Below are 56,192 nucleotides of genomic sequence, written 5' to 3'. Positions count from 1 at the left end.
CACGAGATCCCGCTCCAGCGGCTGTTCGCCGCGCAGACCGTCGAGACCCTCGCCCGCTGGCTGGCCGAGCACACCGAGCCCGCCGGGGATCCCGCCGCCGGACCCGCCCGCCCGGAGGTCGCCGCGTTCGGCCTGCTCTCCCCGGAGGACCTCGCCCGCCTCAGGGCCTGACCCCGGCCCGCACCCGCCCCGGCTCCCCAGACGCACTCCGGAAGGAACCCCGTGCCGTCCCACGACGACATCGCCGACCGCACCAAGACCGCCGTCGGCACCGAGACTGCCGTCGGCACCGAGACCGCCGACCGTACCGAGACTGCCGACCGCACCGAGACCGCCATCGGCACCGGCACCGCCGACCGCACCGAGACCGTCGAGATCGTCGACGCCTATCCGCTGACCCTCCTGCAGTCCGGCATGCTGTTCCACAGTCACGCCGACGGCAACACCCCCACCTACCACGACATCTCCGCCGTCCGGCTGTCCGGCCGGTTCGACGAGGCCGGGCTGCGCGCCGCCCTCGCCGGGGTGATCGCGCGCTCCGACATCCTGCGCAGCTCCTTCGACCTGACCCGGTTCAGCACCCCGATGCAGCTGGTGCACGTGGCCGTCGCGACCCCGCTGACCGTGGATGACCTGCGCGGCCTCGACCCGGCGGAGCAGGAGCGGCGGGTGGCCGCGTGGACCGAGCGGGAGAAGGCGACGCCGTTCGCCCTGACCCGGGCCCCGCTGCTCACCCTGCACGTGCACGTCTTCGCCGACGACGACTTCCGGCTCAACCTCAGCTTCCACCACGCGGTCCTGGACGGCTGGAGCCTGTCCCTGGTCACCTCCCAGCTGATCACCGGCTACGACGCCCGGCTGGCCGGCCGCTCCGACCCGGCGACCGCCCCGGTCACCCGGTTCCGTGACTTCCTGGCCCTGGAACAGGAGGCGCTGGCCAGTGCGGAGTCCCGGGCGTACTGGGCCGACGTGCTGGCGGACACCGACTTCACCGGGCTGCCCCGGCGCGCGGACCCGGAGCTCGCCGCCGTCCGCGAGGCCCGGGTGCACGAGGTGCCGCTGCCCGCGGGGCTCGGGGAGAAGCTGCGCGCGGTGGCCGCCGAAGCGCGGGTGCCGGTGAAGTCGGTGATGTTCGCCGCTCACGCCCGCGTGCTGTCCCTGCTGTCCGGGCAGAGCCGGATCGTCACCGGTCTGGTCGGCAACGGCCGTCCGGAGACCGCCGACGGCGACCAGGTCGTCGGCCTGTTCCTCAACACCCTCCCGCTCGTCGTCGACGTCACCGGCACCACCTGGACCGAGCTGGCCCGGCGCGTGCACGCCGCGGAGAGCGGGGCGCTGCCGCACCGCCGCTACCCGATGGCGCAGATGCTCCAGGACCAGCGCCGACCGCGGCTCTTCGAGACGGTCGTCGACCACCGCAGCTTCCGCAGTTACGACATGGAGCTGGAGGAACTGGCCGTCACGGGCGGCGAGTTCTTCGAGCAGACCAACTTCCCGTTCACCGCGAACTTCGGCACCGACCCGGTCACCGGCGAGGTCCGGCTGCGCGTCAACTACGACGCCGCCGAGTTCACCGCCGCCTGGATCGACACCGTAGGCGGCTACTACGCGGGCGCGCTGGCCGCGCTGGTCGCCGACCCGCACGCTGCCGTGCACGCCACCCCGCTGCTGGGCGCCGCCGACCTGGACCTGCTCTTCACCGAGTGGAACGACACCGCGACCGGCTGGGACCTCGACCGCACCCTGCCCGAGCTGCTCGCCGAGCGCGCCGCCAAGCACCCCGACCGCACCGCCGTACGCTTCGGCGACACCGCCCTGACCTACGGCGAGTTCAACGCCTGGGCCAACCGGCTCGCCCACGAGCTGCGCGGGCTCGGCGTCGGCCCGGACACGCTGGTCGGCGTCCACCTGGAGCGCTCGGCCGAGCTGGTGGTGGCCCTGGTCGCGGTACTGAAGGCGGGCGGCGCGTATGTCCCGCTGGACCCCGGTTATCCGCGCGAGCGTCTTGAGTACATGCTCGACGACGCCCGGGTGCCGGTCCTGCTGACCGGCGCCGGGCTCGCGCCGCCCGCCGTACCCGAGGGCACCGCCGTCGTCGAGGTGGACCGCACGGTCGCCGCGGACCGGCCGGAGACCGACCCGCTCCCGCAGGCCGGCCCTGAGCACCTGGCGTACACGATCTACACCTCGGGCTCCACCGGCCGCCCCAAGGGCGTGCAGATCCCGCACCGGGCCCTGCTCAACCTGCTGCTGTCCTTCGGCCGCGACCTCGAACTGACCGAGGAGGACCGGCTGCTGGCGGTCACCTCGCTGTCGTTCGACATCGCCGCCCTGGAGGTGTACCTGCCGCTGCTGGCCGGCGCCGAGCTGATCGTCGCCCCGGACATCGCGGTGGACGGTCCCCGGCTGCGCGCGGCGGTCGAGCGGTCCGGCGCGACCGTCGTGCAGGCCACCCCGTCCAGCTGGCGGCTGCTGGTGGAGGCCGGGCTCGGCGGCGACGAGCGGCTGCGGGTGATCTCCGGCGGCGAGGCGCTCCCCGAGGACCTCGCGCAGGAGCTGACCGCCCGCTTCCCGGTGGTGTGGAACGCCTACGGGCCCACCGAGACCACCATCTGGTCCGCCCTGGACCGGGTGCGCCCCGGCGAGCCGGTCACCCTGGGCCGCCCGATCGCCAACACCCGTGTCTACGTCCTCGACGCGTCCTTCGCCCCGGTCCCCGACGGCGTCCCCGGCGACCTCTACATAGCCGGTGACGGACTGGCCCGCGGCTACTCCCGGCGCGGCGACCTGACCGCCGACCGCTTCGTGCCCGACCCGTACGGCGGCCCGGCGGGCGCCCGGATGTACCGCACCGGTGACGTGGCCCGGTGGCTGCCCGACGGCCGCCTGGAGTTCCTCGGCCGCTCCGACCACCAGGTGAAGGTGCGCGGCTTCCGCATCGAACTCGGCGAGATCGAGACCGTGCTCGCCCGGCATCCGGGCGTCGGCCGGGTGGTCGTCATGGCCCGGCACGACCAGCCCGGCGACGCCCGCCTCGCCGCCTACCTCACCCCCGAGACCCCCGAGACCCCCGAGACCGCCGAGACCCCCGAGGGCGGCACCGCCCCGAGCGCGGCCGAACTGCGCGAACTGGCCGCCGCCGCCCTGCCCGAGTACATGGTGCCCAGCGCCTTCGTGGTCCTGGACGCCTTCCCGCTCACCCCCAACGGCAAGGTCGACCGGCTCGCGCTGCCCGCCCCCGGCCGCGAGGAGACCACCGCCGGTGCCTTCGTCGCCCCCCGCAACCCCACCGAGGAGGCCATCGCGGCGATCTGGCGGGACGTCCTCGGCGTCCCCGAGGTCGGTGTCACCGACGCCTTCCTCGACCTCGGCGGCAACTCCATCTCCGCGCTCCGCGTGATCATGCGGCTGCCCGACATCACCGACGTCGAGGTGCCGGTGGCCGCGCTGTTCGAGGGCGGCACGATCGAGCGGCTCGCGGAGATCGTCAGCGGCGAGCGGCAGCAGGCCGCCTCCACCCTGGTGCCGCTGCGCTCGACCGGCACCGAGTCCCCGTTCTTCCTGGTGCACCCGCTGGGCGGCAGCGTCTTCTGCTACTCCGAACTCGTCGACGTCCTCGACCCGGACCGCCCGCTGTACGCGTTCCAGGCGCCCGAGTACGCGGGCCCCGAGGTGCCCCGCCCGGACAGCGTCGAGGAGATCGCCGCGCTCTACCTCTCCGAGGTGCGCGCGGTCCAGCCCGAGGGCCCGTACTTCCTGGGCGGCTGGTGCATGGGCGGCATGGTCTCCTACGAGATGGCCCGCCAGCTGGAGGCCGCCGGCGAGGAGGTCGGCATGCTGACGATCATCAGCGCCAGCATCGACGACCCGGTCCCGCCGCGCTACGCCACCAGCGAGTCCGCCGCCATCCTCGGCGCGTTCGGCGGCCGGCTCGACGTCACCGAGGCCGAACTGGAGGCCCTCGACCCCGAGGCACGCCTCGCCCACGTCGTCCGGCTCACCCAGGGCACCAGCGACGAGCGGGCCGACGCCCGCTCGGTCGAGGACCTGCGCCGGCTCGTCCAGCTGTACACCCGGCACGCCCGCGCCCTGCTCGCCTACCGCGACACCCCGCGCGAGCCGCTGCGCGGCGACGCGGTGCTGATCCGCGCCGAGACCGAACTGTTCGAGGGCCGGCACATGGGCTGGCAGCCGCGGGTCGGCGGCACCCTGCTGATCGACGAGTCGCCCGGCGACCACTTCAGCATGCTCGAACAGCCCAACGTCCCCCAGGTCGCACGCCGCCTGCAGGACGCGGCCGCCGGCCGCCCGCACGGCGTCCTCGCCGACTCCTGATTCCCCCCACCCTGCGCGGGACCAACCCCTGCGCAGGCCCCCGTGTAGGACCAACCCCCTGTGTAGGAGCACCTCATGAGCGACGCCGCGACCGTCGGGGAAGCCGCCGCCCCGCCCGCCCCCAGCGTCTGGCGCAACGCCGACTTCACCCGGCTGTGGACCGGGCAGACCGCCTCCCTGTTCGCCGCCCAGATCAGCGAGCTCGCGCTGCCCCTGGTCGCGGTGCTGGCCCTGGCCGCCAGCTCGGCCCAGGTCGGCCTGCTCACCTCGGTGGTCAAACTGCCGTACCTGCTGGTCTCGTTGTTCGCGGGCGTGCTCGTGGACCGGGTCCGGCGCAGGAACATCCTCATCGCCACCGACCTCGGCCGCGCCCTCGTGCTGTCGGTCGTCCCCGTCCTGTACTGGACCGACCGGCTCGGCATCGGCTGGCTGTACGTGCTCGGCTTCTTCGCCGGCTGCGGCAGCGTGCTGTTCGACGTGGCCGGGCAGGCCTACCTGCCCCGGCTGGTGGAGCGCGACCAGCTCACCGCCGGCAACTCGGCGCTCGGCGCCAGCCAGTCCGCCGCCACCATCGGCGGGCCCGCGCTCGGCGGGGTGCTGGTGCAGTGGCTGACCGCGCCGGTCGCGGTGCTGGCCGGAGCCGTGTCCTACCTGGCGTCCGCGCTGACCATCACCACCATCCGGCACAAGGAGGACCGGGCCGAGCACGCCGGGGACGCCTCCCCGGCGGGGACACTGCGCGAGGTGTGGGCGGGCCTGAAGTTCGTCTTCGGCAACGAGCCGCTGCGCGCCATGACGGTCATGGCCTCGATCTTCAACCTGTCCTTCACAGCGCTGGAGGTCGCCTTCGTCCAGTTCATGCCCCGCACCCTGGGCCTGTCCGCGGGCGAGATCGGCCTGGTGATGGCCGCACTGGGCCCCGGCTTCCTGGTCGGCGCGGCCTTCGCGGGCCGGCTGCCGCAGCGCTTCGGCTACGGCCGCACCATGCTGACCACCGCCGCGATCGCCAACCTCGTCATGCTCGGCCTCTCCGCCGTGCACGGCTCCGGTCTCCTCGCCGTCGGCACCCTGATGCTGATCAACTTCCTGTTCGCGTCGTTCGGCGTCGCCAACAACGTCACCGTGCTCAGCATCCGGCAGACCCTCACCCCCGACTCCCTGCAGGGCCGGGTGGCCGCCACCAACCGCTTCGTCGCCATGGGCATCGCCCCTGTCGGCGCCCTCGTCGGCGGCTTCCTCGGCAGCGCGGTCGGCCTGCGCGCCACCGTCCTGATCACCGCGATCGGCCTGTCCTCGGCCCTGCTCCCGCTGGGCCTGTCCTCGCTGGCCCGGATCAGGTACGACCTGCCGGCCCCGCTGACGGCCGACACCCCGCAGCCCACGCCCGACACCACCAAGGAAGCAGCAGCCTGATGACCCAGCACACCGACGCCGACACCACCGCGCCCCGCCATCTCGTGGTCGTCAACCACGAGGAGCAGTACTCGGTGTGGCCCGCCCCGCTGCCCCTGCCCGCCGGCTGGCGTGCCACCGGGTTCGAGGGCAGCCGCGAGGAGGCCCTCGCGCACATCGGCACGGTCTGGACCGACCTGCGCCCGCTCAGCCTGCGCTGACCGCCACCGACCCACCCGTCCCGAGAGGCCCCGAGATGGACTTCAGTCTCTTCTACTTCGCCGACGGCAGCGTCGGCGAGAGTGCCGGTGAGAGCGGTGGTGAGAGCGGCGGCGGCCGCTACGACCTGCTGCTCGAAGGCGCCAAGTACGCCGACACGCACGGCTTTTCGGCCGTATGGACCCCCGAGCGCCACTTCCACCCCTTCGGCGGGCTCTACCCGAACCCGTCGGTGACCGGCGCCGCCGTCGCCACCGTCACCGAGCGGGTCGCGATCCGCGCGGGCAGCGTGGTCGCCCCGCTGCACCACCCGCTGCGCATCGCCGAGGAGTGGTCGGTCGTCGACAACCTCTCCGGCGGCCGCGCGGGCCTCTCCCTGGCCTCCGGCTGGAACGCCGTCGACTTCGCGCTGCGCCCGGAGGGCTACGCGGGCCGCAAGACCGCGGTCATCGACGCCGTGCAGCAGGTGCGCGCCCTGTGGCGGGGCGAACCCCTTGCTGTCACCGACGGCGCCGGGAACCCGGCCGAGGTACGCGTCTTCCCGCCGCCCGTCCAGCCCGAACTGCCGGTCTGGGTGACCAGCGCGGGCGGCCCGGAGACGTTCCGCGCGGCCGGCACCGCGGGCGCCGGGGTGCTCACCCACCTGCTCGGCCAGGACTTCGGCCAGCTCGCCGAGAAGATCGCCCTGTACCGCAAGGCGCTCGCCGAACGCCCCGGCCACGACGGCCGGCCCGGCCATGTCGCGCTGATGCTGCACACCTACCTCGGCGAGGACCCGGAGCAGGTGAAGGCGGCGGTCCGGGAGCCGTTCACCGCGTACCTGAAGAGCTCCTTCGGGCTCATCGCCCGCTCGGCGGGCAGCATCCTGTCCGGCTTCGACCCCGACAAGCTCCGCGAGTCCGACATCGACTTCCTGGTCCGGCGGTCCTTCGACACCTACTACAGCACCAGCGGACTGTTCGGGACGGTGGCGCAGGCGTCGGCCGTGGTGGAGCGGGCCCGCGCGGCCGGTGTCGACGAACTGGCCTGCCTGATCGACTTCGGGGTGGCCAAGGACGCGGTGCTGTCCGGCCTGGAGCACCTGAACGCGCTGCGCAAGGCGTCCTCGTGACCGCATCCGCATCCGCATCCGCATGCGCATCCGCCGCCGACGGCAGCACCCCGCCCGCACGAATCGGAGCACGACCATGAGCAGGACATCCATCGCCCGGGACCCCCGTGACTCGCGGGGCCCGGCCCGCCCGGTGCCGGGCGCCGTGCGCGGCGGCACCCTGCGCGTGCTGCGCGACGGCGACCACGACCACCTGGACCCGCAGCGCATCCAGACCCTCCAGGCCACCGCGCTCGGCCACCTCCTCTTCCGCACGCTGACGATGTTCGCCGAGGACGGCGCGGGCGGCTGGCGGCTGGTCGGCGACCTCGCCGAGCACCCCGGCCGGGACGTCGACGGCGACGGCCGCACCTGGGAGTTCACCCTCAAGGCGGGCCTGCGCTACGAGGACGGCCGGGAGATCACCGCCGCCGACGTGGCCCACGGCATCGCCCGCTCCTTCGAGGCGAGCCTGGCCGGCGGCCCCCACCACCTGCAGGACTGGCTGGCCGCGAACGGCCCCTACGCGGGCCCCTTCAGCGAAGGCACCGACGGCACCGCCGCGGTGCCGGGCCTGGAGGTGCGCGGCGCGCGCACGCTGGTGTTCCGCTTCCCAGAGCCGCGTCCCGACCTGCCGTTCGCCGCCGCCCTGGTGACCACCGTGCCGGTCCCGCGCGACACCGACACCGGCGAGACGTACGGCAAGGCACCGCTCGCCTCCGGGCCGTACCGCATCACGGAACACCTCGCCGGTGAGCGTCTGGTCCTCGAACGCAACCCGCACTGGGACCCGGCCACCGACGCCGTACGGCACGACCACCCGGACCGCATCGAGTTCGAACTCGGCGTCGACGCGGCCGTCCAGAACCGGCGCGCCCACGCGGGGGAGGGCCCGGACGCCTTCGCCGTCGCCGAGAACAACGCGCCCGAGGAGGTCGCCGCGGAGCTGCTGGCCGATCCGGACCTGGGGGCCCGGCTGCGCCGCGACCGCACCCCCCTGGTCTGGTATCTGGCGATCAACACGGCCCGGGTGACGGACGTCGAGGTCCGCCGGGAGATCGCCCGCGCCCTGGACAAGGAGGCGGTCCGCGACGCGATGGCGGGAGCCACGCAGGGCGAGACCACCCACACCATCCTCTCCCCGGCCACCCTCGGCCACCGCCCCTATCCCGACCCGCACGCGGGCGGCCCGCGCGGCCTGCCGGACGGCTGGGACGGCCGTACGCTGCGGCTGCTCAGCCGCGACGGCGCGTACTTCACGGCGGGGGCCCGGGCGGTCGCCCGCTCCCTGGCGGCGGCGGGCTTCGCCGTCGAGGTGGTGGAGACCGACCGGCCCCGGCACAACACGACGGTCCTCACCCGCGGCCACGACTTCGACCTCTACCTGATGGGCCAGGCCGCCGACTGGCCCGGCGCCGCCACCCTGCTCACCGGGTTCGACGGCCGCACCCTGCGCCCCACCGGGAACGCCGACTACACCTACCTCGACGACCCGGACGTCAACGCCGAGATCGCCCGGATCTCCGCGCTGCCCGCCGAACCCGCCGCCGCCGAGTGGGCCGCCCTGGACGAGACCCTGACGACCCGGCACGTCCCGCTGGTGCCGGTCTTCTCCTATGTGTACCTGGCGGTCGTCGGCCCGCGGGTGGGCGGGGTGTTCACGTCGTCGTTCCTCGGCACGCCGGTGTACTACGACGCGTACGTGACGCCCGTACCGGAGGACACCGGCCGTGGCTGACCAGCGCACCCTCTACGAACGGTTCGCGGCGTCCGCCGACGCCCACCCCGGGCTGGCCGCGCTGGAGACCGGCGGCCGCGTCCTCGGCTACGCGGAGTTGCGCCGCCTCGCCGAGCACACCGCCGCCCGGATCCTCGGCGCCCTCGGCGGGCGGCGCCCGGAGCGCGTCGGCGTGCTGGCCAACCGGAGCGTCGCCGCCTACGCCTCCTACCTGGCCGCCCAGCGGCTGGGTGCGGCCGCCGTGCCACTGGGTCCGGAGGTCGCGCCGGCCCGGCTGACCGCGATCGCCCGGGCGGCGCGGCTGGACGCGGTGCTGGCGGAGCCGGCCGCCGCGGCACACGCGGAGCAGACCGGATTCCCGTGCCCCGTCCTGCCGTTCACCGAGGACGGGGATCCGCCCGAGGACGGGGATCCGCCCGGGGATCTCCCTCCGTACCGGCCGCGCCCCGACGCGGTGGCGTACATCGTCTTCACCTCGGGCTCCACCGGCACCCCCAAGGGCGTCCCGGTGCTCCAGCGCAACGCGGCGGCGATGCTCGACCACGCCACGGCCCGCTACGGCATCGGCCCCGGCAGCCGGGTCTCGCAGACCTTCGACCTCACCTTCGACCCGACGGCCTGGGACATGTTCACCGCCTGGAGCACCGGCGCGACCCTCGTCGTACCGGCCCGCTCGGATCTGGTCCGGCCCGCCCGCTTCATCCGCGAGCACCGCGTCACCCACTGGTTCTCGGTGCCCTCGGTGATCACCTACGCCCGGCGGCTGCGCGACCTGGCCCCGGACAGCATGCCCGGGCTGCGCTGGACCCTGTTCGGCGGCGAGCCGCTCACCCTGGAACAGGCCGCCGCCTGGCGGGAGGCCGCCCCCGGCAGCGTCCTGGAGAACCTCTACGGCCCCACCGAGCTCACCGTCTCCTGCACCCAATACCGGCTGCCCGCCGACCCCGCCCACTGGCCGGCCACCGCCAACGGCACGGTCCCCATCGGCACGCCCTACCCGCACCTCGACGCCCTGGTCCTGGACGACGACGGCCGGCAGGCGGACGAGGGCGAGCTGTGCCTGCGCGGCCCGCAGCGCTTCCCCGGCTATCTCGACCCCGCCGAGAACCCCGGCCGGTTCGTCCGCTTCGACGGCGCCCGGGCCAAGGTGCACGACGACCGGGAGGCGCCCGGTGCGGAGCTGTACTACCGCACCGGCGACCGGGTACGGCGCGGGGCGGACGGCGCGCTGCTGCACCTGGGCCGGCTCGACCAGCAGGTGAAGATCCGCGGCCACCGTGTCGAGCTCGGCGACATCGAGGCCGCCCTGCGCACGGCCGCCGGGGTCGCCGAGGCGGTGGTGGCCGTGGTGCGGGCGGCCGGGGAGCCCGAACCGTCCCTGGCGGCGGCCTACACCGGCACCGCCCAGGACCCGCTCGCCCTGCGCGCCCACCTGGCCGGCCTGCTGCCCGTCTACATGCTCCCGCGCGGTTTCACCCATCTCGACGCGTTCCCCCTGAACGCCAACCGGAAGATCGACCGCCGCGCGGTCACCGGGATCCTGTCAGCCCACGGCTGAAGGAGGGGCCGGGGTTGCGGCCCCCCTCCCCGCATGAGGGAGGATGGCGGGGTCCAGACGAAGGGAAAATCACGGTGACCATCGACCCGTCCTCGATTCCGAACTTCGGGGGCCAGCCCGAGCCGCAGCCCCAAGGACCGGCGGGCCCCGTCGTCCCGGATCAGGATCTTGTGAAGCAGCTCCTCGACCAGATGGAGCTCAAGTACGTCGTCGACGACGAGGGTGACCTCGCGGCGCCGTGGGAGCAGTTCCGTACCTACTTCATGTTCCGCGGCGAGGACGAGCAGGCCGTCTTCTCGGTGCGGACGTTCTACGACCGCCCCCACAAGATCGACGAGAAGCCGCAGCTGCTCGAGTCGATCGACGACTGGAACCGGCGGACCCTGTGGCCCAAGGTCTACACCCACACCCATGACGACGGCACCGTCCGTCTCATCGGTGAGGCCCAGATGCTGATCGGCACGGGCGTCGACATCAACCACTTCGTCTCGTCCACGGTCAGCTGGGTGCGGGCCGCGCTCGAGTTCGACAAGTGGCTGGTCGAGCAGCTCGGCCTGGAGGAGGCCGTCAACGAGGCCGAGAAGCCCGAGGACGACGAGTAGTCCGTCCCCCTGCCGCTTCCCGCAGTCTTCCTACAGCGGAGTGCGCGCGTACACGACCAGGTACGCGCCGTAGCCGAACGAGAGCCCGGCCAGGGCCGTGACCACCACCGTCGCGTGCCAGGGCCGGGCTCTCGCCGTGCGGACCAGCGCCCGGGCCAGCGGGAGCAGCAGCGGGAAGGCCGGCAGCAGGAAGCGCGGCTTCGACTCGAAGAAGCCCGAGCCGCCCAGCGCGATCAGCAGAAGTACGGCGGTGTAGGCGAGCAGCGGCAGCGGGGCGCGGTCGAGGGCCAGGAGGGCGAACAGGACCACCGCGGCCGCCACGATCACCAGGGACATCGGGAAGACGAAGCGGTCGCCGCGCAGCAGCAGCGTACGGACGAAGGCCAGCGAGCCCCGGCCGAAGTCGAAGCGCGAGCCCCACAGCCGTTGTACGTCGAAGTAGCCGCCCAGCCGGTTCCCGCTGCGCCGCCCCACCCACAGGACGTATGCCGTCCAGCCGAGCGGGGCGAGCGCCGCGCCCGTCCACAGCCTGTGGGTAACCCGGCCGCGGGTGCGGCGCAGCTCGCAGGCGGCGGCCAGCAGGACGGCCACCGCGACCGCGAAACCGTTCGGGCGGGACAGCCCCGCCAGGGCGGCCAGGGTGCCCGCCCACACCCAGTTCCCGGCCAGCACCGCGTACAGCGACCAGGCGGCGAAGGCGGTCAGGACGGGTTCCGTGTACGCCATGGACAGGACCACGGAGTGCGGGAGCAGGCCCCAGAGCAGCACCAGGGCGGTGGCCACCGCGCGGCCGTGCAGGCGGGCGCCCACCGCGTAGACACCGGCCGCGGCGACGGCGGCGGCCGTCCAGGACACCAGCAGACCCGCACCGGCCCCGCTGAGCGGGGTGACGGTCGTCAGCGTCCGGACCAGGGCCGGGTAGAGCGGGAAGAACGCCAGGTCGCTGTGGATGACGCCGGGGCCGAAGTACAGGGTGCGGCCGTAGCCGTGCGCCGCGATCCCCAGGTACCACGCCGCGTCCCACGACCTGCCGAGCAGGGTCAGCGGATGCCGGCCGCCCGCCCAGGCGGCCAGCGCGAGCACGGCCATGCCGGTGAGCCGGGCCGCCGCGAACAGCCCCACGGCGACCCCGCCCGCGGTGACGAGGGACAGCCGGGTGCCGGGCTGCCCTGCGACGGGCTGCTGTGCGACGGGCGGGGCGAGGGCGGTGGCGGTGGTGCTGGCGTGGCTCACATTCGCACAGTGCAGGGGAAACAAGGTGATGTGCGAGAGATGTACGCCCGATGGGGTAGCCGGGTGCTGCTAGCGTCCAGCCCCGTGAGCGACGGCGTGTACGTGGGCAACGCGGGCAGGGATGCGGCACTGGACCGGGGATGGCTCCTCGGGCACTTCAAGGACGCCGGCGATCCCCGCCACAGCGAGGCCGTGGAGATCAAGTGGGGTGTCCACCCCCGTGGCGACGAGCGCTCGCAGTGGGTGGAGGGCGAGGAACGCACGGCTCTCCTGGTTCTGGTCAGCGGCCGCTTCCGCGTCGAACTGCCCGGCCGCAGTGTGGTGCTGGCGGAGCAGGGCGACTACGTCGTGTGGGGGCGCGGAGTCGACCACTCGTGGTTCGCGGAGGAGGAGTCCGTGGTGCTGACCGTCCGGTGGCCGTCCGTGCCCGGCTACGCGGTGCCCGACCAGGGGCAGGCGACGGTGCGCAGCTGAGCGCCTACGACAGCTGCCGCAGCCGCTCCGCCGCCTCCTTGAGCACCTCCGCGCGCTTGCAGAACGCGAACCGCACGAACGGGGCGCCCGCCTCCCGGTGGTCGTAGAACACCGCGTTCGGGATGGCGACGACCCCCGCGCGCTCCGGCAGCGCACGGCAGAAGGCGAAGCCGTCGGTCTCTCCGAGGGGGCGGATGTCGGTGGTGATGAAGTACGTGCCGGCGGTGTCGTAGACCTCGAAGCCCGCCTCCGTCAGGCCCGCCGCGAGGATGTCCCGCTTGGTCTGCATGTCCTGGCGGAACGCCTCGAAGTAGGCGTCGGGGAGGGCCAGGGCCTCCGCGACCGCGTACTGGAAGGGGCCCGAGGAGACGTACGTCAGGAACTGCTTCGCCGAGCGCACCGCCGTGACCAGCTCCGGTGTCGACGTCACCCAGCCGACCTTCCAGCCGGTGAAGGAGAAGGTCTTGCCGGCCGAGCCGATGGTGACCGTGCGCTCGCGCATGCCGGGGAGGGTCGCCAGCGGCACGTGTTCCGCCTCGTCGTACACCAGGTGCTCGTACACCTCGTCGGTCACGACCAGCAGGTCCCGCTCCACCGCCAGTTCGGCGACTGCGGTCAGCTCGGCGCGGGTGAGGACCGTGCCGGTCGGGTTGTGCGGGGTGTTGATCAGGAGGAGCCGGGTGCGCGGGGTGACCGCCGCGCGCAGCTCGTCGAGGTCCAGGCGGAAGGCGCCGGCGTCGGGGCGGAGGGTGACCGGGACCCGGGTGCCGCCGGCCATCGCGATGCTGGCCGCGTAGGAGTCGTAGTACGGCTCCAGGGCGACGACCTCGTCACCGGGTTCGAGGAGGCCGAGCAGGGCGGCCGCGATGGCCTCCGTGGCACCCGCCGTGACCAGGACCTCGGAGTCCGGGTCGTACGACAGCCCGTACCGGCGCTGCTGGTGCGCGGCGATCGCGGTGCGCAGCTCGGGGACGCCCGGGCCCGGCGGGTACTGGTTGCCGCGCCCCTCGCGCAGCGCGCGCACGGCGGCCTCCCTGACCTCCTCGGGACCGTCGGTGTCCGGGAAGCCCTGCCCCAGGTTGATGGAGCCCGTGCGGAGGGCGAGGGCGGACATCTCGGCGAAGATCGTGGTCCCGAACTCGGCGAGCCGGCGGTTGAGGAGGGGGCGTTCGTTGGACGTCATGCCGGTCATCCTGCGCCCAAGCTCTGGAGTTCCTCAACTCCGCTTTGACCGGTGAGACGGGCGGGCATCCCCAGTCCACGCCGCGCTCGCGCGGCGGCCGGGGCGCCCACGGGGGGTCGCCCTCGGGGGAACGGAAAGAAGGTGACGCCATGGGCACCGTCTTCATCGTGGTGGTGGCCGCGGTCATCTGCCTCGGGATTATCGCGTCGGCGGTCCGCAGGGGCGGACGGGGCAAGGGGCCGTACCGCAGGGGAGGGTCCTCCGCGTCCTCCTCGTCCTACGACAGCTCCGGCAGCTGGTGGGCCGGGGACTCGGGGTCGTCGTCCTCGCACGGCGGTCATCACGGCGGCGGTCACTCCTGCGGCGGTGGCCACTCCTCCTGCGGCGGTTCGTCCTGCGGGGGCGGCTCGTCGTGCGGCGGGGGCGGCTGCGGCGGCGGCAACTGAGCCGCCCGCGGGCGGCGGAACACCGGGGCGTCCGGACGGAGAGCGGGGGAGCTCTCGCCGGGCGCCCCGGCGTGCGCCGGAAGCAGCGGTGCGCACCACATGGTTGAACAGTTGAGCTGTGGAGCCCTCTGAGGGATGGAAACCCCACGAAGTTGGGTAAAAACGCTGTGGCAGCGCCACAGTTCATGATTCCCTCTAAATCGCCAAAGCGGCGCCTCGGACGTCCTGACGACACCTTCCCCCGGCTGGGCCGGCCGGGCCGATCTCCCGGTGTCGACCGAGGCGCGCCGGACCACACCTCTCCCCTTTTGCGTGTTAGCGGAGCCGATCCATGCTCACGACCCTGAACACCTCCTACACCGATACGCGCGCGGCCGACCTCGCCTGGGCCCTGGGACGCGAGCCGCTGCCCGCCCTGGCCACCCTCGACCTGGAACTGACGGGGGCGAAGCTGCAGTTGAGACTGCTCGGCGCGTCCCACCAGGTGCTCCTGGAGGAGGAGTGCGGCGGCTGTTCGGAGACGGTGGCGTGCATCGCGGGGTCCAGCACCCCCCTGCCGCTCGGGGTCGCCAAGCGCATCGGCGACTGGGAGTACGAGTTCGCGGCCCGCGTCGAGGTGCTGTCACCGGGCTCCTTCGCGGGCCGCGCCCAGGAACTGCTGGCCCTCGTCTCCGAGCATCCGCACGGCCTCGCCGGGGTCTTCCCGGGCAGCCCGCACGCCTTCACGGCGATGCTCGCCCAGCGGTACGAGGGCCAGGTGCACTGGCGGACCTGGCACGCGTACCCGCAGGACGGCCAGCTGGTGGCGACCCGGACCCGGGTCGGCGTACGGGTTCCGGTGCCCCAATCCGTGGCCGGATGACATAAACCAATAGTGCGTCAAAGGGCCCGGAGTTCCACACGTGTGGGTGACGAAGCGTACTGCGCGAGTGACGTAACGTCGCAGAGTGATCGATCCGCACGCACCCGCCCCGCCCGGCACACCGCCGCCCTGGGGCGCCCCCGCGCCGCTGCCCGTGCGGCCGGGGACGGGCCGCTTCCTGGTCCTGGCGTGCGTGTTCGTCTGCGCGGCCTGCGGACTGGTGTACGAACTCGAACTGGTCGCCCTCGCCTCGTACCTGATCGGCGACTCGGTCACCCAGGCCTCGGTCGTGCTGTCCGTGATGGTCTTCGCGATGGGCGTCGGCTCACTGGCCGCCAAGCGGCTGCGCTGGCACGCCGCGGCCGGGTTCGCCGCGGTGGAGGCCGCGCTGGCGCTGATCGGCGGCTGCAGCGCCATGGCCTTGTACGCCGTCTTCGCCTGGACCGGCGGCTGGGGCGGCCTGTGGGCCACCGGCCCGCGCTGCCTCCTGGTCGCCTTCTCCCTCGCCATCGGCCTGCTCATCGGCGCCGAGGTGCCGCTCCTGATGGAGCTCATCCAGCGCATCCGCCGCCAGGACGCGGGCGGCGCGGTGGCCGACCTGTTCGCGGCGGACTACGTCGGCGCCCTGGTCGGCGGCCTCGCCTTCCCGTTCCTGCTGCTGCCCTTCCTCGGCCAGTTGACGGGGACCCTGCTCACCGGCACGGTCAACGTCGTCGCCGGGGGCGCCCTGGTCCTCGGCCTGTTCCGCCGCGACCTGTCCCGCCGGGCCCGCTGGACCCTGCTCGCCGCCAATGTCGCCGTCCTCGGCCTCCTCGCCTCGGCCGCCGTCCTCGTCGGCGACTTCGAACGGGCCGCACGGCACGCCGTCTACGGCGCCGACGTCCGGGTCGCCCTCCAGACCGACGTCCAGGAGATCGTCCTCACCGGCGGCACCCACGGCCGCCCCCTCGACCTCTTCCTGGACGGCCGGCTGCGGGTCGGCGGCCGCGACGAACGCCGGTACCACGAGGCCCTCGTCCACCCCGCGATGAGCGGCCCGCACGCGCGCGTGCTGATCCTCGGCGGCGGCGACGGCATGGCCGCGCGCGAGGTGCTGCGCCACTCCGGCGTCGACCGCGTCGACATCGTCGAACTCGACGCGGGCCTGGTCCGCCTCGCCCGCCACGACCCCGCCCTCGCCGCGCTCAACGGCCACGCCTACGACGACCCGCACGTCCACGTCTTCACCGCCGACGCCTTCCACTGGCTGCGCGAGGCACCCCGCTCCGGCTACTCCGGTTACGACGTCGTCATCGCCGACCTGCCCGACCCCGGCATCACCGCCAGCACCAAGCTGTACTCCCAGGAGTTCTACGGCCTCGCCCGCCGCGCCCTCGCCCCCGGCGGCCGCCTGGTCGTCCACGCCGGCCCGGTCCAGGCCCGCCCCCGCGCCTTCTGGACGGTCGCCGCGACCATACGGGCGGCGGGCCTGGCCACCGCCCCCTACCGGGTCCTCGGCCACGACGCCGGCTTCACCCCGGGCCCCGACCGCTCCGCGGGCGAGTCCAGAGCCCCGCACGACTGGGGCTTCGTCCTGGCGACGGCCGGTTCCCGCGGGCCGCCCCTGCGCCTCGCGGCCGGCGGCCCGCGGCTGCGGACGCTCACGGAGGGGGCACTGGAGCGGGACGCGCTGAAGACACCGGCGGCCGGGCCGCCGCCGTCGACGCTGGTGCATCCCCGGTACTGAGCGGACCCGACTGAGCGGACCCGGCCGTCAACCGGGCCCGCAGCGTGCCGTGCGTCGGGGAGGGTGTGCCGCACCGACTCGTGGGTAGGCTCATTCGCCATGGAGCACCAGGTGTACGTCCCGGCCCCGGCCTCGCGGCTCAGGGCGGCGCTGGCCGACCCCGCGCGGGTCGCCCGGGCCGTCCCCGGCCTCCAGCAGGACGCGGGCGCCGCGCCCGGCACCGGCCGCCTCAAGGTCCGGATCGGCAGCCACTCGATCACCTACCGGGGCTCCCTGCGCGTCAGCGCCCACGACGACGGTTCGTACGCGCTCGACGGTGACGCCACCGAGGCCCGTGGCACCGGCACGGTGAAGCTGGCGCTCACGGTGCGCCTCGCGGACACCGACGGGGGCTGCACGGTCACGGTGACCGGCACGGCCTCCGCCGACGGGCGGGTCGCCGAGCTGCCCGCGGCGGCGGTGGAGTCGGCGGCGACGAGGCTGCTGAGCCGCTTCGCGGAGGGGCTCGGCGAGGTGGTGGAGCCGACGGCTCCCGACGCACCGGCCTCGGTCTTCGAGACGGAGGTCCCGCCGCCGTCCCTGGCGGCCGAGCCGGAGCCGGTGACGGAACCGGTAGAGGAACCGGTGGTGGAGCCGCTTCCCGAGATCTTCGCCGAGGCGGCGCACGCGCGTCGGACGATGATCGGCCGCAGTGCGGAGGAGGTCGACCACGCGCCCCCGAGGGGGCGGTACGCGCCGGTCCCGGCCCCGCAGACGGTGGCGGGGGCGTCGGCCCTGCGGTGGGCTGCGCCCGCGGCGGCGCTGGCCTTGGCGTCGGCGATCGTGGTGACCAGGGCGCTGCGTCGGCGGCGCTGAGCGGTGGGGGTTGACCGGGGCCGGGGGGTGGGGACGCTCACCGGCGCTGGCAGGGTGCCTCCCCCAGCCTTCGGCCGGGGGGACCCCCAGCGCCCACCCGTGCCGCCCTGCGGCACGCCTGCCCGCGGCTGGATGAGCTGACACGAGCGCCCGCGGCTATGTGAGACCCGGCGGGACAGTGCCCCGTAAGGGGCGCGGGGAACTGCGCGACCAGCCCCCACCGGCCCGCGCCCGGCCCTCCTCGGCCTCCCACCCACCCGCACCCGAACCCCGGCGCCCTCCCCCCCACTACTCTCATCCCGTGAGTAACGAAGACATCACGCTGACCGCAGGCGACGCCACCCTCCACTTGCACCCCGGCAACGGCGGCCGGATCGCCGGTCTCGAAGTCGGCTCCCTCGAACTCCTCCGCCAGGGCGACCGCTTCGGCTGCTTCCCGATGGTGCCGTGGTGCGGCCGGATCCGGGACGGCCGTTTCCGCGACGGCACCACCACCGTCCAGATGCCCCTCAACTCCCCGCCGCACGCCATCCACGGCACCGCCCGCGACGGCGCCTGGCGCACCGCGCGGGTCTCGGCGGACGAGGCCGTGATCACCTGCGACCTCGGCGCCCCCTGGCCGCACCCCGCCCGCGTCACCCACGTCGTGCAGCTCGCCGAGGACTCGCTGACGCTGACGATGTCCGTGGAGACGTACGACGACTCCTTCCCGGCGCAGATCGGCTGGCACCCCTGGTTCAACCGGAACCTCGGCGGCCAGGACGCCCAGGTCGCCTTCGCCCCCGCCTGGCAGGAGGAGCGGGGCGCGGACCACCTGCCCACCGGCAACCGCATCGACCCGAAGCCCGGCCCCTGGGACGACTGCTTCGGCATGCCCGACGGAGTCGACGTCACCCTCACCTGGCCCGGACAGCTGGAGCTGAAGGTCGCCAGCCGCGAGAAGTGGGTCGTCGTCTACGACGAGCAGGCGGAGGCCGTCTGCGTGGAGCCGCAGACCGGACCGCCCAACGGGCTGAACACGCTGCCCCGGCTGGTCACACCACTGGAGCCGCTGGAAGCCGCGACCACCTGGACGTGGACGCGCCTCTAAGCTGGTCGGCATGACGGACGTACGCGCTGAGCTGCTGCAACAGATCAAGGACAAGGCCGTGGTGCACGGCAGGGTGACCCTGTCGTCGGGGCTGGAGGCCGACTACTACATCGACCTCCGCCGCGTCACCCTCGACGGCACGGCCGCCCCGCTGGTCGGGCAGGTGCTGCTGGACCTGACGGCGGACCTGGAGTTCGACGCCGTCGGCGGGCTGACCATGGGCGCCGACCCGGTCGCCGGCGCCATGCTGCACGCGGCCGCCGCGCGCGGCCGGCACCTCGACGCCTTCGTCGTGCGCAAGGCGGCGAAGGCGCACGGCATGCAGCGCCGGGTGGAGGGTCCGGAGATCAAGGGCCGCCGGGTCCTGGTCGTCGAGGACACCTCCACCACCGGCGGCTCCCCGCTCACCGCCGTGGAGGCCGTGCGCGAGGCAGGCGCCGAGGTCGTCGCCGTCGCCACCATCGTGGACCGGGCCACCGGCGCGGACGAGAAGATCCGCGCGGGCGCCGGGGTGCCGTACCTCTTCGCCTTCTCGAAGGACGAACTGGGTCTGGACTGAACAGCGGGTTGACGAGTGGGATTGACCCGGATTTGACCGGCGCCCGGAGCATCGGTTCATGTCTGGAAAGATGGGGACGACGATGACGTCGCCCCCCAAGGTCTAGGTCAGGGCCGAAAGAAAACAGCAGTACGCCGACCCGCACACTCAAGGAGCGGACAATGCCCATCGCAACTCCCGAGGTCTACAACGAGATGCTCGACCGGGCGAAGGCAGGCAAGTTCGCCTACCCGGCCATCAACGTCACCTCGACCCAGACCCTGCACGCGGCGCTGCGCGGCTTCGCGGAGGCGGAGAGCGACGGCATCGTCCAGATCTCCACGGGTGGTGCCGAGTTCCTGGGCGGCCAGTACAAGAAGGACATGGTCACCGGTTCGGTGGCGCTCGCCGAGTTCGCGCACATCGTCGCCGAGAAGTACCCGGTGAACATCGCGCTGCACACCGACCACTGCCCGAAGGACAAGCTCGACGGGTACGTGCGTCCGCTGCTCGCGATCTCCGAGGAGCGGGTGAAGAACGGCCGTAACCCGCTCTTCCAGTCGCACATGTGGGACGGCTCCGCCGAGACCCTCGCCGACAACCTCGCCATCGCGCAGGAGCTCCTGGAGCAGGCCCGCCGCGCCAACATCATCCTCGAGGTCGAGATCACCCCGACCGGCGGCGAGGAGGACGGCGTCTCCCACGAGATCAACGACTCGCTCTACACCACGGTCGACGACGCCATTCGTACGGCGGAGGCGCTCGGGCTCGGCGAGAAGGGCCGCTACCTGCTCGCCGCCTCCTTCGGCAACGTGCACGGCGTGTACAAGCCGGGCAACGTCGTGCTCCGCCCCGACCTGCTGAAGGAGCTGAGCGACGGCGTGGCCGCCAAGTTCGGCAAGCAGTCGCCGTTCGACTTCGTCTTCCACGGCGGCTCCGGCTCCACCGAGCAGGAGATCCGCACCGCGCTGGAGAACGGCGTCGTGAAGATGAACCTGGACACGGACACCCAGTACGCCTTCACCCGTCCGGTCGCCGACCACATGTTCAAGAACTACGACGGCGTCCTGAAGGTCGACGGCGAGGTCGGCTCCAAGAAGACCTACGACCCGCGCACCTGGGGCAAGCTGGCCGAGGCCGGCATGGCCGCGCGTGTCGTCGAGGCCACGCAGAACCTGCGCTCGGCGGGCAACAAGATCAAGTAACGGGTGCTCCCCGTCGGACCCGGCGTCTGTGCCACAGCTGTTCTACAGCGCCGGGTCCGCTGTATACCTGGACCATGCCCGACGTCCGGCTGGCCTCCTCGCAGGGCAAGTGGATCCTGCTCACCACCGTCCTCGGCTCCAGCATGGCGATGCTGGACTCGACGGTCGTCAACGTCGCCCTGCCCCGCATCGGGCAGGACCTGGACGCGAGCCTGTCCGCGCTGCAGTGGACGATCAACGCCTACATGCTGACGCTGGCCGGCCTGATCCTGCTGGGCGGCTCGCTCGGCGACCAGTACGGCCGCCGGAAGATCTTCGTGATCGGAGTCGTCTGGTTCGCGGCCGCGTCCCTGATGTGCGGCCTGGCCCCGACCGACGCGATCCTGATCGCCGCCCGCGCCCTCCAGGGCATCGGCGGCGCCCTTCTCACCCCCGGCTCGCTCGCCCTCATCCAGGCCTCCTTCCACCCCGACGACCGGGCCCGCGCGGTCGGCCTCTGGTCCGGTTTCGGCGGCATCGGCGCGGCGGTGGGGCCCTTCCTCGGCGGCTGGCTGGTGGACGGCCCGGGCTGGCGCTGGGTCTTCCTGCTCAACGTCCCGCTGGCCCTGCTCTGCGTCCCCGTCGCCCTGCGCCACGTCCCCGAGTCCGCCGACGGCCGCACCCACGGCCGCTTCGACGTCCTCGGCGCGGTGCTGGGCGCCCTGGCCCTCGGCCTGGTCACCTACGCCCTGATCGAGGCCGGGACCGCGTCCCTGCTCGCGGTGGCGGGCGTCGCGGCCGGCGTGGCCTTCGTGTACGTCGAGAAACGCCGCCAGGACCCGATGCTCCCGCTGGACATCTTCGGCTCCCGCCAGTTCACGGCACTCAACATCGTCACCCTGTGCGTGTACGGCGCCTTCGGCGGCTACTTCTTCCTCACCGCGCTCCAACTCCAGGTGGTCGCGGGCTACTCGGCGCTGGCCGCGGGCACGGCCCTGCTCCCGACGACGGCCCTGATGCTGTTGTTCTCCGCCCGCTCGGGCGCCCTGGCCGACCGCATCGGCCCCCGTATCCCCCTCACGGTGGGCCCCCTGCTCTGTGCCACCGCGATGCTCCTGATGCTGCGCGTCGGGGAACACGCGAACTACCTGACCGACGTCCTTCCGGCGGTCCTGGTCCAGGGCGTCGGCATGGTCATTCTGGTGGCCCCGCTCACCGCGTCCGTCCTCGCCTCCGTGGACACGACCCGGGCGGGCATCGCCAGCGGCATCAACAACGCGGCGGCCCGCGCCGCCAGCCTGATCGCGGTGGCGGGGCTGCCGCTGCTCGCGGGGATGGGGCCGGAGGCGTACCGGTCGCCCACGGCGTTCGACGCGGCGTTCGACCGGGCCATGCCCATCTGCGCCGGTGTCCTGGTGGTCGGCGCGGCACTGGCCTTCGCCCTGGTCCGCAGGCCGGCACCGGGCTGCGTACGCCCGGAGTGCCGTACCCACGGGAACGTGACGTCGCCGCCGATCGAGGCGGAGGGCCGCTGAGCGCTCCGCTGGAGGGGCCGGAAGGGCCGGGTTGTGCCGTGTTTCGGCTGCGGCTTTGTCGTGGCCGGTCGCGTCCACGCGGCGGAGCCGCATATCGGCACAGCCCCGCGCCCCTTCGGGGCGCTATCGCCGGCAGCGGGGGAGGGTCCAGCGGTGGGGCTTGCCGCCGTCCATGGGGCGTACCTCGACGACGGTTTCCAGTGGTGGGCGGTTGAGCCGACGGATCACGACGGCGGTGTCGTCGTCCAGGCCGAGCAGGACGCGTACGGCGTCCCTCAGGTCGCGGAGGTGCGGGCTCGGCCAGGCGCTTCCCGGGCGTGGTTCCAGGCGCGCCGGCGGTACCTCTTCGGCGGGGAGTCCTCGGCTGTTCATGCCAGCCTCTGATCCTTGACGGCCAGTTCGCGGTCGCCCTGGCGGTAGCCGACGCTGCGGATGCCGAGTGCGTCCTTGAGCTGCCGGGCGGGGACCACCTGCGGGGTGGGGGCGGGGGCCCGGCCCGGTCTGGGCAGGGGGTAGGCGGTGGTGGTGGCGGAGTGGAAGGTGATGTTGCCCTCGGTCTTGGTGAACAGCTGGTGGACGTGCCCGTTGAGACAGGTGACGGAGGAGAAGCGGCGGAGCAGGGCGATGACCTTGAGGGCGTCGTCGGTGCTCCAGCCCCACTTCGGGTACATGGCGAACAGCGGGATGTGGCTGAAGACCACCACGGGGGTGTCCGAGGACAGGCCCGCGAGGTCCTTGCGGACGAAGCCGATCTGGTCGTCGCCGAGGTGGCCGAGCTTCTCCAGGCTCAGGGTGTTGACCAGGGCGATGAAGTGCACGCCGTGGGTGTCGAAGCTGTACCAGCCGTCGCCGAGCGTGCCCGTGCCGAAGGTCCGCCGGTAGGCGCGGCCGGCATCGCCGATGGAGTCGTGCTCGCCCGGCACGGTGAAGACACGGTCCGTCTTCAGTCCGGACATCATGTGCTTGACCTGGTCGAACTGCCCGGCCGTGGACAGGTGGGTCAGGTCGCCGCTGTGCATGACGAAGTCGGGCCTGAATCCGAGCGAGTTGACCTGGTCGACCGCTTCGGTGAAGGAGCCGGCCACGTCCATGTTCGCCGGGCCCTGGAACCCGATGTGGCTGTCGGAGACCTGTACGAACCGCAGCGCGCCGCTGCCCGCCGCGGCGGTACCGGTGGCGGCCTCGGCGGTGCTGCCCCGGGGGTCGGCGATGTGGCTGATCACCTCTCCACCGGCCACGGTCAGCACCACCGCGCCGCCGAACCACCCGGCGTGCCGCATGAGTTGGCGACGCGTCATGCCGTGTTCCCCGTCGGGCCGACCGGCCGCTTCGGCCGGCGCCCCGTCGTGAGTGTCGTAGTAGCCGTCGTAGTCGGTCATCGGGTCACCTCGACGGTCGCGGTCATGAACGGATGGACGGTGCAGAGGTAGGCGTAGGTGCCGGGCTTGGTGAACGTGTGGCTGTAGGTGGCGTGGGTGGCCAGGGCGGCGGAGTGCAACGGACCGCCCGGTCCGGCGCTGGTGACGGTGTGGGCGTCGCTGTCCTGGTTGGTCCAGGTCACCGTCGTACCCACCGGCACCTTCAGCGTGGCCGGCGAGAACGCGAAGTTCTTGATCGCGACGGCGTTCCCGGTCACCGGCGTGCCCGTGCCCGTGCCTGTGCCCGTGCCCGTGCTTGTGTCAGTGCTCGGGTGCCTGGTGGGCATGCTCATGCCGGACATCGGCGATGCTCCGGGACGGGAGGCTCCGACGGACGCGGAGTGCGGCGACGGGCCGCACGAGCTGAGGAGCCCCAGCGTGCCGGCGGTGGCGAGGGCGGCGAGGGCCAGCCCGGCCGCACTGCGTGATCGTCGGCCCGGTGTGTGGAAGTTCGGGTGGTGTGTCTCGGTCACGTCTGAACCGTCCTTTGCGGCGTGGAGGGCGATGAGGAACTGCGCGTAAGTCGGTTCCTGTCCGGCTCCACGGACCGCGAGGGTCATACGGTTCGGCATATATCCATGTTTGTAGGATTTCTTCACGACGGCACGGAGTGTTACCCGTACCGTGCCGTGCGCTACGGGACAAAGAAGTGCATATGCGCGATGATCGACTTATGCCCCGGAGTTTCCGAAAACGTGATCCAAGGGTTGATCCGGATCGCTCCGCGAGCCGTGTCTCCGGTAGAGGAACGCTTTCGACCGCGGATGAGGAACTGCTGCGCACCCTGTACGCGGAGCACGCAGGGCCCCTGTTCCACTACGTGCTGCGACTGACATCAGGAGACCGGCAATGGGCGGAGGACGTGGTGCAGGAGACGCTGCTGCGGGCGTGGCAGCACCCCGCCGCGTTCGAGCCCGCACGCGGCCCCGCCCGGGCATGGCTGTGCACGGTCGCCCGGCATCTGGTCATCGACGCCCACCGGGCCCGGCAGGCCAGGCCGGCCGAAGCCGGCGGCGAGGCGCTGGAGCGGGCCGCCGAGCAGACGCCGGGCGAGGACGAGATCGAGCAGGCACTGCAGAGCTGGGCGGTTGCCGACGCCCTGCGGGCGCTGTCCCCGGATCACCGCGCGGTGCTGCTGGAGACCTACTACCGGGGGCGGACCATGGCGGAGGCCGCACAGGTGCTGGGCATTCCGCTGGGCACCGTGAAGTCGCGGACGTACTACGCCCTGCACGCCCTGCGGCTGGCGCTCCAGGAACGGGGGATCGAGCCGTGACCGTGATGTGCGGGAGGTGGCGACCGTGAGTGCGGAGCACGACGCCCTCCGGCTGGCGATGGGTGGATACGTCCTGGGCACACTGCCCGCGGCGGAAACGGAACAGGTGCGCGTCCACCTCGCGGAATGTGACGAGTGCCGGGCCGAGCACATGCGGCTGGCGGGGCTGCCCGCGCTGCTGGCGACGGTGACCGCGGCCGAAGCCGAGGGCCGGACGATGCCGACGGCCGACGGAGACCTGGCCGACCGGCTGGTGGCGCAGGCGGCCGAGAGCGCGCCGGTCTCCTCGCCCGCACCGCCTGTGGTGTCGACACCACAGGCGGGTGTGCTGGAGAGCCTGCTGCAGCGGGCCGCGGCCCGGCGGCGCAGGAGCCGGCGTCTGCAACTGGCCGGCGCCGCCGCCTCCCTTACGTTCGTCGCGGCGGCGGTCGGCGGCACCTGGCTGGCGGCTGTCGGTTCCGTGACCAGCCAGGCGACGCCGCCCGGGGCGACCGTGCCGACCGCCTCGCGCACGTTCTCCGGAAGCGATCCCGGCACCGGCGTCTCCGCCTCGGTGAAGGTCTACCCCTCCGCCTGGGGCAGTGTCCTGCAGGTCCACGCCAAGGGGGCGCCCGCCGGAATCACCTGTCGGCTGCAGGCCGTCGGGCCCGGCGGCGCCAGGTCGGACGGCGCCACCTGGCGGGCGGGCGAATACCCTCCCGGCACCATGGTCCAAGGGGCGGTCGCCATGTCCCCGGGGGACATCGAGCACTTCGAGATCCTCGCGGGTGACGGCCGGAAGCTGGTCACCATCCACTCGTGAGGCGCCGACGGCTCCCGCCAACCCGCCTGTTCCGCAGCCGACTTGACGCACGAGTGCGCCGGCCGTCGGGCGTGGGGGCCGAGCTGCCGTCCCTGACGTGACTCGTCGCACGAATTCCGACAAAAGGTGCGAATGTCTCGAACCGCTGGATGGGTGCCGTCCGTGGAACTGAATGAGCGCGCCCATGCAGGACCGGTACACCGACCGCCCCGACGTCGCGTCGGCGGTCTCCCCCCATTCCGGTCTCCGCACCTCCACGGAAGAGCCAGAAGACCATGTTCGTGACCGATTCGCCCCGCCCGAGTCCACCGCCCGGCCAGCCCTGCCGCCACCAGGCGCTGCTCACCCTGCCCGCGCAGGAGGCGCACGTCTCCGCCGCCCGTCACTTCGCGGCCGATCTGCTGGAGACCTGGAGCGTGCCCGCGAGCGAGCGGGACTCCGCCGTTCTCATCGTCGACGAACTCGCCGCCAACGCCGCCCAGTACGGCCGTGAGCGCATGACCCTGTCGCTCGTCCTCGACCACGGCACTCTGCACATCGTGGTCACCGACTCCGGCATGACGGTGGAGCGCCGTCGCCGCGACACGGCTCCCGACGAACACGGCCGCGGCACCGGCATCGTCCAGTACCTCGCCCAGTCGACCGAGGTCCACCAGACCCGCAGCGGCCGCGAAGTCCGCGCCTGCCTGAGGTGTTCGGCATGACCCGCGCCCCTTACGGGGCGCTGCAGTCGCGTCAGCTTCCCAGCTGCGGGCAGGCGTGCCGCAGGGCGGCACGGGTGGGCGCTGGGGGTCCCCCCGGCCGAAGGCTGGGGGAGGCACCCTGCCGGCGCCGGTAAGCGAACCCTCCCGCCCCCGGCCCCTACCCCTTCAGCTCCTCGTACGCCTCCACGCTGCTGTCCCGCAGGAACTGCCAGCACCGCTCGTACTCGTCCTTCTCACCGATCTCCCCGGCGGCCCGGCCGAGCGCAGCGAGACAGCGCAGGAAGCCCTGGTTGGCCCCGTGCTCCCACGGCACCGGCCCGTGCCCCTTCCACCCGGCGCGGCGCAGGGCGTCCAGCCCACGGTGGTAGCCGGTGCGCGCGTACGCGTACGACTCGACGACCGCGCCGCGCCCGAACGCCTCGTCGGCGAGCAGCGCCCAGGCCAGGGAGAAGGTCGGGAACTTCGCCGCGACCTCGACGGGAGCCAGCGACTCCTCGTCCAGCAGGCGGTACGCCTCTTCGTTCGCCGGCAGATACGTCGGCTCCGGACCACCGAGCAGGTTCTTGTGCGTCGTCATGGCGCAAGTCTGCCACCGTCGGCAACCGCACCCCGCGCCCCGCCGTCTTCCAGATCGCCGACCCGTACGCGACGGCAGGGGGGAGCACACGTGCGTGATCCGATGCCCGGCGGGCAGCCGCCGGAGGCCCACGTCCTGGCCCGGTTCCTGACCGCGGACCCGGAGCAGTGGCCGCGGCTCGCCCCGCGGGTGACGGAAGCGGTCGGGATGGCGACGCTGGAGCGGATCGTGCACGCCACGGCCGCCCGGATCGGCGGGTTCGGCGCCGTGACGGACGGTCCGGACGGGCTGATCGTCTCCGGCAGCACGGGCCGGGTGCGGGCCTGGGCACGGGTGGCCCCCGACGGCGAACTCACCGGACTGCGCATCGAGGGCGCCCCCTACACACCGCCCAGGCGCCGGCTGCCCGCACACCTCGCCTGGACGGTCTGCCTCGTCCTGGTCGTCGCCTGGAACGTCCTGATCCTCTGGACGGCCGCCGACCGCACCGCCTGGACCGCCGATCTGGCGACCCTCGCCGCGTTCTACGTGGTCGTCGAGGGCTGCGGCGCACCGGCGCTGCAACCCCGTCCGCTCCGGCGCGCGGTCGAGGCGGGTGCCGTCGCCGCCCTCGCCTCGGCGTGGCGGCTGCCGGGGCTGCCCGCCGGAGACGGCCGCTTCGGTCTCGCCGTCGGGTTCGTCCTCCTCGCGGCGGCCGGCTGGCTGGTCGCCGCCGCCCGGCTGCACCGCCGGCGGGCCCCGCTGTCCCGGCCGCTGCGGTTCCCGCTGGAGGGCGCCTGGTACGTCGTACAGGGCGGCGGCCCGGCGGTGAACCACCACGCCCGGCTGCCGGAGCAGCGCGTCGCCCTCGATCTGGTCGCGCTCGGCCGGTACGGCAGCCGTACCCGGCCCGGCCGCGGGCTGACCGGGTACGCGGCCTACGGGCGGCAGGTCCGCTCCCCCTGCGACGGCAGGGTGGTCTCCGCGGCCGACGGCGTCGCGGACCAGCGCCCGGGGGAGATCCGCTACCAGCCGCCCTACGGCAACCACGTGTTCCTCGACACCGGCCGGGAGATCGTGAAACTCGCCCATCTGCGTCCCGGTTCGGTGACGGTGGCCGAGGGGGACACGGTCCGGGCGGGGCAGGTCCTCGGCGAGGTCGGCAACAGCGGCAACAGCACCGAGCCCCATCTGCACCTGCACGCGGAACGCGACGGGGTCGGCCTCGACCTGGAGTTCGAAGGGGTGTCCGGGCGCCTGTACCGGGGGCGGACGGTCCGCGGGCGGACGGTACGCGGCTGAGCGGGGCCGCCGGACGGGGGGCCGCCGGACGGGGGCCTCCAGCAGGCGGCCCTTGCCGGATCCGGGTTACGTTGCGGAAGATGCCGGTGGGGACCGGGGCCCCCGTGTCGGCATCGGCAGGGGCGGACCGCTACCCGGAGTACTACAGGAGACAGCGATGTCCCAAGAGGCTCTCGAAACGAACGAGCCCGAGACCCCGCATCTCGACTTCGCCGGCACGACGCCGTACGAGGACTACGTCCGGGCCGACGTGCTCACCCACCTCCAGCACACCCTCTCCGACGATCCCGGAGAGATGGTCTTCCTGGTCACCACCCAGGTGATGGAGCTGTGGTTCACCGTCATCGTCCACGAGTGGGAGACGGCCGCGGCGGCGCTGCGCGGCGACGACATCCCCACCGCGATCGCCGCGCTGAAGCGTTCCACCCGCGAGCTGGAGGCGCTGAACGCCTCCTGGAAGCCGCTCGGCCAGCTCACCCCCGCCCAGTTCAACTCCTACCGCTCGGCCCTCGGCGAGGGCTCCGGCTTCCAGTCGGCGATGTACCGGCGGATGGAGTTCCTGCTCGGCGAGAAGTCCGCGTCCATGCTCGTCCCGCACCGTGGCGCGCCCCGGGTGCACGCGGAACTGGAGAAGGCGCTGCACGAGCCGAGCCTGTACGACGAGGTGGTGCGGCTTCTCGGGCGGCGGGGGCATCCGATCCCGGACGCGGTGCTGGTGGAACGTGACATATCACTGCCCTATACACCTTCCGACGCCGTCGAGGCCGCCTGGACCGCCGTCTACTCCACCGAAGGCGACGCCGGCGCCGACGCCGAACTCGCCCGGCTCGGCGAGGCGCTGACCGACGTCGCCGAGCTCGTCTGGCGCTGGCGCAACGACCACCTGGTCGCCACCCGCCGAGCCATGGGCGCCAAGCCCGGCACCGGCGGCTCGGCCGGGGTCGCCTGGCTGGAGAAGCGCGCCCGCAAGAACGTGTTCCCGGAGCTGTGGACGGCGAGGTCCCATGTCTGAACTGGCCCTGCGGGCAGAGAAGTCGGACGCGGCGGACGAGCTCGCCGCGCTCCGGGACCGCTTCGTCCTCGACGAGGTCGTCTATCTCGACGGCAACTCGCTCGGAGCCCTGCCCGCACACGTACCCGGCCGCGTCGAGGACGTCGTCCGGCGGCAGTGGGGCGAGCTGCGGATCCGGTCCTGGGACGAGAGCGGCTGGTGGACGGCGCCGGAGCGGATCGGTGACCGGATCGCCCCGCTGGTCGGCGCGGCGGCCGGGCAGATCGTGGTCGGCGACTCGACAAGTGTCAATGTTTTCAAGGCACTTGTGGGTGCGGTACGGCTCGCGGGGGAGGGCCGCGACGAGATCCTCGTCGACGCGACGACCTTCCCCACGGACGGCTACATAGCCGAGTCGGCGGCCCGGCTGACGGGCTGCACGCTGCGTCCGCTCACCCCCGCCGAGGTGCCTGCCGCGCTCGGCGACCGTACCGCCGCCGTCCTCCTGAACCATGTCGACTACCGCACCGGACGCCTCCACGACCTGCCGTCCCTCACCGCCGCGGTCCGCGCGGCCGGGGCCGTCTCCGTCTGGGACCTGTGCCACAGTGCGGGCGCCCTGCCGGTGGGCCTCGACGAGCACGGGGTCGACCTGGCGGTCGGCTGCACCTACAAGTACCTGAACGGCGGCCCGGGTTCACCGGCGTACCTGTACGTCCGCCGTGACCTCCAGGACCGTTTCGACTCCCCGCTGCCCGGCTGGAACTCGCACGCCGAACCGTTCGGGATGCGACCGGGGTACGAACCGGCCGCGGGCGCGGTGCGCGGTCGCGTCGGTACCCCAGACATCCTCTCCATGCTGGCCCTGGAGGCGGCGCTCGAGGTGTGGGACGGGGTGCCGGTGACGGCCGTACGCGCCAAGTCGCTCGCCCTGACGGACTTCTTCCTGGAGTGCGTCGAGGCGTATGTGCCGGCGGGCCGCGTGGAGTGCGTGACCCCGGCGGCCCACGAGGAGCGCGGCAGCCAGATCGCGCTGCGCTGTTCCGACGCCGGGGACGTGATGGGACGGCTGATCGAGCGAGGGGTGGTCGGGGACTTCAGGCACCCGGACGTGCTCCGCTTCGGCTTCACCCCGCTGTACGTCGGTTTCGCGGACGTGGAGCGGGCGGCGCGGGTGCTGGGGGAGGTCGTAGGAAGGTCGTGAGGAGGCCGTGACGAGGGCCGCCGGTCACCGACTTGGCGACATAGCGACCGGCGTGTGAAAAGCCGGGACGGTACAGAACCCATCAATCCTCACCGTGCGTGACATCCGCGTGTCCCCGCACGTCACCGGCCTGATACCGTCCCGGCCAACGGCCGATTTCCCCACCTGGTCCGCCAAATTCATTACGCCGCTGAGAGGTTGGAGCATGCCGGACGACGACGCAGCAGCCCGGGACGCCGCCGAGGAGGAGTCGGCCTTCTCGCACCCGCACGTCGCGCCCGACGTCACGGCCGCCTACGGCGACCACCCCGACCAGGTGATCGACTTCTACGCCCCGCGCACCGACGAGCCCATGGTCCCGCTGGTCGTGGTCCTGCACGGCGGTGCGTGGCGCGCGCCCTACGACCGCGGCCACATCACCCCGTTCGCCGACTTCCTGGCCCGGCGCGGCTTCGCGGTGGCCAACGTCGAGTACCGGCGCGGTGCCACGCTCCCCGCGCAGGGCGGTACGGCCCCGGTGGCGGGCCGCTGGCCGGACACCTTCGACGACGTGGCGGCGGCGCTGGACGCCCTGCCGGCCCTGGTCCGCGAGGCGGTGCCGCGGGCGGACCTTCGCCGCACGGTCCTCACCGGCCACTCGGCGGGCGGCCACCTGGCGCTGTGGGCGGCGGCACGGCACGTCCTCCCGGCGGACTCCGTGTGGCGCATCTCCGGTCCGGCGCCGCTGCGGGGTGTCGTGGCGCTGGCCCCGATCGCGGACTTCGCGATGGCCGAGAAGCTGGACGTCTGCGGCAACGCGGCGCTGCAACTCCTGGGCGGGGAGGAGAAGTTCACCGACCGCCAGCGCTATGCCGACCCGGCGCTCCTGCTCCCGACCGGCATCGCGACCACTCTGGTCCAGGGCCGCATGGACGTGGTCGTCCCGCAGGCGGTCGCCGAGTCCTATGCGGAGGCGGCGGCCAAGGCGGGCGAGGTGGTGGGCCTGACGCTCCTGGAGGAGGTCGGCCACTTCCCGCTCATCGACCCGGCGGCGGACGCCTGCGCGGTGGTGGCGGAGGAGATCGCCCAGCTGGCCTGGTGAGCCCGGGTGCGCTGATGGCCGGCCGCGCGGATGACCGGGTGCCCCGATGACCGGCCGTCCTGATGACCGGGTGCGCTGATGACCGAGTGCCCCGATGGGCAGGTGCCCCGATGAGCGGGCGCCCCTGAGCCCCCCCTCATACCCGTAGTACCTGAGAGCTACCCCCGAGGTGAGTTCTCAGGCGGGACGCGAACGACACGGTCGGCTCCGTAATTTCCCGATCAGACAAGCCCGACGGCCGGGCGGACTGAGCGGGGGGACCGACCATGACGGCGGCGACGGGGGAGCGGCAGAGGCAGGACCGGGCGCACTGGCGCGGGAGGTGGCGCCGCACCCTGCTGGCCACCCTCCTCACCGCCGCCGTGGTCCTCCCCCTCTCCGCGGCCACCCGGCCCCGGATCCCGGCCCCGCCCCCCGCCGCCCTCCCCGCCCGCCTCACCTGGGCCACCCTCGCCACCGCCTACGAGGCCAACCGTGAGAACGCCGCCGAGGCCGCCCGGATGGCCGCCGTCCACGGTGATGCCTCCCGCGCCGCCGTCGACCGCACCCTCGCGTCCCGCTCCCGGCAGCTCCTCCGCTTCGACGCCAGAGGCGGCGGCCAAGTCGCCGAGGTCGTCGGCGACTTGACGCACGCGACCCGCATCGCCGTGCTCGTCCCCGGCTCGGACACCACCCTCGACACCTACGCCCGCTTCCACACCATGGCCGCGTCCCTGTACCGGCGCCTCACCCAGGAGGCTCCCAAGGCCACCTCCACCGCGGTCGTGGCCTGGCTCGGCTACCGGACCCCCGCCACGATCAGCACCACGGTCCTCACCGCGGGACGGGCCGGCCAAGCGGCCCCGCACCTGCGCGAGTTCATCCGCGAACTCCGCAGCCTCACCGCCCCCGGGCCGGCGTCCGTGGCGCTCCTCTGCCACTCCTACGGCACGGTGGTCTGTGCCCGCGCCGCCCCCACCCTCACCGGCCTCGGCGTCACCGACATCGCCCTGGTCGGCAGCCCCGGCACCGGCGCCGACTCGGCCGCGGCCCTGCACACCTCCGCCCGCGTCTGGGCGGCCCGGGGAGCAGACGACTGGATAGCCGAGGTCCCGCACGTCCACGCCGACCTCTTCGGCACGACCATCGGCTTCGGCACCGACCCCGTGTCCCCGTCCTTCGGCGCCCGTGTCTTCGCGGCGGGCCCCGGCGGCCACAGCGACTACTTCACCCCGGGCTCGGCCTCCCTGGCCAACCTCGCCCGGATCGTCCTCGGCGAGACAACGGAGGTCACCCGTGCGTAAGACGCCGACGCTCAGCCTGTCGAACCCCATAGGCCCCGTACGACACCTCGCGCGCCGCGTGGACGATGCCACCCCATCCGACCGCGACCGAGCCGTGGACGCCGTCCGGGCGTGTGCCGTCCTCGGTGTGGTCCTCGGCCACTGGCTGGTCACCGCGCTCGTGGCGGACGGCGGCACCCTGCACACCAGCAGCCCTCTCCAGCACATGCCGTGGCTGGCCCCGATCTCCTGGGTGTTCCAGACCCTGGCCGTTTTCTTCCTGGTCGGCGGCCATGTCGCCACCCGGGGCTACGCCTCGGCCCAGGCCAAGGGCACCCCCTACCGCCGCTGGCTGACGGCCCGTCTGTCCCGCCTCTTCAAACCGGTGGCCGCGCTCCTCGCCCTCTGGACGATCGCGACCACCGCCCTGCTCCTCTCCGGCACCGACGTCACCACCGTCCGCACCCTCGTCAAGCTCGCCCTGTCCCCGCTCTGGTTCCTCGTCGTCTTCGCGGTGCTGACGGCGGCGACGCCGCTCGTCACCCGGCTCAACCCGCTGTGGCCGCTGGCCGTCGTTCTTCACGTGGACCTTCTCCGTTTCGGCTTCGGCGCCCCGGCGGGCCTCGGCTGGGTGAACCTGGCGGCCGGCTGGCTGGTGCCGTACACCCTGGGCGCCGCCTGGGCCCGCGGCGAACTGGACCGCCCGCGCGCCGGCTGGGTCCTGCTCCTCGGCGGTACGGCGGCGACGGCGGGTCTCGTCGCCTGGGCGGGCTACCCGGCGTCGATGGTCGGCGTCCCCGGCGCGTCCGTCTCCAACCTGGACCCGCCCACCCTGGCCGCCGTCACCTTCGGCCTGGCGCAGTGCGGCCTCGCCCTGCTCGTGCGCGAGCGGCTGCGTCGTGTGATGCGCCGGCCGCTCGCCTGGGCGGCGGTGGCCTTCGTGAACCTCTCCGCGATGACGATCTTCCTCTGGCACCAGACGGCCCTGATGGCGACCACGGCCACCGGCCTCCTGCTCGGCCGCCTTCCCGGCCTCCACACACACCCCGACGGCCTCACCTGGGTCGCGGACCGCCTGCTCTGGCTGCCGGTCTTCGCCCTGACGCTCGCCGTCTGCTGGGCCGCGTTCCACACCTACGAGCGCGGCCGCCCCCGGATCCGCTCGCGCGTGGTCCGCACCCACCCCTCGTCCGATCGGGCTGCACCGGCGGGAGCCCGCCGTGTCTAGGCTGACCGCTGTGACGGAGACGGGGGCCCGGCGGCCGGAGTGGATCGGGATCGGCCGGGTGCTGCGCTGGCTGCGGATACTCCGCGACGACCTGTGCACCGTCCGCCTGGACCCGCTGCCCCCCTCCGTCTGGCTGCGCTGGCTGCCGCACGGCGTGCTGTGCCTGGCGGCGTTCGGTGTCACGCTCGGCGGCATCGCGCAGCTCTCGGACAACGGGCACCTGGGCCCCGGCCTCGCTTCTCTGCTCGGACTCGCGCCGGGCGGCGCCGTGGTCCTCGCGATGTGGCGGCCCGTCCCGGCCTGGTGGCTGTCGACGGGGGCCATGCTGGTGGGCGCCGTCGCGCTGCACGGCCGGCTGGGTATGACCGCGCAGGCCCTTTTCACCTGGCCCTGGACCACGGCCGGGATCATCGCGCACCTGCTGGTCCTGCTGCTGCTCACGCTGCGGGTCCGGGCCCGGGTGGCCGTCGAGGCACTTGCCGTGACCGTGGTGGTCACCTGGCTCCTCGACGGCGTCTGGGGTGCGCCGCCGCACCAGTCCACCTCGGTGGTGACCGTCGTCCTGGCCGCGATCGTCGTGGCCCTCGGCACCGCGCTGCGCGGCCGCCGCGAGGCGCGCGCGGAACTCGGCCGCCAGGCCTCGCTCACCGAGGAGGAGCGGGCCCGGCGCACCCTGCTGGAGGAACGCAGCCGGATCGCGCGCGAGTTGCACGACGTGGTCGCCCACCACATGTCGGTCATCTCCATCCAGGCCCAGGTCGCTCCACACCTTGTGGAAAACCCTTCGGACGAACTCCGGGAGAACCTCGACGGCATCCGGCAGAACGCGCTGGAGGCACTGACCGAACTGCGCAGAGTGCTGGGCGTCCTGCGCTCGGAGAGCCCCGACGAGGACGCGCCCGACGACCCCGGCACCGGCCCGCACAGCCCGCAGCCCACCCTGGACCGGCTGGACACGCTGGTCGAGAACACCAGGGCGGCCGGTCTGACCGTCACCGCCCGGACCAACGGCGAGCGGCGCCCGATGCAGTCGGGCGTGGAGCTGTCGGCGTACCGGATCGTGCAGGAGGCGCTGAGCAATGTTCTGCGGCACGCGCCGGGAGCGACCGCCCATGTCGAGATCGAGTACATCCCTTACGGACTCCTGGTGTCCGTCGCGAACTCCCGGCCGACCAGGCCCGCACCGCCGTCGCCGGGCGCCGGGCACGGACTGCTCGGCATGCGGGAGCGGGCCGCGATGCTCGGCGGGTCGCTGACGGCGGGCCCCCGGCCGGACGGCGGTTACCGGGTCTTCGCGGAGCTCCCGGCCGCCGCTCCCGGCGCCCACCTGGTGCCCGGTCCCACCGCGGACCCCACCACCGGCACCACCCGTGCCCCCGACCCGAAGGACGACCACGCATGACGAGCAGCAGTGGCAACCCCATCCGCGTGGTCATCGCCGACGACCAGCAGATGGTCCGGCAGGGTTTCACCGTGCTGCTGAACGCCCAGCCCGGCATCGAGGTGGTCGGCCAGGCGGTGGACGGTCTGGACGCGGTGGCCAAGGTCGCCGAACTCACCCCGGACGTCGTTCTCATGGACATCCGCATGCCCGAACTGGGCGGCATCGAGGCCACCCGCCGGATCGTCGGTGAAAGCCCGCACATCAAGGTGCTGGTGCTCACCACCTTCGACCTGGACGAGTACGTGTACGAGGCGTTGCGCTCCGGCGCGTCCGGGTTCCTGCTCAAGGACGCGTCCGCGGACAAACTGGCGGAGGCGGTGCGGGTGGTGGCCGCCGGTGACGCGCTGCTGGCGCCCGGCATCACCCGGCGGCTGATCACGCAGTTCTCCCAGCTGGACGGGGGCGGGGTACGCGCCCCGCTGAAGGCGCGGGTCGGCGATCTCACCGAGCGTGAGACGGAGGTCCTCACCCTGATCGCGCAGGGCCTGTCGAACGCGGAGATCGCCGAGCGGCTGGTGGTCGCCGAGCAGACCGTGAAGACGCACGTGGGCCGCATCCTGGTGAAACTGGGCCTCAGGGACCGCACCCAGGCCGCGGTGTTCGCCTACGAGTCCGGGCTGGTACGGCCCTCCGGTTACTGACCGGCACCGGCCTCCCGCTGCTCCTCGGAGTACCCGTAGTACCTGAGAAGGACGCCCGAGGACCCGCCTCACTGGTGACGACGGCTACCCCCGCCTCCGCCTACGGTCGTGTACGTGACCGAGACGACCCACACGCAGCCGTTGCCGCCGGAGCAGCCGGACGCAGCGTTCGAACCGTACAAGCCGCGCAGCCCGGAGGTCCGGGCGGCGCTGGACGCCCTGCGCAGGCTGCGCCAGGACCTGTTCCAGGACGCCTTCGCCTACCGGCCGTTGCCCCCGATGAGCATGGACCGCCCGTTCGTCCGCCGTCTCCCCGTCCGGTGGCGGGAGTACGCGGCCTGGACCCCGCATCTCGCGGTGGCCGCGGCCGGGGTGGTGGCGCTGCTCGCGACCGTCGCGGACCGCTCGATGGGATCGGTCGGGACCCTGCTGGCCGGTCTGATCGTGCTGGCACCGGTGCTGCTCACGCTGGCGCGTCCGGTCGCCGCATTCTGGCTGTCGCTCGTCGCGAGCTGGGCCGGCATGGTGCTGGGCGGAGCCTGGGGCGACTGGCCGTGGACGATGGGCAGCTTCATCTCCCACCTGGTGGTGCTCACGGTCGTCGCGGTCCGCACCCGTCCGCGTACGGCGGCCTGGATGTGGGCGATCACCGCGTTCTACAGTTTCGCGGTCGTGTCGACCCTGGGCGGCGGTCACTACGGCAACGACGCCGGTTCGATGCTGGTGGTCTCTGCGATAGCCCTGCTGGCCGTCACCGTCCGGCAGATCCGCCGGGAGGCCGAGCAGACGGTGACCGCGCAGCAGACGCAGACGGCACATGAGCGTTCCCGGCGCACGCTCCTCGAAGAGCGCACGACGATCGCCCGCGAACTGCACGACGTGGTGGCCCACCACATGTCGGTGGTCGCCATCCAGGCGGAGGCCGCCCCCTATCGCGTCGAGAACCCGCCGCCGGAGCTGGAGAAGGCGTTCGCCACGATCCGGGAGAACGCGGTGGCGGCGCTCACCGAACTGCGCCGCGTGCTGGGCGTGGTCCGGGCGGAGGACTACGAGGCGCCGGACGCCCCGCAGCCCACCCTCGCCGACCTGGACGCGCTGCTCGCCAATGTGCGGGAGGCGGGCCTGGGCGTGGACAAGACGGTGACCGGCGCGGTCCGTGAACTCCCGCAGGGCGTCGAGCTGTCGGCGTACCGGATCGTGCAGGAGGCGCTGAGCAACACCCTGCGCCATGCGCCGGGAGCGAGCGCCCGCGTCGAGATCGGGTACGTCATCGGCGGCCTGGGCCTGCGCGTCGTCAACGGCCCCCCGCCGCAGCCCGCCCTCATCAAACCGTCCCCCGGCGCCGGCCATGGCATCACGGGCATGCGGGAGCGGGTCTCCATGCTGAACGGCGAGATGACGGCGGCCGCCACGGCCGAGGGAGGCTACGAGGTGACGGTGTTCCTGCCGGTGACCACCAGCAGCGGCGAAGGTGACGCATGACCGTCCGCACCATCCGCGTAGTGATCGCGGACGACCAGATGATGGTGCGCGAGGGCTTCTCGGTCCTGCTGAACGCGATGCCGGACATCGAGGTCGTCGGTGAGGCGGTCAACGGCCGCCAGGCGGTGGACCGCGTCCGTGAACTGTCTCCCGACGTGGTCCTGATGGACATCCGCATGCCCGAGCTGAACGGCATCGAGGCGACCCGGGAGATCGTGGCAGCCGACACCACGGCCAAGGTCCTCGTCCTGACCACCTTCGACCTCGACGAGTACGTCTACCAGGCCCTGCGCGCCGGAGCCTCCGGGTTCCTCCTCAAGGACGCCTCGGCCCGCCAGCTCGCCGACGGTGTACGGGTGGTGGCCGCGGGCGAGGCACTCCTGGCCCCCTCGGTCACCAGACGCCTGATCACCGAGTTCTCGAAACTCTCCGACACCCCGCGCCTGATGCCCGCGGCCCACGCGGCCTACGGCGACCTCACCGACCGTGAGACGGAGGTGCTGGTCCTCATCGCCCAGGGCCTGTCCAACGCGGAGATGGCCGAACGCCTGGTGGTGGCCGAGTCGACCGTCAAGACACACGTCAGCCGCATCCTGGTGAAGCTGGGCCTCCGCGACCGCACCCAGGCGGCGGTGTTCGCCTACGAGGCAAGGCTGGTGACGCCGGGGTAGGACGCCGGGGCAGCACAGGGAACGCACATGCCATGCGCACAGTCGATATTGCGATTCGATCGCGGGCGGTACGGGTGTGGACACAGTGTGCTGCAGTTGTGTTTGAATGGTGAAGGAATCAGCCAGATGGCTGGTTCCACTCCCTCCTTTCCGACCCCTCCCACTCCCGTTTCCCCGACGGGAGCCGCAGCCGTCCCCTCCCCGTCCCCGTTTCGCGTGAAGAAAGTTGCCGCGATGACCGCTGACGTGTCCGAGTTCCACTACGGCCTGGTAACTCCGATAGCCGCCTATCTGATGGCATGTCTGGGCTCCGTGCTGGCCCTGCGCTGCACGACCCGCTCGATCGGCCGCAGGCGCGGAGAGAAACGATTCGGCTGGCTCGCCCTCGGTGCGGTGTCCCTCGGCTGCGGCATCTGGACCATGCACTTCATCGCGATGATCGGCTTCAGCGTGGACGGCGCACTGGTGAGCTACGACACCGGCCGGACGGTGCTGAGCCTCGTCGTCGCCATCGCGGTGGTCGCCGTCGGCGTCTTCCTGGTCGGCTACCGGGGCTCGGGCCCCGTCACCCTCGGCACCGCCGGCGTTCTCACCGGTCTCGGCGTGGCGGCGATGCACTACCTCGGCATGACCGCGATGAACTCCGGCGGCAGCGTGCACTACGACGCCACGATCGTCGTCCTCTCCGTGGTGATCGCCGTGGTCGCCGCGACCGCCGCGCTCTGGGCGGCGGTGTCGATCAGCGCGGTCTGGGCGACCGTCGGAGCCAGCCTGGTGATGGGCGCGGCCGTCTCGACCATGCACTACACCGGGATGGCCGCGGTGAGCGTCCACGTCGCCCAGATGCAGAGGGGCGAGTCGTCGACGAGCCTGCTGGCCTTCCTGCTGATCATGCTGGCCGGCCCGGTGGCGGCCCTGATCCTGGCCGCGGCGATCGTCATGTTCGACCCCGAGGTCGTGGGCGGCCAACGCGACTGGGCCGACGCCGACACCCCCGCCGCCCCCGCCCCCGTCCCGCAGCCCTGGCACCCCACCGACCGCCCGCAGTCCCTGTCGGACCGGCGTTACATGTCCTGACGCCGAGCGTTCAGAGACCGGCGTCGCCGCCGGCGAAGCGCGCGGGTGACACGAGAGCGATACGGATCAGGCCGGGCTCGGGCGGAGGGGCGTCGTAGACGTAGGTGACGGTGAGCGCGGGGCGGTCTCCGGTACCTTCCAGACGCGTCGTATAGATCTTCATGCCCCCGACGGCGCTCTGTGCTCGGCGGCCCAGTTCCGGGTTCTTCTCCAGTTCGGCTCGCAGTGCCTCGACGGCCTCCAGTGCTTCGCCGCCGATGGCGAGGCAGCGGGCGTGTGCTTCGCCCGTGATCTCGGCGATGGCGGGTGACTGGTCGTCGCTCACCGGCCGCTTTCCCGCGTCTTGCGGATTCCGGTGACGGCGGCGGCGACGGCTGTGTCGAAGTCGGGGTCCTGGCGCGCGGCGACTCGACCGCGGAACTCCTCGACGACGCGGACCACCCCGGAGAGATCCGCGGGATCGGCATGGTTGATCTCGCGTGCCAGCTCGGCCTCGAAGTCGTCGGCGTCGCCGGGGAAGCCGTAGCCCATGGTGAGGGCCGCACGAAGTTCCCCGATGGTCCGCATGGCAGGGAGACGGGGCTGGCCGGGCGCTTCCGGTTCGGTGGTCATGGCGTCGGCTCCGTTTCGCGATGTGGCTTTCACCGTACCCGGCCGATTCTGTGCGCGGCGGACCTTGGCCTGCGCCTCACGCCGCGGCAAGTTCGCACCACACGTACTTGCCCCGGTTGCCGAACCTGGACAGCGGCTGCCAGCCCCACAGGTCGGAGCAGGCCCGGACGAGGGCGAGCCCTCTGCCGCCGTCCTCTTCGCCGCCGTCCGCGAAGGCCTCCGATCCGCCCGGGAAGGCGGGGGGTTCGGGGTCCGCGTCCCACGCGCCGACCCGAAGCACCCCGCCCGCGTAGCGCACTCTCAGGGCCACCGGGCCCTTCGTGTGCCGTACGGCGTTGGAGACCAGTTCCGCCGCGAGGAGTTCGGCGGTGTCGACCAGCGTGATCAGGCCGTGCATGGTGAGGATCATCCGCAGGGTGCGGCGACAGATCGGGACGGCTCTGGGGTCGTTCGGGACGTAGAGCGAGTACTCCCAGGAGTCGCTTTCGGGCATGCGTGAACTCCGTCCGGGTGGTGGGGGGTTGCGGTCGTCGGGCGGTGGCATTGCCACAGCCGCCGTGGCAGGGCGGAGCGGTGCGCTTCCGGGGTCCCGGGGTGCTGCAGGGTGTGCGTCACGTCACTGACGGTAGGGCAATAATTATTGCCGCTGCAAGCTGCTGGCGTAATCTGGCACTCGAAAGAGGCTCGCCGACATGGGCGTTGAGGGCAGGAGAGCGGATGCCGCTGAGGGGCCATGCCACCGCACGGCAGGTGCGCCTGGGTGCGGAGCTACGTCGACTGCGCGAGGCGGCCGGACTGAAAGCGCGTGACGTGGCCGGGGCGCTGAATTCGACCTCGGCCCAGATGAGCCAGATGGAGCTGGGCTTCGCGGGTGTCAGCGAGGAACGGGTGCGTCGCCTCGCTGCGCACTATGCCTGTATGGACGACGCGTTGATCGAAGCGTTGGTGGCCATGGCGACCGACCGCACGCGTGGCTGGTGGGAGGAGTACCGGAACGTGCTTCCCGCGGTGTTCCTCGACACCGCCGAAGCCGAGCACCACGCGACGTTCCTGCGTGAGGTCGTCATCATGCTCATCCCCGGACTGCTGCAGACCGCCGACTACGCCCGCTCGGTCTACACGTACATGCGTCCCGAACTGCCCGAGAGCGAGGTGGCCTCCCGTGTGGAGCATCGGCTGAAGCGACGGGTCGTCATCGAGGGGGACAACCCCACTCCGTACGAGACGGTCATCCACGAGTTCGCCCTGCGCGTCCATGTCTCCGATCGCCGTACGTCCCTCGCTCAACTCCGTTACGTGCTGGATCAGATCGATGCGGGCCATGCCACGGTGCGTGTCATCCCCGTCGATTACGAGGGCTTCGCCGGAGCCGGAGCTTCGATGATGTACTTGGGTGGTCCTGTGCCCAAGTTGGATACCGGGCTGCGCGACTCGCCCACCGGTGCCGGTTTTTGCGATGCGGAGGCGCAGTTGGAAAGGCTGCGCACCCTGTTTCGCCAGGTGAAGAGCGCCTCCCTGGAACCGGCGGCGTCACGGGATCTCATTCACCGGGTGGCGAAGGAACTGTGAATGCACTGGCGGAAGTCAACGTACTCCAGCGGAGGTGACGGCGACACCTGCGTCGAAATCGCCACCCTCCCCACCCGAATAGCCATCCGCGACTCCAAAGCCCCCACCCGCGCCACCCTCTCCTTCCCCGCCCCGGCCTTCGCCGCCCTCGTCGATCACCTCAAGGCCGCCTCGGGCAGGTGAGCAGGTTCGGCAGGGCGCTCAGTGTCATTCCGGTCGCGCCGATCCACAGCGTGGCCGCGGGGCCGAACGCCGAGCCCGAGGCGCCGCCCAGGAGGCCGCCCAGGGGGATGCCGCCCCAGGAGACGAAGCGGGCGGTCGCGCTCATGCGGCCGAGGAGTCGGTCCGGGGTGAGGGTCTGCTGGAGGCTCGACTGGGCCACGACGCGGATGACCCCGCCCAGGGAGAGTGCCGCGAGCCCGGCCGCGGCCACCCACACGCTCCAGCCCGGCCGCGCCAGCGGCATCAGCGCGGTCGGCGGGCAGGTCAGCAGCGGGGCTAGCCAGATGACCGTCCGCTGCCCGACCCGCCGCGCCACCCCGGCCGCCAGCAGCGCGCCCAGCAGGGCACCGCACCCCATCCCCGACAGGATCAGGCCGACACCGAAGGGCGAGAGCCCGATCACCCGCTCCAGGTAGACCAGCAGCATGGCCTGGTACATGACCAGGAAGAGGTTGAACATCGCGTCCCCGAGGACGACGGCGCGCAGGGCGGGTTGACCGAGGACGAACCGCAGGCCGACACCGATGTCCCGGCCCAGCCGCGGGAGTTGGCCTGCCTCCGGCCGCTCCTCCCGCCTGCGGATGCGGGTCGCGAGCAGACCCGACAGGGCCATCCCCAGCACGCTCGCCAGCAGCGTCGCGGGGGCGCCGACCCCGCCGACCAGTGGTCCGGCCACCACCGGGCCGCCGATGCCGGTCACCGAGCCGCCACTCACCGGCGACGATCCGCGCGCACAGCGCCTCGGCCGTGGCCAGGTAGGGCGCTTCCCGGGGCATCCGCGGCCCTCCACTCTGTCGTTGCGGACGGAGTTGGCAAGCTACTGCCCCCGCCGAAAGCTGCTGGAGCAGAAACACGTTCCGTGGATCGCATCGAGCCCGGTGAAACCGCTCCGCCAATCGGGTGAAGCCGCAGTTCGCGGCCTGTTGGCGGACCGCGCGACCCCGCTACACAAAAGATCATGTCCAGGCGGCCGCGGTGCCGCAGTACTTCCAGATCACCACGCACCTCAACGGCAAGTGCCTCGCCTCCAACGGCGACAACGTCGAGGTGCAGACCTGCAACGCCGGCACCGGCAACCAGCTCTGGTACCGGTCGGGCAAGAAGCTCGTCAACGGCGCCGAGCAACACTGTCTCGACGTGCGAAACGGCGAGGTCAACGCCGCCGCCCAGGTCGTCGGCGACTGCCACGGGCTGGCCAACCAGCGCTGGTACAAGGACGGCAACCGGCTGCGCACCGAGGTCGACAACCAGTGCCTGAGCATCCAGAACAGCGGTGACCCGAGCGAGCACGCGGGCATCAACCTCCGCAACTGCGACCCGTACGCCTGGCAGTACTGGAACCTGCCCGGCGCCTGAGCCCTGAGACACCCCTGGTCAGGAGGGGGACCGGCGGTCTAACGTCCGTCCATGGCAGCCTTCGACCCCTGGGACCCGGACTTCCTGGCCGACCCGTACCCCTCCTACGCCGAGCTCCGCGCCCGGGGCCGGGTGCAGTACTTCGAGCCCACGAACCAGTGGCTGGTTCCGCACCACGCCGACGTCTCGGCGCTGCTGCGGGACCGGCGGCTGGGGCGGACGTACCAGCACCGGTTCACGCACGAGGACTTCGGGCGGACCGCGCCGGCTCCCGAGCACGAGCCGTTCCACACGCTCAACGACCACGGCATGCTCGACCTCGAACCGCCGGACCACACCCGCATCCGCCGCCTGGTGTCGAAGGCGTTCACCCCGCGCACGGTCGACCGGCTCAAGCCGTACGTGGCCCGGCTCGCCGGAGAGCTCGTCGACGGGCTGGTGCGCAGCGGCGGCGGCGACCTGCTCACCGATGTCGCCGAGCCCCTCCCCGTCGCCGTCATCGCCGAGATGCTCGGCATCCCGGAGGCGGACCGCGCCCCGCTGCGCCCCTGGTCGGCGGACATCTGCGGGATGTACGAGCTGAGCCCCTCCGAGGACACGGCCGCGAAGGCGGTCCGGGCCTCGGTCGAGTTCTCCGACTACCTGCGGGAGCTGATCGCCGAGCGGCGCAAGGAGCCCGGCGACGACCTGATCTCCGGGCTCATCGCCGCGCACGACGAGGACGACGACCGCCTCACCGAGCAGGAGATGATCTCCACCGCCGTCCTGCTCCTCAACGCCGGCCACGAGGCGACCGTCAACGCCACGGTCAACGGCTGGTACGCCCTCTTCCGCAACCCCGCCCAGCTCGCCGCCCTCCGCGCCGACCACTCCCTGATCCCCACCGCGATCGAGGAGCTGATGCGCTACGACACCCCGCTCCAGCTCTTCGAACGCTGGGTGCTGGACGAGATCGAGATCGACGGGACCACGATCCCGCGCGGCGCGGAGGTCGCCATGCTCTTCGGCTCCGCCAACCACGACCCGGACGTGTTCCAAGCCCCCGACCGGCTCGACCTCACCCGCCGCGACAACCCGCACATCTCCTTCAGCGCCGGCATCCACTACTGCATCGGCGCACCGCTGGCCCGCATCGAACTGGCCGCCTCCATGACGGCACTGCTGGAACGCGCGCCGACCCTGACCCTGGCGGCGGAACCGGACCGGAAGCCGAACTTCGTGATCCGGGGGCTGGAGGGGTTGCGGGTGACAGTGGGCTAGCCGACCAGCCACCACCTACCCCCAGGTCGTCAAGGTCACGTCTCCGGCAGGCTCGCCGCCAGGCGCACGACTGCGTCTACCTGCGCGTTCAGCTCCACGAAATCACTCGGCCAGCCCTCGAACTTCACCCACAGCTCCCGGCCGCCCATCGCCACCGACTCCGCGTGCTGCCCCAGGCCCAGTCGGTGCATCTTCCGGTACTGGACCCGTGCGGGCGACCGCTCCTCGGTGAGGCGGACCAGGACCGTCATGGGCTGATCGGTACCCGTCTCGGGGTCCCGGTGCGTGGAGCAGCTGATGCCCACCTCGACGCCGTCCCGGTGGCCCACGGCCAGCAGCGACCCGCGAAAGTGCGGGCTCGCCGGCAGCTCCCACCCTTCCCCGTCGGTGGTGAACGCCGCCGGGTCGGTCTCGCAACGCCCCCCGTTGAGGCTTGCCCAGGCAAGCAGGATCACGCGGCTGTTCTCCCGCCGGTCCGCGGCGTGCTCCTCGTCGCCCAGCGTCGTGGCGATGAGTGAAAACCCGATCACGAATGCGGCGATGGGAAGGGGCACTTTCCACTGCCACGGCACTGGCGAGAACAACCCGACGACGAGGAAGATCACCGCCGTGAACCCTCCGACGGCCGCACCCATGAGCAGCGTGACGCGCGTATCGTCCGGAAGACGCATGTACCGAAGTAGACCACCACTTGCCGTCAACTGCCCTGTCCCGGACGGTATTTGGGCCAAACGAACAGGCGGCCGGTGTCAGGACGCGCCCAGACCGCGGGACTTGAGCCGGATCTCCTGGACCGCGCCCGGGCCGAGGTCCGGCCCCAGCCCCGGCCCCAGCCCCGGGCCCCGGCCCCCGGCTCCGCCGTCCGCGGCGTCATCCGGCAACCCCCGCCGTCCGCCGAACGTGTGTCCGTGACGGGAGGGAAGACACGTCGCGCCGTCGAACGGTTGCACCCCCGTCCGCCCCTCAGGCCGTGAGGTCACGCCTCCGCAGCCCCGCCAGCCCCGCGCCCGTCAGCACCACCGCCAGCCCGAGCAGGATCGCCACCGGCCCCCACTCCATCCCCCCGCCCGGCAGCTTCGGCAGGTGGCCGAAGGGGGAGAGGTCCAGGACGAGTTGCGGGGCGTTCAGCGCAGGGCCCACCCAGCCGATGAGGAGGACCGCCACGGCGACTCCCCAGGACGCGAGGGCGCAGAGGCCGGGGGCCAGGCCGTACAACAGCACCGCGAACCCCCCGATCACCCAGACCGCCGGTAGCTGCACCAGGCAGGCGCCCAGGACCGGGCCCACCTGCCTGCCGTAGCCGACGGCGAAGCCCGCTCCGGCGAGGAGCATGATCAGGGCCGATCCGGCGAACGCGATCGTCAGATGGCCGGCCGCCCAGCGCAGGCGGCTCACCGGGCAGGCGAGGAGGGGTTCGGCGCGGCCCGAGGTCTCTTCCCCGTTGAGGCGGAGGACGGACGCGACGACGTACAGGGCGGCGATCAGGCCCAGCATCCCGACCATCGAGGCGAGGAACGCGTCCGTCAGCCCGCTCCGGCCGCCCATCCGCTCGAAGATCTCCCGGGCGTTTTCGTTGTCGCCGACCAGGCCGGCCGCGCCCTCCGTCAGGCCGCCGTAGACCACGCCGGCCAGGAAGAAGCCGAGCGACCAGCCGAGCACACCGCCCCGCTGGAGCCGCCAGGCGAGCGCGGCGGCGGAGCCGAGGCGGCCGACGGCCGGGCCGGGGCGGGTGGGGAAGAAGCTCAAGCCGAGGTCCCGGCGCCCGGCCAGTGCATAGGCCACCGCCGCCTGCACCAGCACCGCGGCCGTGAACAGGAGCAGCACCCACCAGCGTTCGGCGGCGAAGGGGCGCAGGTTCTCCAGCCAGCCCAGGGGAGACAGCCACGTCCACACGGAGGAGCCGTCGCTGGTCGCCGAATCGCCCGCCGCGCGGAGCACGAAGGCCGCGCCCAGGACGGCGGAGGTGACGCCCCGCGCCAGCCGGGCGCTCTCCGTCAGCTGGGCCGCGATCGCCGCCGTCGTGGCGAAGACCATGCCGGTCGCACCCAGGCCGAGCCCGAAGGACAGCGCCCCTGCCGCGCCCTGCCCCGCCAGGCCGGCCGTGATCAGCAGGGCGAGGACGGCGTTGGCGACCGCCGCCGCCAGCAGGGCCGCGGTCAGGGAGGCCCGGCGACCCACCGCGCCCGAGGCCAGCAGTTCCGCGCGGCCGGTCTCCTCCTCGTCACGGGTGTGCCGTACGACGATGAGCAGGCTGGTCACGGCCGCGAGCAGACCGGCGTACAGGCCTACCCGCCAGGCCGTCAGGCCGCCGAGCGAGGTTTCGTAGAGAGGGCCGAGCAGGGCACGAAAGGAGGCGTTCGTCTCCAACTGACCGAACAGATCGGTACGTTCGGCCTCCGTGCCGTACAGGCTCTTCAGCGTGCTCGGCATGGAGAGGACCGTCAGCGCGTTCACCGCGATCCAGACCGGGGTCATGACGCGGTCGCGGCGGAGCGCGAAGCGCAGCAGGGTGCCGGTGCCGGTGAGGGTGGTCATCGTACGGCCGCCTCGTCCTGGTAGTGGCGCAGGAAGAGCTCCTCCAGGGTCGGGGGAGTGGAGGTGAGCGAGCGGACGCCGGTCTCGGAGAGCGAGCGGAGTACGGCGGTGAGCTGGTCGGTGTCGACCTGGAGGCGGACGCGGCGGCCCTGGACGTCGAGGTCGTGGACGCCGGGGAGGTGCGCCAACCCGTTGGGCGGACCGGCGAGTTCGGCGGTCACGCTGGTGCGGGTGAGATGGCGCAGGTCCGCGAGGGAACCGCTCTCGACGGTACGGCCGGCCCGGATGATGCTCACGCGGTCGCAGAGCTCCTCGACCTCGCTGAGGATGTGCGAGGAGAGCAGGACCGTACGGCCCCGGTCGCGCTCCTCCTCCACGCAGCGCTGGAAGACCTCCTCCATCAGGGGGTCGAGGCCGGAGGTCGGTTCGTCGAGGATCAGCAGGTCGACGTCGGAGGCGAAGGCGGCCACCAGGGCGACCTTCTGCCGGTTGCCCTTCGAGTAGGTGTGGCCCTTCTTCGTCGGGTCGAGTTCGAACCGGTCGAGCAGGTCGGCGCGGCGGCGGGCGTCGAGGCCCCCGCGCAGACGGCCGTAGAGGTCGATGACCTCGCCGCCGGAGAGGTTGCGCCAGAGGGTCACGTCCCCGGGGACGTAGGCGATCCGGCGGTGCACCTCCACGGCGTCCGCCCAGGGGTCGCGGCCCAGGATCTGCGCGGCGCCCGAGTCGGCGCGCAGCAGGCCGAGCAGCACCCGGATCGTGGTCGACTTCCCGGAGCCGTTGGGACCGAGGAAGCCGTGCACCTCGCCGGCCTCGACGGCCAGGTCGAGGCCGTCCAGGGCACGGGTGCGGCCGAAGGACTTGTGGAGCCCGGCGACCGTGATTGCCTTCGTCATGGTTCAGAACGTACGCTTCTTTCAGAAAATTGTGAAGTTAAGGAAACGTCTGAAGCTCGGATAGGGTGAGCCCATGACGGAAACAGCCGGTGGCCGGGACACGGAGGCCGTGTCGAAGTTCGTCGAGTCCTTCGCGGCGCAGCTCGTCGAGGCCGGGATGCAGCGGATGCCGGCCCGGGTCTTCGCCGCTCTGCTCTCCTCCGACGAGGGCGTGCTGACCTCCGCCGAACTGGGCGAACGGCTGCAGATCAGCCCCGCGGCGGTGTCCGGGGCGGTGCGCTACCTGACGATGACCCACATGATCGCGCGGGAGCGGGAGCCTGGCTCGCGCCGGGAGCGCTACCGGGTGCACGGCGACCAGTGGTACGAGGCCCTCACCAACCGCGAGGCCGTGATCAAGCGGTGGGAGGCCGCCCTGCGGGAGGGGGTCGCCAGCCTCGGCCCCGACACCCCGGCGGGGCGGCGGATGGCCGAGACACTGGCGTTCTTCGAGTTCGTCGACGAGGAGATCGCGGCGATGATGGAACGCTGGCGGACCCGCCGCGAGCAGACCTTCGGCACGGACTGAGCCTCGTCACTCCTCCTCGTACGCCCGTGCCAGGTGCTCCTTGAGCCGGGCATGCCGGAACTGGAACACGGCACCGGACTGGCGCAGCACCCCTCGTCGGTGGGCGTCCTCCAGGAAGGCGGCCAGGGCCCAGGGCAGCCGCCCGGTCAGCGGCAACCAGACGCGGGACAAGATCACCCAATGACCCCAGGCGGTCAGACTGAGCCCGAACGCGATCCCGGTTCCGAACCCGCCCACGAGGCTGTACAGGAGCCACTCCGGGTACCTGCCGGCGAACCCGTAGAAGAGTAGTCCCACCAGCCCGAACACCAACCCGTTCAGGAGCAGTTGCTGGAGCACTGCCGTGCGGTTGGTCCGCAGCAGATGAGTCGGGCCGACCACGGAGTCGACGTGGATCGGGTCGGCGAGCGCGGTCGCCAGCCCGAACGCGAGTCCGGACGCCAGTCCGACCAAAGGGCCGTACGCGAGCCCGATGCGCAGGGCGGACATCAGTAAGGACCATGGTCCGCCCTCGAATTCCGCGCCCATCGCCAGTAAGTCCAGGAGAAAGAGCACCAGCCAGGCCGCGAACCCGACGGAGAATCCGCCCGCGTACCCCGTCAGCAAGCGGGGCCCGAGCCGTTGCCGGAACTGCCTCATGCCCTCCTTGAACCGCGGGCGTTCGTCCGGTGACCCGCTCCCTCCGCCCGCGTACGCGACCCCGAGGAGCAGGCCGAACAGAAGGCCGCCCACGACTGCGCTCAGGAGCCCCCTCAGGACGTTCGGCATGGGCGCCGACCCCGACCGGAACTCCTCCGTGAGCGAGGCGACGAACCAGGTCACGGCCCCGAATCCAAATCCTCCGACGCCTCCGACCAGCAGCCGGGAGAGGTATGTCCGACGAGAACGCCTCGTTCCGCCGAAGAACCGCAGATGTACGTCCGACGGTTCACGCGCCGCGCCTCCTTCTGTGAGCACGTGCGCAAGGGCGAAGGCCAGCCCCGACAGTAATCCGAAGGCGACCCCGCTCAAGAGCCCGAACACGAACCCGTGCACCAGCCCCTGTCCCGCGAACGCGGCCACGGACCCGGCCACGAGTGTGTCCACGAGGCCGAAGGCGAGCCCGGTCACCGATCCGACCGCCAGCAGGCGCGCGGGGCGGCTCAGCGTGCTGCCCAGTTCCCACCACTTGAGGTCGTGCGAGGCGCCGAGTTGCCGAGCGAGGTACCCGTGCCACTCCCGGATTCGAGCGCGGTGTCCAGGACTCTCGTCCCGGTAGGCGAAGTCCACGAAAGCGCTCAGAAGGGCATCCTCGACCATCTCGCGGGTGCCCTGCCGTCCGATTTTCAGCAACTCCTCCGGCCCGTACGGCTTCTCGCCGGTCTCGTCCGCCCCGCGCGCCCCGCGCTCGCCGTGGACGATCGCGGCCAGGTCGACCATGAGGGGCGTGGACAGCGCCTGTGCCAGCGGGCCGTCGGGGTTGTCCTCCATCTCCTTCCGCACCTTGTCCCAGGCGGCATCGGCACCCCGGGGACTGCAGAGCCGCAGGTACGACACCGCCTTGGCCACGGTGACATCGACCAGTTCGACCACGGCGGCCCGGTGCAACCCTCTGGTGCCCGACACGGCCGCGCCGTACTCCTCGCGGCGGCTGGTGAGGACGTACGGCAGTGATGTCTCGGAGAGCTGCTGCCGGGCCCGGTCGCGCAGGCCCTCGGGGATCTCGTCGAAGCCGTCCAGGACGGGCAGGACGAGGTGCTCGCGCACCAGCGCCTCGGCCAGCGTCGTCTTCCCGTCGGCTGTGACGGTGGTCAGCCAGGGCTGGTCGCGCGCCAACTGGTGGCTCAGCCAGGCGTGCAGCGACTCCTCGACCAGGTTCCACGATCCGAGGCCGAAGATCTCCGGGACGGGTGTGCCGTCGGGACGGTTCTCCAGCCACAGCAGTATGAACTGCACGCCCAGCACGGTCTTGCCCGAACCGCCCTTGCCCAGCACGACGAGACGGCCGTTCGGGAGCAGCCGGTAGAACTCGACGATCCCCTCCAGCTGTCGGGACAGGTCCTTTGGGGCCTGCTTCTCCCAGATGAGTTCCTGGTGGTCCACTTCCACCTGCCGTTCGTCCACGGGCTTCCAGCTCACGGACAACGGCTTGGGACCCTGGAATCGGCGCCGTTCGTCCTCTGCCCTCCAGCGTCTGCCGATCGCACCGGCCAACGTGTCGGCCGCCTCGGGCAGCCCGGTCCCGGCAGGTTCGCCCTGCGGCCCGTCGTGGGGACGAGGGAGGTTCACCACGGCATCCCGGGCGACGACCATGATTCCGTCGCCGTGCTGGTGGGAGTTCATGACGAGGTGTTCTTGCTCGTCGTCGGGCCGGTCGTCGTCGAGCCTGTCGCCATCGGGTGGTTCCTCGGCCATCCTCACCACCCCCCGTCGTCCGGAGCGCGTCGCGCGCGGCCCGTCGGTGTTTCGGCCGACATGGCCGCACTTTACGGACACGGGCCGGAGGCGGTTGCCGAATCGGCGCAACCTCATGCCGATTCCACGATCCGCCTCCGGCCTGCCGCCTCCTGCTTGCGCCGGGTCGGCTGTCTCTACCGCTCCCTCGTCTCCTCCAGCACCGTCCGCCCCAGCAGCGCATACCGCTCCGGCGCCCGGTGCTTGAGGTACTGCGCGTAGCCGACGCCCGTCGCCGCGACCAGCGCCACCAGCCACGGCGTCGCCTTCAGCAACAGCGAGCCGGACTCCGTGCCGGCCGCGACGCCCATGTTGGACACCAGCAGGACGACCACGGCGAGCATCGCGATGCCGCCGATGAGCGGGGCGGCGAAGGTCTTGAACCAGTGCCGGCTCTCGGGGTGGTGCTTGCGGAAGTAGACCAGTACCGCGAACGAGCAGACCGCCTGCACGACCAGGATCGCCATGGTGCCGAGGATGGCGAGCAGGACGTAGAGGGCGTTGTACGGGTCCTTGCCCGCGATCCAGAACGCGGCGATCAGGACGGCGGAGATCACCGTCTGCACCAGGCCCGCGATGTGCGGGGAGCCGTGCCGGGCGTGGGTGCGGCCGACGGTGCGCTGCAGCGAGGGGAGGACGCCTTCCCGGCCCAGCGCGTACATGTAGCGGGCGGCGCAGTTGTGGAAGGCCATGCCGCAGGCCAGCGAGCCGGTGATCATCAGCCACTGCATGAGGACGACCGCCCAGTGGCCGACGTAGTGCTCGGTCGGGTTGAAGAAGAGGGCGAGCGGGTTCGCGGAGGAGGCGGCCTTCACGGCCTCCGTCTCGCCGTTGCCGGTGATGGCCATCCAGGAGACGAAGACGTAGAAGACGCCGACACCGAGGACCGAGATCATCGTCGCCTTGGGGATGATCTTCTTCGGGTCCCGGGACTCCTCGCCGTACATGGCCGTGGACTCGAAGCCGACCCAGGACCAGAAGGCGAAGAAGAGGCCGAGGCCGGCCGAGGTGCCCTTGAAGGCGTTGACCGGGTTGACCGGGCCGAAGGTGAAGCCGTGCGGTCCGCCGCCGTGCAGGGCGACCGAGATCGCCATCGCGGCGAGGACGGTCACCTCGGTGCCGAGGAGGACGACGAGGAGCTTCTCGGCGACGCTGACGCCGAACCAGGTGCCGGTCGCGTTGATGGCCAGCATCAGGATCGCGAACGCCCACCACGGGATGTCGAGTCCGGTCTGGTCCTTCAGGGTGGTGTTGGCGAAGACCGAGAAGATGCCGATCAGCGCCGGTTCGAAGACGACGTACGCGAAGGTGGCGAGCAGTCCCGACGCCAGGCCCGCGGTGCGGCCGAGCCCGTAGGAGATGAAGCCGTAGAAGGCGCCCGTCGAGGTGATGTGCTTCGCCATCGACGTGAAGCCGACGGAAAAGATTGCCAGGACGACCATTGCGACGAGATAGCTCGCCGGGGCCCCGATGCCGTTGCCCGACGACACCATGAAGGGCACGTTGCCGGTCATCGCGGTGATGGGCGCGGCGGTCGCGACGGCCATGAAGACCACCCCGAGCAGGCCGATCGCGTTGGGCTTGAGCCGGTGAACCGTGCCCTCGCCGTCCGCCTTCCCGTCCGCTTTCGTCGCCGGGGCGACTCCCTCGTCCACTGCCATCGGGGTGGCCCCTCTCCTGCTGTTCGCTGGCTGTACTGGACCGGAACTCTGTCGGCCGAATGAGTCGGTAGAGGGTCTCGGGGCGTTAAATGTTTGTCAACCAGACCTTTAGAAATCTGACGCAATCTGTCGGCAACACCCGGCTCGTACGGTCGCCGTCATGAGCACGTACACGGCCACCCTCGGCGGCGAACGCCACCGCTTCGACTCCCTGGCCCGCCTGCTGGCCGCCGCCAGCCCGGAACGCTCGGGCGACCGGCTGGCCGGCCTCGCCGCCGCGAGCGCCCGGGAGCGGGTCGCGGCCCGCTGGGCGCTCGCCGAGGTGCCGCTCGCGACCTTCCTGACCGAGCCGGTGATCCCGTACGAGGACGACGACGTGACCCGGCTGATCCTGGACACGCACGACGCGGCCGCCTTCGCACCCGTCGCCGGGCTGACCGTCGGCGAGTTCCGGGAGTGGCTGCTGGCGGCGGACACCGGGTCCCTGGCCGCGGTGGCGCCGGGGCTCACGCCGGAGATGACCGCCGCGGTGTCCAAGCTGATGGGGAACGCGGACCTGGTGGCCGTCGCCCGCAAGGTGCGGGTGGTCACCGCGTTCCGCTCGACGATCGGCCTGCCGGGGCGGCTCGCGACGAGGTTGCAGCCGAACCATCCGACCGACGACCCGGCCGGCGTGGCGGCCGCCCTCCTGGACGGCCTCCTCCTCGGCTCCGGCGACGCGGTCATCGGCATCAACCCGGCGACCGACAGCCCGAAGGCGGTCCGCGACCTGCTGGAGCTCCTGGACGGCGTGATCGGCGGCTACGCCATCCCCACCCAGTCCTGCGTGCTGTGCCACGTCACCACCAGCGTGGACCTGATGGAGCGCGGCGCCCCGGTCGACCTGGTCTTCCAGTCCATCGCCGGCACCCAGGCGGCGAACGCCTCCTTCGGGGTGACCCTCGGCCTGCTCGACGAGGCGTACGAGGCGGCGCGCGGGCTGCGGCGGGGCACGGTCGGCGACAACGTCATGTACTTCGAGACCGGGCAGGGCAGCGCCCTGTCGGCCGACGCGCACCACGGCGTCGACCAGCAGACCGTGGAGGCGCGGGCGTACGCGGTGGCCCGCCGCTACGACCCGCTCCTCGTCAACACCGTCGTCGGCTTCATCGGCCCGGAGTACCTCTACGACGGCCGGCAGATCCTGCGCGCCGCCCTGGAGGACCACTTCTGCGGCAAGCTGCTCGGCCTGCCCATGGGCCTGGACATCTGCTACACGAACCACGCCGACGCCGATGACGACGACATCGCCACCATGCTGACCATGCTCGCCGTCGCGGGCGCCTCCTTCGTGATCTGCACACCGGGCGGCGACGACATCATGCTCAACTACCAGTCGGCCTCCTACCACGACGCGTTGTACCTGCGGGAGGTGCTGGGCCTGCGCCCGGCGCCGGAGTTCGAGGCCTGGCTGGAGTCGGTCGGCCTGCTGGCGGAGGACGGCGGTGTGCGCGAGGTCAGCGGCCATCCGCTGACGGCGATCGGAAGGGAACTGGCCGCATGACCGAGGTGACCGACATGGCCGACCTGACCGAAGCAGCCGACGCGTCCGATGCGGCGGTGGCCGGACCCGACGAGCTGTGGCCGCTGCTGCGCCGCCACACCCAGGCGCGGATCGGTCTCGGCCGCTCCGGCTCCGCCCTCCCGACCCGGCACCGCCTGGGCCTCCAGGCCGCCCACGCGGCGGCCAGGGACGCGGTGCACTCGCCGTTCGACCCGGACGCGGTGGCTGCGGGGCTGCGGGGCCTGCCGACGGTACGGGTCCGCAGCGCGGCCGGCGACCGGCTGACCTACCTCCAGCGCCCCGACCTGGGCCGCCGGCTCGACCCCGTGGACCGGGCGCACCTGCCGGCCGGCGGTGACTGGGACGTCGTCTTCGTGGTCGCCGACGGGCTGTCCAGCCGGGCGGTGCACGAACACGCGGCGGCGGTGGTGCGGGCGACGGCGGCCCGCCTCCCCGGCTGGCGCATCGCTCCGGTGGTGCTCGCGGAACAGGCCCGGGTGGCCCTCGGCGACGACATCGCCCACACGATGGGCACGGCGCTGGTGGTCGTCCTGATCGGCGAACGGCCCGGCATGTCGGCGGCGGACTCCCTGGGCGCGTACCTGACGTACCGGCCGGTGCCGGGCGTGACCACGGACGCGGACCGGAACTGCCTGAGCAACATCCGGCCGCCCCTGGGGCTGACGTACGAGGCGGCGGCGGGGAAGCTGGCCGCGCTGCTGGGCAGGGGCCGGGAGCTGGGACGGACCGGGGTGGCCCTCAAGGACGAGACCGACGCGGACGAGACCGCTCCGGCGGTACCCACTCCGGACGTGACCGCTCCGGCGGTGACCGCTTCGGAGATGACCGCTCCGGACGTGACCGCTTCGGAGACGACCGCTCAGGGCGCGACCGCCCTCGACGCGACCGATCCGGACGGCTTGGAGGCACCCGCTACGACGCCCCCGGCACCGTAAGCCCCCAGGCCCCCTCCACCACCCGCCACGTCCGGCGTCGTACCGGCCCCGTCACGCCTCCGTCGGCCCGGTAGCGGAAGTCCGCGCCCGTCACCGTCACCGTGCGCCCGGCGGCCCGTACCGGGGTCGCCTCGGCGCCCACCGACAGCGGGCGCACCTCCACCTCGGCCAGCCCGTCGAGGCCGCCCGGGGTCACCGAGATGCCCTCCACCGGCTGGTCCAGGTCCACCACCGTCTCCCCGTCGACCTCCACCCGCAGCCGCGCGGGCCCGGGGCGGGGCACGACCGGGACCGGGCGGGTGGCCGACAGGGACCGTACGAGGTGCTGGTACGGCCGCAGCCACCCGCGCGCCGCCACCGGCCCCGGAGCCACCGCCACGGACGCCAGCGGCGGTATCCGCAGCGCGCCCAGCACCACCCCGTCGCTGTCGTCGACCAGCAGGTCCAGGCGCCGTTCCACCCCGTCCAGGACCGCCCGCGCCGCCGCCACGGCACCGGTGGGCACCCCCAGCGTGTGCGCGACGCTCAGCGCGCCCCCGACCGGGACCATGGACAGCACGCATCCGGTCAGCTCCCGCCGGCGGTGCAGCAGGGTCACCGTGCGGACCAGGGCGCGGTCGTCGCCGACGACCACCGGCCGCCGCGAGCCCCGGCGGGCCAGTACGCGGGCGAATTCCTCGGGCCCGTCCGGCATGCACACCTTCGCGGCCGCACCCGCGCTGAGCACGTCTTTCGCGATCCGGACGGACTCACCGTCCGTTTCCCGTGCCGCCGGATCGATGATCACCAGCAGCTGATCGGACGTCGCGAATGTCGCCACCTCGGTCGTGCCTCGCTTCCTCGGGTAGCATCACTGTGCAAGAGCCCCTTGCGCTATTGCGCCAGGGGCTTCGTCTATTCCGGGGCATCCGGTCCGACGGTTGTGCGGCCAACGACGGTCGCGGTGGTACGCGGCGACGAACCTTACGCGTACGCCCCTGACCTTGGACATGCCCCGCCCGGAAGGGGTGTACGCGCGTGCCCGCACTTGTGCTGCTCGGTGCTCAGTGGGGTGACGAAGGCAAGGGAAAGGCGACGGACCTGCTAGGCGGATCCGTCGACTATGTGGTGCGCTATCAGGGCGGCAACAACGCCGGCCACACGGTCGTCGTCGGCGACCAGAAGTATGCGCTGCACCTCCTCCCTTCCGGAATCCTCTCGCCTACTTGTGTTCCGGTCATCGGCAACGGAGTCGTCGTCGACCCGTCGGTCCTGCTCTCCGAGCTGAGCGGTCTGAACGAGCGTGGCGTCGACACGTCCAAGCTCATGATCAGCGGTAACGCGCACATCATCACGCCGTACCACGTGACCGTCGACAAGGTGACGGAACGCTTCCTCGGAAAGCG

Annotated in this window: 54 protein-coding genes and 1 pseudogene (2 of these 55 only partly in view); 39 read left to right on the top strand and 16 right to left on the bottom strand. The window is 72.4% G+C overall.

Translation table 11 applies throughout. The features are described from left to right. The 8 genes from ACFWPS_RS05960 to ACFWPS_RS05925 all read left to right on the top strand — a co-directional run. On the top strand, positions 1-171 hold the end of the coding sequence (locus tag ACFWPS_RS05960; RefSeq protein ID WP_383701469.1) for an amino acid adenylation domain-containing protein. The gene continues 6,306 nt to the left of window position 1, outside the view; the window shows 171 of its 6,477 coding nt (coding positions 6,307-6,477); the start codon falls outside the window, past its left edge; its stop codon occupies positions 169-171. 51 nt (positions 172-222) lie between these two features. Then, positions 223-4,335 (top strand): amino acid adenylation domain-containing protein, encoded by a 4,113-nt coding sequence (locus ACFWPS_RS05955; RefSeq protein WP_383701467.1) that lies wholly within the window; start codon positions 223-225, stop codon positions 4,333-4,335. A gap of 75 nt (positions 4,336-4,410) precedes the next feature. Further along, entirely contained in the window at positions 4,411-5,748 is a 1,338-nt protein-coding gene (locus ACFWPS_RS05950) for an MFS transporter (RefSeq protein WP_383701464.1), read from the top strand. Further along, the gene (locus ACFWPS_RS05945) at positions 5,748-5,948 is read left to right on the top strand and encodes an MbtH family protein (protein WP_383701462.1); all 201 of its coding nucleotides are present in this window, start codon (positions 5,748-5,750) and stop codon (positions 5,946-5,948) included. The genes ACFWPS_RS05950 and ACFWPS_RS05945 overlap by 1 nt, the downstream gene beginning before the upstream one ends. Before the next feature lie 35 nt (positions 5,949-5,983). Continuing rightward, positions 5,984-7,057, top strand: a complete 1,074-nt coding sequence (locus ACFWPS_RS05940) for a MupA/Atu3671 family FMN-dependent luciferase-like monooxygenase (RefSeq protein WP_383701460.1) — start codon at positions 5,984-5,986, stop codon at positions 7,055-7,057. A gap of 76 nt (positions 7,058-7,133) precedes the next feature. Then, on the top strand, positions 7,134-8,774 hold the full coding sequence (locus ACFWPS_RS05935; protein ID WP_383701458.1) for an ABC transporter substrate-binding protein: 1,641 nt from the start codon (positions 7,134-7,136) through the stop codon (positions 8,772-8,774). Continuing rightward, positions 8,767-10,332, top strand: coding sequence for an amino acid adenylation domain-containing protein (locus ACFWPS_RS05930; protein ID WP_383701456.1), 1,566 nt, complete (start codon positions 8,767-8,769; stop codon positions 10,330-10,332). The genes ACFWPS_RS05935 and ACFWPS_RS05930 overlap by 8 nt, the downstream gene beginning before the upstream one ends. 74 nt (positions 10,333-10,406) lie before the next feature. Further along, complete coding sequence (locus ACFWPS_RS05925; protein ID WP_361286556.1) at positions 10,407-10,934, top strand: YbjN domain-containing protein; 528 nt, start codon at positions 10,407-10,409, stop codon at positions 10,932-10,934. 30 nt (positions 10,935-10,964) lie between these two features. Here ACFWPS_RS05925 and ACFWPS_RS05920 read toward each other — a convergent pair whose 3' ends face one another. Beyond that, complete coding sequence (locus tag ACFWPS_RS05920; protein WP_383701497.1) at positions 10,965-12,023, bottom strand: hypothetical protein; 1,059 nt, start codon at positions 12,021-12,023, stop codon at positions 10,965-10,967. Positions 12,024-12,251: 228 nt separating this feature from the next. Here ACFWPS_RS05920 and ACFWPS_RS05915 point away from each other — a divergent pair, with 228 nt between their 5' ends. Beyond that, positions 12,252-12,641, top strand: coding sequence for a signal peptidase I (locus tag ACFWPS_RS05915; protein ID WP_383701454.1), 390 nt, complete (start codon positions 12,252-12,254; stop codon positions 12,639-12,641). 4 nt (positions 12,642-12,645) lie between these two features. Here the strand turns inward: ACFWPS_RS05915 and ACFWPS_RS05910 are convergent, their stop codons facing one another. Next, positions 12,646-13,833, bottom strand: coding sequence for a pyridoxal phosphate-dependent aminotransferase (locus tag ACFWPS_RS05910; RefSeq protein ID WP_383701451.1), 1,188 nt, complete (start codon positions 13,831-13,833; stop codon positions 12,646-12,648). Between the two features lie 140 nt (positions 13,834-13,973). Between ACFWPS_RS05910 and ACFWPS_RS05905 the strand changes: the two genes are divergently transcribed. From ACFWPS_RS05905 to ACFWPS_RS05870, 8 genes are all read left to right on the top strand, one after another. Further along, positions 13,974-14,270, top strand: a complete 297-nt coding sequence (locus ACFWPS_RS05905) for a hypothetical protein (RefSeq protein ID WP_383701448.1) — start codon at positions 13,974-13,976, stop codon at positions 14,268-14,270. A 331-nt stretch (positions 14,271-14,601) separates the two neighbouring features. Continuing rightward, the gene (locus ACFWPS_RS05900) at positions 14,602-15,132 is read left to right on the top strand and encodes a DUF2617 family protein (protein ID WP_383701445.1); all 531 of its coding nucleotides are present in this window, start codon (positions 14,602-14,604) and stop codon (positions 15,130-15,132) included. Positions 15,133-15,217: 85 nt separating this feature from the next. After that, positions 15,218-16,858 (top strand): polyamine aminopropyltransferase, encoded by a 1,641-nt coding sequence (locus ACFWPS_RS05895; protein ID WP_383701441.1) that lies wholly within the window; start codon positions 15,218-15,220, stop codon positions 16,856-16,858. A gap of 99 nt (positions 16,859-16,957) precedes the next feature. After that, complete coding sequence (locus ACFWPS_RS05890; protein WP_383701437.1) at positions 16,958-17,713, top strand: SRPBCC family protein; 756 nt, start codon at positions 16,958-16,960, stop codon at positions 17,711-17,713. Positions 17,714-18,014: 301 nt separating this feature from the next. Continuing rightward, positions 18,015-18,803, top strand: coding sequence for an aldose 1-epimerase (locus ACFWPS_RS05885; RefSeq protein ID WP_383701434.1), 789 nt, complete (start codon positions 18,015-18,017; stop codon positions 18,801-18,803). Positions 18,804-18,813: 10 nt separating this feature from the next. Then, entirely contained in the window at positions 18,814-19,362 is a 549-nt protein-coding gene (gene pyrE / locus ACFWPS_RS05880) for an orotate phosphoribosyltransferase (protein WP_383701431.1), read from the top strand. A gap of 161 nt (positions 19,363-19,523) precedes the next feature. Next, positions 19,524-20,546, top strand: coding sequence for a class II fructose-bisphosphate aldolase (fbaA, locus tag ACFWPS_RS05875; RefSeq protein ID WP_383701429.1), 1,023 nt, complete (start codon positions 19,524-19,526; stop codon positions 20,544-20,546). 74 nt (positions 20,547-20,620) lie between these two features. Further along, positions 20,621-22,060, top strand: a complete 1,440-nt coding sequence (locus tag ACFWPS_RS05870) for an MFS transporter (RefSeq protein WP_383701426.1) — start codon at positions 20,621-20,623, stop codon at positions 22,058-22,060. Between the two features lie 123 nt (positions 22,061-22,183). Here ACFWPS_RS05870 and ACFWPS_RS05865 read toward each other — a convergent pair whose 3' ends face one another. The 3 genes from ACFWPS_RS05865 to ACFWPS_RS05855 are packed head-to-tail and all read right to left on the bottom strand — an operon-like array spanning position 22,184 to position 23,951. Next, positions 22,184-22,432, bottom strand: a complete 249-nt coding sequence (locus tag ACFWPS_RS05865; RefSeq protein WP_383701423.1) for a hypothetical protein — start codon at positions 22,430-22,432, stop codon at positions 22,184-22,186. After that, a complete protein-coding gene (locus tag ACFWPS_RS05860) occupies positions 22,429-23,439 on the bottom strand; it encodes a metallophosphoesterase family protein (RefSeq protein ID WP_383701420.1) in 1,011 nt (336 codons plus the stop codon). Before ACFWPS_RS05860 ends, ACFWPS_RS05865 begins: the two co-directional genes overlap by 4 nt. Further along, a complete protein-coding gene (locus tag ACFWPS_RS05855) occupies positions 23,436-23,951 on the bottom strand; it encodes a cupredoxin family copper-binding protein (protein WP_383701417.1) in 516 nt (171 codons plus the stop codon). The genes ACFWPS_RS05860 and ACFWPS_RS05855 overlap by 4 nt, the downstream gene beginning before the upstream one ends. A gap of 200 nt (positions 23,952-24,151) precedes the next feature. Here ACFWPS_RS05855 and ACFWPS_RS05850 point away from each other — a divergent pair, with 200 nt between their 5' ends. The 3 genes from ACFWPS_RS05850 to ACFWPS_RS05840 all read left to right on the top strand — a co-directional run bounded on the left by ACFWPS_RS05850 (position 24,152) and on the right by ACFWPS_RS05840 (position 26,260). Beyond that, the gene (locus ACFWPS_RS05850) at positions 24,152-24,754 is read left to right on the top strand and encodes a sigma-70 family RNA polymerase sigma factor (protein WP_351956524.1); all 603 of its coding nucleotides are present in this window, start codon (positions 24,152-24,154) and stop codon (positions 24,752-24,754) included. Between the two features lie 25 nt (positions 24,755-24,779). After that, positions 24,780-25,556 carry an anti-sigma factor family protein gene (locus ACFWPS_RS05845; protein ID WP_383701414.1) on the top strand — a complete coding sequence of 259 codons (777 nt, stop codon included), beginning with the start codon at positions 24,780-24,782 and terminating at the stop codon, positions 25,554-25,556. A gap of 281 nt (positions 25,557-25,837) precedes the next feature. After that, positions 25,838-26,260, top strand: a complete 423-nt coding sequence (locus ACFWPS_RS05840) for an ATP-binding protein (RefSeq protein ID WP_383701411.1) — start codon at positions 25,838-25,840, stop codon at positions 26,258-26,260. A gap of 157 nt (positions 26,261-26,417) precedes the next feature. On the opposite strand, the gene ACFWPS_RS05835 is transcribed toward ACFWPS_RS05840, so the two are convergent. Next, positions 26,418-26,837 carry a DUF3151 domain-containing protein gene (locus tag ACFWPS_RS05835; protein ID WP_383701408.1) on the bottom strand — a complete coding sequence of 140 codons (420 nt, stop codon included), beginning with the start codon at positions 26,835-26,837 and terminating at the stop codon, positions 26,418-26,420. Between the two features lie 90 nt (positions 26,838-26,927). Here ACFWPS_RS05835 and ACFWPS_RS05830 point away from each other — a divergent pair, with 90 nt between their 5' ends. The 11 genes from ACFWPS_RS05830 (at position 26,928) to ACFWPS_RS05780 (ending at position 39,199) form a co-directional block, all read left to right on the top strand. Beyond that, the gene (locus ACFWPS_RS05830; RefSeq protein ID WP_383701405.1) at positions 26,928-28,118 is read left to right on the top strand and encodes a M23 family metallopeptidase; all 1,191 of its coding nucleotides are present in this window, start codon (positions 26,928-26,930) and stop codon (positions 28,116-28,118) included. A 157-nt stretch (positions 28,119-28,275) separates the two neighbouring features. Further along, on the top strand, positions 28,276-29,130 hold the full coding sequence (locus ACFWPS_RS05825; protein ID WP_383701402.1) for a tryptophan 2,3-dioxygenase family protein: 855 nt from the start codon (positions 28,276-28,278) through the stop codon (positions 29,128-29,130). Further along, positions 29,123-30,313 (top strand): kynureninase, encoded by a 1,191-nt coding sequence (gene kynU / locus ACFWPS_RS05820; RefSeq protein ID WP_383701399.1) that lies wholly within the window; start codon positions 29,123-29,125, stop codon positions 30,311-30,313. Before ACFWPS_RS05825 ends, kynU begins: the two co-directional genes overlap by 8 nt. Positions 30,314-30,518: 205 nt before the next feature. Further along, complete coding sequence (locus ACFWPS_RS05815) at positions 30,519-31,394, top strand: alpha/beta hydrolase (protein ID WP_383701396.1); 876 nt, start codon at positions 30,519-30,521, stop codon at positions 31,392-31,394. A gap of 266 nt (positions 31,395-31,660) precedes the next feature. Beyond that, a complete protein-coding gene (locus tag ACFWPS_RS05810; RefSeq protein ID WP_383701393.1) occupies positions 31,661-32,677 on the top strand; it encodes an alpha/beta hydrolase in 1,017 nt (338 codons plus the stop codon). Further along, positions 32,670-33,884, top strand: a complete 1,215-nt coding sequence (locus ACFWPS_RS05805; RefSeq protein ID WP_383701390.1) for an acyltransferase — start codon at positions 32,670-32,672, stop codon at positions 33,882-33,884. The genes ACFWPS_RS05810 and ACFWPS_RS05805 overlap by 8 nt, the downstream gene beginning before the upstream one ends. Positions 33,885-33,894: 10 nt before the next feature. Continuing rightward, a complete protein-coding gene (locus ACFWPS_RS05800) occupies positions 33,895-35,286 on the top strand; it encodes a sensor histidine kinase (protein ID WP_383701387.1) in 1,392 nt (463 codons plus the stop codon). Further along, entirely contained in the window at positions 35,283-35,969 is a 687-nt protein-coding gene (locus ACFWPS_RS05795; RefSeq protein ID WP_383701384.1) for a response regulator, read from the top strand. The genes ACFWPS_RS05800 and ACFWPS_RS05795 overlap by 4 nt, the downstream gene beginning before the upstream one ends. Before the next feature lie 114 nt (positions 35,970-36,083). Further along, on the top strand, positions 36,084-37,451 hold the full coding sequence (locus ACFWPS_RS05790; RefSeq protein ID WP_383701381.1) for a sensor histidine kinase: 1,368 nt from the start codon (positions 36,084-36,086) through the stop codon (positions 37,449-37,451). After that, on the top strand, positions 37,448-38,122 hold the full coding sequence (locus ACFWPS_RS05785; protein WP_383701378.1) for a response regulator: 675 nt from the start codon (positions 37,448-37,450) through the stop codon (positions 38,120-38,122). The genes ACFWPS_RS05790 and ACFWPS_RS05785 overlap by 4 nt, the downstream gene beginning before the upstream one ends. A gap of 234 nt (positions 38,123-38,356) precedes the next feature. Continuing rightward, positions 38,357-39,199, top strand: coding sequence for an MHYT domain-containing protein (locus tag ACFWPS_RS05780; RefSeq protein WP_383701375.1), 843 nt, complete (start codon positions 38,357-38,359; stop codon positions 39,197-39,199). A gap of 10 nt (positions 39,200-39,209) precedes the next feature. Here the strand turns inward: ACFWPS_RS05780 and ACFWPS_RS05775 are convergent, their stop codons facing one another. The 3 genes from ACFWPS_RS05775 to ACFWPS_RS05765 form a co-directional block, all read right to left on the bottom strand. Continuing rightward, positions 39,210-39,524, bottom strand: a complete 315-nt coding sequence (locus ACFWPS_RS05775; protein WP_383701372.1) for a hypothetical protein — start codon at positions 39,522-39,524, stop codon at positions 39,210-39,212. Further along, entirely contained in the window at positions 39,521-39,811 is a 291-nt protein-coding gene (locus ACFWPS_RS05770; RefSeq protein WP_383701369.1) for a hypothetical protein, read from the bottom strand. The genes ACFWPS_RS05775 and ACFWPS_RS05770 overlap by 4 nt, the downstream gene beginning before the upstream one ends. 76 nt (positions 39,812-39,887) lie before the next feature. After that, positions 39,888-40,304: an ATP-binding protein gene (locus ACFWPS_RS05765; RefSeq protein ID WP_383701366.1), complete on the bottom strand. Its 417-nt coding sequence runs from the start codon at positions 40,302-40,304 to the stop codon at positions 39,888-39,890. Positions 40,305-40,528: 224 nt separating this feature from the next. Between ACFWPS_RS05765 and ACFWPS_RS05760 the strand changes: the two genes are divergently transcribed. Further along, the gene (locus tag ACFWPS_RS05760) at positions 40,529-41,380 is read left to right on the top strand and encodes a helix-turn-helix domain-containing protein (protein ID WP_383701363.1); all 852 of its coding nucleotides are present in this window, start codon (positions 40,529-40,531) and stop codon (positions 41,378-41,380) included. Then, entirely contained in the window at positions 41,381-41,563 is a 183-nt protein-coding gene (locus tag ACFWPS_RS05755; RefSeq protein ID WP_383701360.1) for a DUF397 domain-containing protein, read from the top strand. It abuts the gene before it with no gap. On the opposite strand, the gene ACFWPS_RS05750 is transcribed toward ACFWPS_RS05755, so the two are convergent. Further along, positions 41,541-42,317: an MFS transporter gene (locus ACFWPS_RS05750; RefSeq protein ID WP_383701357.1), complete on the bottom strand. Its 777-nt coding sequence runs from the start codon at positions 42,315-42,317 to the stop codon at positions 41,541-41,543. The genes ACFWPS_RS05755 and ACFWPS_RS05750 overlap by 23 nt on opposite strands. A 260-nt stretch (positions 42,318-42,577) precedes the next feature. Here ACFWPS_RS05750 and ACFWPS_RS05745 point away from each other — a divergent pair, with 260 nt between their 5' ends. Continuing rightward, positions 42,578-42,958, top strand: a complete 381-nt coding sequence (locus ACFWPS_RS05745) for an RICIN domain-containing protein (protein WP_383701354.1) — start codon at positions 42,578-42,580, stop codon at positions 42,956-42,958. Positions 42,959-43,009: 51 nt separating this feature from the next. After that, a complete protein-coding gene (locus ACFWPS_RS05740) occupies positions 43,010-44,218 on the top strand; it encodes a cytochrome P450 (protein WP_383701351.1) in 1,209 nt (402 codons plus the stop codon). 35 nt (positions 44,219-44,253) lie between these two features. Here the strand turns inward: ACFWPS_RS05740 and ACFWPS_RS05735 are convergent, their stop codons facing one another. From ACFWPS_RS05735 to ACFWPS_RS05725, 3 genes are all read right to left on the bottom strand, one after another. Then, entirely contained in the window at positions 44,254-44,889 is a 636-nt protein-coding gene (locus ACFWPS_RS05735; RefSeq protein ID WP_383701349.1) for a hypothetical protein, read from the bottom strand. A gap of 292 nt (positions 44,890-45,181) precedes the next feature. Then, on the bottom strand, positions 45,182-46,753 hold the full coding sequence (locus ACFWPS_RS05730) for an ABC transporter permease (protein ID WP_383701346.1): 1,572 nt from the start codon (positions 46,751-46,753) through the stop codon (positions 45,182-45,184). Next, entirely contained in the window at positions 46,750-47,646 is an 897-nt protein-coding gene (locus ACFWPS_RS05725) for an ATP-binding cassette domain-containing protein (RefSeq protein ID WP_383701344.1), read from the bottom strand. Before ACFWPS_RS05725 ends, ACFWPS_RS05730 begins: the two co-directional genes overlap by 4 nt. A 73-nt stretch (positions 47,647-47,719) precedes the next feature. Here ACFWPS_RS05725 and ACFWPS_RS05720 point away from each other — a divergent pair, with 73 nt between their 5' ends. Further along, positions 47,720-48,214 carry a GbsR/MarR family transcriptional regulator gene (locus ACFWPS_RS05720; protein WP_383701342.1) on the top strand — a complete coding sequence of 165 codons (495 nt, stop codon included), beginning with the start codon at positions 47,720-47,722 and terminating at the stop codon, positions 48,212-48,214. Between the two features lie 6 nt (positions 48,215-48,220). Here the strand turns inward: ACFWPS_RS05720 and ACFWPS_RS05715 are convergent, their stop codons facing one another. Both ACFWPS_RS05715 and ACFWPS_RS05710 read right to left on the bottom strand, forming a co-directional pair. Beyond that, on the bottom strand, positions 48,221-50,608 hold the full coding sequence (locus tag ACFWPS_RS05715; RefSeq protein ID WP_383701340.1) for a hypothetical protein: 2,388 nt from the start codon (positions 50,606-50,608) through the stop codon (positions 48,221-48,223). A gap of 176 nt (positions 50,609-50,784) precedes the next feature. Continuing rightward, positions 50,785-52,308 (bottom strand): APC family permease, encoded by a 1,524-nt coding sequence (locus ACFWPS_RS05710; RefSeq protein WP_383701338.1) that lies wholly within the window; start codon positions 52,306-52,308, stop codon positions 50,785-50,787. Positions 52,309-52,468: 160 nt separating this feature from the next. Between ACFWPS_RS05710 and ACFWPS_RS05705 the strand changes: the two genes are divergently transcribed. Further along, positions 52,469-53,851, top strand: coding sequence for an ethanolamine ammonia-lyase subunit EutB (locus tag ACFWPS_RS05705; protein WP_383701336.1), 1,383 nt, complete (start codon positions 52,469-52,471; stop codon positions 53,849-53,851). A 14-nt stretch (positions 53,852-53,865) separates the two neighbouring features. After that, a pseudogene (gene eutC / locus ACFWPS_RS05700) lies at positions 53,866-54,639 on the top strand (ethanolamine ammonia-lyase subunit EutC); the annotation flags it as partial. A 145-nt stretch (positions 54,640-54,784) separates the two neighbouring features. On the opposite strand, the gene ACFWPS_RS05695 reads toward eutC, so the two are convergent. After that, on the bottom strand, positions 54,785-55,627 hold the full coding sequence (locus ACFWPS_RS05695) for a diacylglycerol kinase (protein WP_383701333.1): 843 nt from the start codon (positions 55,625-55,627) through the stop codon (positions 54,785-54,787). A gap of 197 nt (positions 55,628-55,824) precedes the next feature. Here ACFWPS_RS05695 and ACFWPS_RS05690 point away from each other — a divergent pair, with 197 nt between their 5' ends. Next, positions 55,825-56,192, top strand: partial view of an adenylosuccinate synthase gene (locus tag ACFWPS_RS05690; RefSeq protein ID WP_383701331.1) — the beginning only. Its footprint extends 916 nt past the window's final position; the window shows 368 of its 1,284 coding nt (coding positions 1-368); its start codon is at positions 55,825-55,827; the stop codon falls past the right edge of the window.

Source organism: Streptomyces sp. NPDC058457 (genome assembly GCF_042720695.1).
Lineage (GTDB): Bacteria > Actinomycetota > Actinomycetes > Streptomycetales > Streptomycetaceae > Streptomyces.
Note: the sequence above shows the minus strand (reverse complement) of the source record. Positions and strands in the feature narration are given on the sequence as shown.

What these genes read in the sequence shown, in the direction of transcription:
- ACFWPS_RS05950 (WP_383701464.1), top strand. Translation starts at nt 4,411, where the DNA reads ATGAGCGACGCCGCGACCGTCGGGGAAGCCGCCGCCCCGCCCGCCCCC.
- ACFWPS_RS05945 (WP_383701462.1), top strand. Translation starts at nt 5,748, where the DNA reads ATGACCCAGCACACCGACGCCGACACCACCGCGCCCCGCCATCTCGTG.
- ACFWPS_RS05940 (WP_383701460.1), top strand. Translation starts at nt 5,984, where the DNA reads ATGGACTTCAGTCTCTTCTACTTCGCCGACGGCAGCGTCGGCGAGAGT.
- ACFWPS_RS05935 (WP_383701458.1), top strand. Translation starts at nt 7,134, where the DNA reads ATGAGCAGGACATCCATCGCCCGGGACCCCCGTGACTCGCGGGGCCCG.
- ACFWPS_RS05920 (WP_383701497.1), bottom strand. Translation starts at nt 12,023, where the DNA reads ATGGCCGTGCTCGCGCTGGCCGCCTGGGCGGGCGGCCGGCATCCGCTG.
- ACFWPS_RS05910 (WP_383701451.1), bottom strand. Translation starts at nt 13,833, where the DNA reads ATGACCGGCATGACGTCCAACGAACGCCCCCTCCTCAACCGCCGGCTC.
- ACFWPS_RS05905 (WP_383701448.1), top strand. Translation starts at nt 13,974, where the DNA reads ATGGGCACCGTCTTCATCGTGGTGGTGGCCGCGGTCATCTGCCTCGGG.
- ACFWPS_RS05900 (WP_383701445.1), top strand. Translation starts at nt 14,602, where the DNA reads ATGCTCACGACCCTGAACACCTCCTACACCGATACGCGCGCGGCCGAC.
- ACFWPS_RS05890 (WP_383701437.1), top strand. Translation starts at nt 16,958, where the DNA reads ATGGAGCACCAGGTGTACGTCCCGGCCCCGGCCTCGCGGCTCAGGGCG.
- pyrE (WP_383701431.1), top strand. Translation starts at nt 18,814, where the DNA reads ATGACGGACGTACGCGCTGAGCTGCTGCAACAGATCAAGGACAAGGCC.
- fbaA (WP_383701429.1), top strand. Translation starts at nt 19,524, where the DNA reads ATGCCCATCGCAACTCCCGAGGTCTACAACGAGATGCTCGACCGGGCG.
- ACFWPS_RS05870 (WP_383701426.1), top strand. Translation starts at nt 20,621, where the DNA reads ATGCCCGACGTCCGGCTGGCCTCCTCGCAGGGCAAGTGGATCCTGCTC.
- ACFWPS_RS05865 (WP_383701423.1), bottom strand. Translation starts at nt 22,432, where the DNA reads ATGAACAGCCGAGGACTCCCCGCCGAAGAGGTACCGCCGGCGCGCCTG.
- ACFWPS_RS05860 (WP_383701420.1), bottom strand. Translation starts at nt 23,439, where the DNA reads ATGACCGACTACGACGGCTACTACGACACTCACGACGGGGCGCCGGCC.
- ACFWPS_RS05850 (WP_351956524.1), top strand. Translation starts at nt 24,152, where the DNA reads ATGCCCCGGAGTTTCCGAAAACGTGATCCAAGGGTTGATCCGGATCGC.
- ACFWPS_RS05835 (WP_383701408.1), bottom strand. Translation starts at nt 26,837, where the DNA reads ATGACGACGCACAAGAACCTGCTCGGTGGTCCGGAGCCGACGTATCTG.
- ACFWPS_RS05825 (WP_383701402.1), top strand. Translation starts at nt 28,276, where the DNA reads ATGTCCCAAGAGGCTCTCGAAACGAACGAGCCCGAGACCCCGCATCTC.
- kynU (WP_383701399.1), top strand. Translation starts at nt 29,123, where the DNA reads ATGTCTGAACTGGCCCTGCGGGCAGAGAAGTCGGACGCGGCGGACGAG.
- ACFWPS_RS05815 (WP_383701396.1), top strand. Translation starts at nt 30,519, where the DNA reads ATGCCGGACGACGACGCAGCAGCCCGGGACGCCGCCGAGGAGGAGTCG.
- ACFWPS_RS05810 (WP_383701393.1), top strand. Translation starts at nt 31,661, where the DNA reads ATGACGGCGGCGACGGGGGAGCGGCAGAGGCAGGACCGGGCGCACTGG.
- ACFWPS_RS05795 (WP_383701384.1), top strand. Translation starts at nt 35,283, where the DNA reads ATGACGAGCAGCAGTGGCAACCCCATCCGCGTGGTCATCGCCGACGAC.
- ACFWPS_RS05785 (WP_383701378.1), top strand. Translation starts at nt 37,448, where the DNA reads ATGACCGTCCGCACCATCCGCGTAGTGATCGCGGACGACCAGATGATG.
- ACFWPS_RS05780 (WP_383701375.1), top strand. Translation starts at nt 38,357, where the DNA reads ATGACCGCTGACGTGTCCGAGTTCCACTACGGCCTGGTAACTCCGATA.
- ACFWPS_RS05770 (WP_383701369.1), bottom strand. Translation starts at nt 39,811, where the DNA reads ATGACCACCGAACCGGAAGCGCCCGGCCAGCCCCGTCTCCCTGCCATG.
- ACFWPS_RS05765 (WP_383701366.1), bottom strand. Translation starts at nt 40,304, where the DNA reads ATGCCCGAAAGCGACTCCTGGGAGTACTCGCTCTACGTCCCGAACGAC.
- ACFWPS_RS05760 (WP_383701363.1), top strand. Translation starts at nt 40,529, where the DNA reads ATGCCGCTGAGGGGCCATGCCACCGCACGGCAGGTGCGCCTGGGTGCG.
- ACFWPS_RS05755 (WP_383701360.1), top strand. Translation starts at nt 41,381, where the DNA reads ATGCACTGGCGGAAGTCAACGTACTCCAGCGGAGGTGACGGCGACACC.
- ACFWPS_RS05740 (WP_383701351.1), top strand. Translation starts at nt 43,010, where the DNA reads ATGGCAGCCTTCGACCCCTGGGACCCGGACTTCCTGGCCGACCCGTAC.
- ACFWPS_RS05735 (WP_383701349.1), bottom strand. Translation starts at nt 44,889, where the DNA reads ATGCGTCTTCCGGACGATACGCGCGTCACGCTGCTCATGGGTGCGGCC.
- ACFWPS_RS05730 (WP_383701346.1), bottom strand. Translation starts at nt 46,753, where the DNA reads ATGACCACCCTCACCGGCACCGGCACCCTGCTGCGCTTCGCGCTCCGC.
- ACFWPS_RS05725 (WP_383701344.1), bottom strand. Translation starts at nt 47,646, where the DNA reads ATGACGAAGGCAATCACGGTCGCCGGGCTCCACAAGTCCTTCGGCCGC.
- ACFWPS_RS05720 (WP_383701342.1), top strand. Translation starts at nt 47,720, where the DNA reads ATGACGGAAACAGCCGGTGGCCGGGACACGGAGGCCGTGTCGAAGTTC.
- ACFWPS_RS05715 (WP_383701340.1), bottom strand. Translation starts at nt 50,608, where the DNA reads ATGGCCGAGGAACCACCCGATGGCGACAGGCTCGACGACGACCGGCCC.
- ACFWPS_RS05710 (WP_383701338.1), bottom strand. Translation starts at nt 52,308, where the DNA reads ATGGCAGTGGACGAGGGAGTCGCCCCGGCGACGAAAGCGGACGGGAAG.
- ACFWPS_RS05705 (WP_383701336.1), top strand. Translation starts at nt 52,469, where the DNA reads ATGAGCACGTACACGGCCACCCTCGGCGGCGAACGCCACCGCTTCGAC.